The organism is Monoglobus pectinilyticus (assembly GCF_002874775.1).
Classification (GTDB): Bacteria; Bacillota; Clostridia; order Monoglobales; family Monoglobaceae; genus Monoglobus; species Monoglobus pectinilyticus.
In genome coordinates this window covers 1,861,450-1,919,120 of sequence record NZ_CP020991.1, presented here as the reverse complement: position 1 = coordinate 1,919,120, position 57,671 = coordinate 1,861,450, and the positions used below count along the sequence as shown (strand labels likewise).

Here is a 57,671-nt window from a genome sequence, read left to right as displayed (position 1 = left end):
GGGACGAACATAATTTTTATCTGCTCAATTAATTCATACATATCAAAAGGCAAATTTTCAACCGTCATTTTTTTACTTTCAATTTTAGACATATCCAAAACATCATTAAGAATAGACAAAAGGAATTTAGCGGATGAATCAATTTTATTTAAATCCTCTTTTAATGCGGGAGTCGCGTCTCTGCTTAATATTGCCAAATTTGTCAGCCCTATTATAGCATTCATAGGCGTTCGTATCTCATGCGACATTCTGGATAAAAAGTCTGATTTTGCCCGGCTGGTCTCCTCCGCTTTTTCAAGCTTTACAGCCATCATTTTTGTACGCATACTGTAGAATATAAACAAAACAGCCATTAAGGACAAAATAAACACAAAACCGACACATATACCAATCACGAGAACAGGATTAGTATAAAGGACAGTTTTAAGTGTAACTACACCGTCAGGTAAACTTAAATTTGGCTGTGACACAATATGGGCTTTATCCTCATCGTTAAAACTATTAACAGCCTTACTCAGGACAGAATACATTTGCACATTTGCAGGAGCTTTCATTGCTAGAGTCAGTGTTTCCTGAATATTTGTATCTGCTACAATGGTCATATTAGCATAATAATCCTTTGTATAAAAACCTTCTATAAAAGAAGCAGGCATTCTTGTATAATCCGCCAAGCCATTGTTTACAGCTTCCATACAGTCTTCATACTTAGGATACCTGATAATAGAATCGTTTTTTCCCGTAGTCTTTAAGGATAGAGTTTCGGGTACAGCCATCGTAAGACCGTCTTGTTTGTCAAAACTTTGTTTATTTCTCAAAATAATTGAGTCTAAATCAGCATATCCGGCAGTTCTTATAAGCCCCAAATCATCCGCAGATGTATCGTCATTCATAAAGGCTCCGATTATATCCGCCTTTCCGGATGCTGCCATTTCAACAAGTTCACTATATGTATCAGCATACACATATTCAAAATCAAGATTCGTCCGATTAGAAATTAGTTTCAAACATTCCGGTACGATTCCGCTTTTTTTCCCATCGCTCTCATAAAACAGAGGATAACGGTCTCTTATAACAGCAACTTTTAAAGTTCCGCATTCCTTTATAAATTTATCTTCTTCATCAGTAAAAGTTATGGAATTTATATATTTATCAGGAAAGTATTTATTATAGAGTTCCTCTGCAAAATTTGGATTCGCAGCATAAATTTCTTCCATCGCCTTTGATAACTGTTCACATAATTCAGGCTTATCTTTTGACGTAACCAAATAATACGGGTCGCTGTCAAGTTTAACGGCAACATTATACCCGTCTTTCATATATACGTCACTGCCGTAAATCAGGTCGACATCTCCCGAATCGATACATTTTTCGTATAATTCCCTATCATCATAATACACAAGCTCACAAGTTAAATTATTATATTCAATAAACTTTTTTAACCGTTCTATTTTACTGGCCGCTTTGCCAAAAACTCCTATGCGTTTACCGTTAAGAGTGTTGTAATCATAACCTTTAATATCACTGTTATCCTTTTGGTACATCAAGAGTGAATAATTTGAACCCATAATATATTTCGGATAGTTAAAATACTGCTCGTATTCCTCCTGATAAAACATTCCGCCCATGATGTCATATTTTCCTTCAATCATTCCGTCCAGTAATTCAGTGGTCGCTTCATCATTTGATTCATCTGCGGTTTTTATATCATATTTCCAGCCGGTATACTTAGAAATTTCTCTAAGCCAATCATAAACGCATCCGCCATAAGTTCCATCTTCATAAACCTCATTTATTCCCGGACTGACAGGAAACGCAACAGTCAAAACTGTCTCTTCCACGTCTTCAGCAACCACAGCCGGACAATATGAAAGAAAGATAAATAAAATTACTGCCCATGCACCAACAGATTTACACACTCTGTGAATATCGCCAAACTTAAATAAATGTCTTTTTTTACAATAGCTCAGCTGCTCTTTCATATCTCTCATTAGCTGCTCACTCCTGACGTTTTGAAAATCATTCTATTAAATACGCAATCAATCTACAATTATATTTCTAATCAAAATATCTATTGTAAAAAAAGAAATGTCGATTATTGAATAACTTTATACTTTATTTTAAAAACAAAAAAATTTTTTGAGTTCATGGCATAGCACTCAGAAAAATTTAATTGTATAAACATACCCCATTATAACTTTATTTAATTATATCACATTATTTATATAAATCAACTAAAATTTCACCTATAAAATATATAGTTTATTGCTATTTACTTTAAACTACATTACAATAATGCAGTTTATGCGCGGTTTTAATATTTTATAGCCAATATGAGAAAAAAAGCCGCATTTCTGCGGCTTTTAAAAATAAATACAATATTATTAATTGTATATATAATATAAGAAATAAGTATATATCTTATTATCTTCTATATTTTGTCAGGACATTTCTAACTTCTTCTTCTGTAGAACATGCCATAGCTTCTTCTGCAACTTTTTGAGCGTCTTTTACTGACCATTTTGATATTTCATTTCTTGTTGACAAAACAGAAACCGGATTCACACTATATTCTTCCAGTCCAAAAGCAACCAAAAGCGGTATCAACAGTGGATCAGAAGCGGCTTCGCCGCACATTCCTACCTCAATACCTTCTGCCCTTCCACAATATATAATACTTTTTATGTTCCTAAGCACTGCCGGATTATATGCAGAATATAGGTAAGCAACATTAGCGTTTCCTCTGTCTGCAGCCATTGTATATCCAGTGAGGTCATTGGTGCCTATGCTGAAAAAATCGGCTTCCTTTGCCAAAAGGTCAGCTATTACAGCGGCGGCAGGAGTTTCCATCATAACTCCGACTTTTATGTCCTTATTGTATGCCACTCCGTTCTGATCCAGTTCAGACGCTATCTCAGCTACAAGCTTCTTAACAGCTCTGACTTCTTCAACACAAGTGACAAGCGGAATCATTATTCTTATATCACCGAAGGCGCTTGCACGCATCAGAGCTCTCAGCTGAGTCTTATACAGGTCTTGATTCTTAATACAATATCTTACTGCACGAAATCCCATAAAAGGATTATCTTCTTTTTCCAAGCCCAAATACGGAATATCCTTATCGCCTCCGACATCCAAAGTTCTGATTGTTACAGGCTTTCCCTTCAGAGTCATTGCGGCCTTTTTATAAGCTTCAAACTGCTGCTCCTCACCGGGTTGTTCTTTACTGTCCATATATAGGAACTCAGTTCTAAACAGTCCCACACCTTCACCGTCACGCTCAATAACTAAAGCGCAGTCATCCGGCTTGCCAATATTGCACAAAAGCTCTACTCTCCTGCCGTCGGCTGTTACTGTGGGCTTGCCCGCCAGTTTCAAAAGCTCTTTCTTCTCATCATCAAAACTCTTTTTAAGCTCCCGGTACTTTTCTACTTCTTCAGAACCCGGCGAAGCAATCACGCTGCCGTCCGTTCCGTCTACTATTACCACTTCACCGTCAATGAGTTCTTTTGTTATGTTATCTATACTTAAAACTGCAGGAATCTCAAGAGCCCTTGCCAAAATTGCGGAGTGTGAAGTTCTTCCTCCCACTTCTGTGATTATACCTGAGATATTCTCCCTTATTATCCCGGCCGTCATGGATGGGGTCAAGTCTCTGGCAACTATCACACTGCCGGCAGGAAGGGCGCTTATATTCACCTCTTCCACCCCCAGCAGAGTTTTAATCAGCCTAGTCTTTATATCACGAAGGTCTGCTGCACGCTGGACAGTCAATTCGTCTCCCGTAGCCTCAAACATTGAGGCAAAACCCTCAAAAACTTGTTCTGTAGCCGCTTCGGAAGTAAGCCCGCCGCTTATACCTTCCTTGACCTCATCTGTCATCGCAGGATCGCTGATCATCAGCACATGCCCCATCAGGATTTCAGACTCTTTATCACCCACATTATTCCGCATTTCTTCTGCCATTTTCTCAGTTCTCTGAGTAAATTCCTGAACCGCCTGCTCAAAACGAGCTGTTTCATCCTGAACCGACAATTTTGATTTTGGCTCATAGGTCAAGTCTTGCTCCTTTATCATTGCGACTTTTCCTATACCAATCCCCTCGGAGCCTGCTATTCCCTTGAACATTTCATCACCTACCCTGCGGACTGCACCAGCTCAACCGCCTTTTCGAGCGCTTCAGTCTCGTCGCTTCCGCTGCATTCTATTTCAATTTCGCTGCCGCATTTTATACAAGCGGCAATAACATTCATTATGCTTTTTCCATTAAAACTCTTTCCGTCAAAATTTATTGTCACATCAGAATCAAACTTTGACATCTCTTTGGTAAACACTCCTGCCGGTCTCATGTGAAGACCTTCAGGATCCGTAACAGTAACCGTTTTTGAAACCATAATATACACTCCTTTAATTATTTTCACTAAATATACTATAATATTATCACTATATTTTAGCAATGTCAATAATAATTTAAATTATTTTACCGTAACTTTATCACCTTTTTTAACTAATCCGGCTTTTTCGCCCAAAGGCTTTTTTAAAAATGCGAGCAGGAGCGCTCCCACAACCGAACCTATAACAAGCGCTGCTATATATCCCAATACGTTTCCTACAACCGGGAAAACAAATATTCCTCCGTGAGGAGCCATAAGAGTACAACCAAACGCCATTGACAAAGCACCTGAAACTGCGCTTCCTACTATACATGAGGGAATTACACGAAGCGGGTCAGCAGCGGCGTATGGTATAGCGCCTTCACTTATAAAGCAGAGACCCATAATATAGTTAACAGCTCCCGACTTTCTCTCACTGGGCGTGAACCTATTCTTAAAGAAAGTTGTGCAAAGAGCTATTACCAAAGGAGGAACCATACCTCCAACCATTACAGCTGCCATTATGTCATAGTTGCCTTCAGCTATTGAAGCGGTTCCGAAAACATAAGCCGCCTTGTTAAATGGACCGCCCATATCAATAGACATCATTCCGCCTAACACTAATCCCAAAACTATCTTGCTGGCGCCGTTCATCGCTTTCAAACCACTATTCAGCAATGTGTTTAATCCACCTATTATCGGGTTGAAGAGGAACATTATCAGTCCCATTACCAAAATACCTATTAACGGATATATCAGCACAGGCTTTATACCCTCAAGTGACTCCGGAAGTTTAGAGCAAAGCTTCTCAAGTCCGAGAGTTAAATAGCCGCCCACAAAACCGGCGAACAATGCGCCTAAAAATCCGGCTGATACTACATTTACGTCAGGATTCATAAGTGAAGCAAACGTAGTTCCTGCCACTGCCAGAGCTCCGCCTACAAAACCTACTGCAAGACCGGGTCTGTCAGATATACTCATAGCGATAAATCCTGCAAGTATTGGAAGCATAAAGTTAAACGCTACTCCTCCGACCGTCTTAAAGAAAGCGGCTACAGGTGTATTCATACCAAAGTTTGACGGATCTATAGAATAGTCGTCAAGCAGGAATGCCAGCGCTATCAAAATACCACCGCCTACAACGAAAGGAAGCATATGTGAAACACCATTCATAAGGTGTTTGTATACTGAGTGCCCTACTCCGTCGCCGCCTTCTGAGGTAGTCTCAGCTCCTCCTGTATGTGAGTATACACCGGCAGTACCGTTAACTATTTTCTCTATTAGAGCTTCCGGCTTATGGATACCATTAGAAACTGTAGTCTGAACGATATGTTTTCCGTCAAATCTTGCCATTTCAACATTCTTGTCAGCCGCTATAATTACTCCGTCGGCATCAGCAATATCACGGCTTGTCAAAGCATTTTTTGTGCCTCCGCTGCCGTTAGTCTCAACTTTTATTTCTACTCCCATTTCTTTGGCCTTTTGTTCAAGAGCCTCAGCGGCCATAAATGTATGAGCAATACCTGTAGGACAAGCTGTGACGGCAACTATTTTAATACCTTTGCTTGTGCTGCTTGAAGCCTGCGTTTTTTCCTTAGGCTGTTCATTTCCATACTTCTCAATTTCTTTTTCGTCAATATACTTTAAAAATTCCTTTGCGGACGTTGCGCTGAGCAATTTTTGTCTAAATTTTTCGTCCATCAGCATAACCGTCAGTCTGGATAAAACTTCAAGATGAACATCTCCGCCTGATTTCGGTGCGGCTATCATAAAAATCAAATTAGATTTTCCACCATCCATAGCGTCAAGGTCAATCCCCTTAGGCACTGTCACAGCCGCTAATCCTGGATTCTTTACAGCGGCACTTTTTGCGTGAGGAATAGCCACTCCATCGCCAATTGCAGTAGGTCCCTCTTCATCTCTCAAAAACAAATCTTTTTTATACTGGGCCTTGTCTGAAATGTTTCCGGCTTTGCTTTGCAAGTCAATTAGTTTATCATACAAAGCTTCTTTGGAATCCGTATTGAAGTTTAGCGCGATTGCGTTCGGCTTCAGCAAATCAATAACCTTCATATTTACCTCTCCTTTTCTTTATTATATAAAAAATTTATAATTTATAAGTTACAAGATTTTCATAAGTTCTTCAACTTTCTCTTTTTCAGCTAAACCTGCAGAGAAAGCCGTCGCACTTCCGCAGGCAGTTCCCAATTTCAGCGCATCTCTGTAATCTCCGCTCTGCAAGTATCCAAAAATAAATCCTGCCACCATAGAATCTCCGGCGCCCACTGAGTTTAAAACCTTACCGCTCGGCACTCCCATTTTTATAACCTCACCGTTTTCAGCAGACAATACAGCGCCGTCTCCAGCTCTTGACACCAAAACATTCCTTGCCCCCATCTGTCTGAGTTTTCCCGCATATTCAATAATTTCTTCCTCAGTATTAATTTCAATTCCAAACAATTCTCCCAGCTCATGGTTATTTGGCTTAACTAAAAACGGGTGATACTTTAGAACATTTTTTAATAAATCTCCGGTTGCGTCCACTACAATATTGGAACCGCTGTCTTTTAAACGCTCCATTATTTTTTCATATATATCGTCCGGCATTGTTGCAGGAATACTTCCTGCAAGAATCAGAAAATCGCCTCTCTGCAAAACTTTTAGTTTATCTAGAAGCCCTGATATCGCCTCATGGCTTATAACCGGGCCCTGACCGTTTATATCAGTCTCTTCTTTTGATTTTATCTTAACATTTATCCTTGTGATACCATTTTCAAGCTCTATAAAATCGGTTTTTATACCGTTTTTATTAAGACCGCTCTCAATAGCTTTCCCAGTGAATCCCGAAATAAACCCAAGCGCAATATTTTCAGCGCCTAAATTACTTAACACAGTAGAAACATTTATGCCTTTTCCTCCAAAAAATATCTCTTCGCTCTCGGTTCTGTTAACAGCGCCAAGTTCTATATCTTCCAGATGTATAACATAATCTACAGCCGGATTAAATGTCACTGTATAAATCATGCAAAAGCCTCCTTAACAACCGCGTATTCCCTAAATTCATTATCCTCAAGCTCATCAGTAACTATACAAGCGTCTTTAAGTATACCAAATGTTACCGCATATTCTTTGTCAAATTTGGTATGGTCACCTAAAATAAAATTGTTTCTCCCTCTTTTTAATACCTCTGACTTTACGGCAGCTTCCTCAACATCAGGAGTGCTGTATCCGCCTTTAACACTGATACCGTTTGTTCCTATAAAAGTTTTTGTAAAATTATATTTTCTCAAATTATTTATAGCTTCTGTTCCAACAACCGCTTCGGTTGTAAGTTTTATCTGTCCGCCTATAATATAGGCTTTAAGCCCTTTTTGAATAAGCTTTTTTGCATGAACTATACCATTAGTAACAAAAGTGGCTCTGACATTGTCGTAAATAAAATCAATCATTGCCGCCGTCGTTGTTCCGGCGTCTATAAAAACAAAATCATCATTAGTAACAAGCCCGGCTGCAACTCTGCCTATCGCTTCCTTCTCAGTAACATTCAGTGCTGATTTTGTAGTGACATCCTCTTCAAAAACAGTGCTCACCATATGAATAGCCGCCGCTCCTCCATGCACCTTTTTTACCTTGCCCATTTTGTCTAAAGTTACCAAATCCCTTCGGATAGTTGATTCTGAAGTTTCTAACCCTTGTGATAACTCGCCGACTGTGACCGTATCCTGCTTTGTGAGCAGTTCCAATATTTTATTATGACGCTCCTGCGTAAGCATGACCTGTCAACCCCTCTTTTTCATTTTTAAGATTTGATTTTTAAGCTTCATTTTTCATTTATTTATCTTACACCGTAATATTATCACCATTTTCAATCATTGTCAAGCGTTTTCGGTCATAAATATTTCACAAACAAGCATTTATAATCATTTTCATTCATTTTTACTAATAATATAGCCTTTTCTAGAAGAAAAAATACATTTTTTTTAGTAATAATGTACACTAATTTAATGGCACGCGTTTGCACTATATTTTTATTATAATTTTAATTGTGGAAGACACTTAATCTCCACAAAATAAAATATGAAAGGAGCAAAAATATGCTCGGATTCGGAAACAAAAGACAAAGGCCGGCGGCCGGCGGATATAGGGAACAAGGAAACGACTATACCCCACCGCAGTCACAAACGGCAGGTTATCAAGGCGGTTACCAAAACACCCAAATGGGTCAGCCTCAAACGGCGGAATATCCAGGCGGTTATCAAAACGCCCAGCAAATGGGGCAGTTTGCCGGATACGGTGAAGACCAGCAGGATTTGCAGGATTATATCAATAAAAGAACTTCAGAAATTGACGCTCAGGTCAAGGAATTTTCAGAAAAAAATCCTAATTTTGATATGAGACGTGAAATGCAAAACCCTAAATTCTGCAATTATGTTTGGGGAAATGGACTAAGCATTGAAGACGCCTACTATCTCTGTCATAGGGAAGAACAGAACTACGGTGATTCCCAGTACCGCAGCCGCGGAGAAAAGCCGTCCGCCGAAAGGCGAATCACCGAGAACGGTACAGGCAAGGCAGGAAGCGGAGCTATGGTTAAAAAGAACCCTGAGGAATTAACTGACGATGAGCTTGACGAAATAGTTAAGAGAGTCAGAAACGGTGAAAAAATTTCATTTTAAGAGTTTATAAAATAAGTAAACACAAGGAGGATAATAAATGAGTATAAATTATAATACACAAACTACATCAACCAATAATCTTGGAAATAACGTTACTCCTGAATTGAAAGCGTATTACGACAGACAGATGATTAGGTTTGCCAGCCCAAAACTGGTTCATGGACAGTTCGGACAGAACAAGCCTATCCCAAAGGGTTCAGGAAAGACTATTGAATTCCGCAGATTCAGCCCGCTGCCTAAAGCGCTCAAACCTTTAACCGAAGGAGTAACGCCTAAGGGCAACCAGCTCAATGTCACAACAGTTGAATCCACTGTTGACCAATACGGTGATTATGTTACACTCTCTGACATATTAACCCTGTCCGCTATTGACAACGTTATAGTAGAAACACAAAATGTTTTAGGCGATCAGGCAGGAAGAACTCTTGACACAGTAATAAGAGAAAAGGTAAATGCCGGAACCAATGTGCAGTACGGAAACGGCAAGTCTGACCGAAATCTGCTGGTAGGCGGTGCTGAAAACTATGAGGATAACGATTATTTAAATGTGGCGGCTGTTAAAAGAGCTGTAGCAACACTGAAACGCAATAACGCTCAGCCAATGAAAGACGGCTGTTACGTGGCTATAATTCACCCTGATGTTGCCAACGATTTGACAAACGACCCGGACTGGAAAGAAATAAAGCAGAATGTTGACCCAAAAGACTGGTACAACGGCACAATAGGCAAAATTCATGGCGTTGTATTCGTTGAGTCCACAGAAGCTAAAATATTCAGGGCAGCTCCGCTCAGAACCGTTGAAAACATCGAGACCGGAGACCCTGAAAGCCTTACTGTTGCAAAGGTTAACGGTAAAACCATTACTGTTTCAGAAGAAATAGCCGCAAAGGACGCTGCTGCTCTGTCCGGCAAAGCTGTACAGATAAACGGATTTGACTACTCTATCATCTCAGCGGCAGCCGGAAGCGCCGGAAGCGCAAGCATCACGCTGTCTGAAACTCCAAGCGCTACTATTGTTCCTGGAACAACTATATATCCGGCAGGAGCCGGAAAGGACGGCAGGGACATATACTCTACTCTATTTATTGGTCAGAATGCTTATGGGGTTACTAATATAACAGGCGGCGGCCTTGAGACAATAATCAAACAGAAGGGAAGCGCAGGAACCGGAGACCCTCTCGACCAGAGAAGCACTGTCGGATGGAAAGCAACTCAGACAGCAGAAATACTCTCTCCGGAGTTTATGGTTAGAGTTGAAACAACTTGCAGCTATTAGGAGGTAAACATGGCAAATACAAAACAAACTGTTACAGATGAACTTGAACAATTTTATAATGAACCTGTCCCTGTGACATTAATTAAAGATAACTGGAAGAAAAAAGACGATTTGACCGTTACCGTTAACGGAACCAATTATCAAATTAAACGCGGCGTTGAAGTAATGGTTCCTAGAAGTGTTGCTCTCGCCATTGAAAGAAGTAATAAACAGGAAATTGAGGCTGAAAAATATATTGAAAGCCTTAAAGAGGCTTAGAGGGCAGGTGGATACATGAAAATCATAAACGCAATTTCAGCTGCAGACGCTCTCAGCCCTAATCAATTTACTTTCAGTGAAAAGCTGCACTGGTGCGACGAAGTTTCACTCGCTTTAAGACGGGACATAAAAAAATATTACTCCGTTATTGAAACTTTAGTAACATGCCCTGATGAATTTGAACTGCCTGACGATATTTCTATTGACGATATTGAAGCTGCGTATGTGGCAGGTAAGTTAATAGATAAAGCAGATTTAAGAAGCCTGCCTCATCTATGCGGTTCACTGACCTCAGCATTCAGCAATTCAGCTCCTAAAATACTTAAACTAGTGTATCTCACCAAGCCTGATAACATCAGAAACATTGAGGTAAAAGGTACTTATAAACTGAGTGAGAATATCATATTCGGCTCTGAGCTTCCACTTTTTGAGGGGGACAACATAGAATGCGTACTTCTCGAAAACTTAGATGATGAACCCAACTGGGACTCCTGCCTGGATAGCTATGTATATCAAAATGACGGTGAAGCAGTCTATCTTACAGATGATATATTTACTCCGCAAACCGCGGCACATTTGGCAATTCGGCGCGTCATAGACGACGAAACAGAGGCAGACCCTCCATATGACAGACTGTATATAGAATATATTTTGGCAAAAATGGCGCTCTATCAGCATGATTACGACGCGTATTCTGCCCATATGACCCAATACAACAATTTGTACAGCGAATACAAAAAAGATTATAAAACCAGAAATCCCTTGAACGATTTGGCAAGGTTCAAAAATTTCTGGTAGGAGGTGAGGAATATGTATCTGCCGCCCAGCGGTTCGTCCACAAGCAGCAACACAAAAAAAGTGGATATTTTAAACTTCTTTGGATATGATCAAAGAGAAAAAATTGACGACAGACAAATGTCTGAAATGTATAATATGTCATCCGATTCTATTCCTGCCGCCTCGCCGCGTAAACCGAGAGAACACATTGTTTCTTTAAACGGAATATCAGCGGTTACGGCTCCGGAATACCAGCCGGGAAGTCTTGACTCATTCACAGGGGTAGCAGAAAACTATTTTTACTACAAGGGCAGCTCTGTCACAAACATTAAGCTCTTGGACGGTGAAAAATCTATAGTGGACTTTAATGGGAACATATGTATTTTCCCTGACAAGGTGTACTATAGGTATCTTCCTGACCCTGACACTGGGGAAATAGGGAATGAGTTAAAGAAGATGGGACGTCAGATTACTGTTACAGACGCAAAATTTTACTCAAGTCATAATGAAATAAGCGGAGTATATACTGCTTATATACAGAAAAGCGGCGCGGAATTTGACGACATTTTTAAGGTAGGAGACAGTGTAATCATAAGCGGCTGCAGTGAAGACCAAAACAACACCCATGTAATAAACTCAAAAAAAGATTATGCTTCTGACAGCCAAATAGTCAGTGCGGTAGTTGACGAGGCCACAACATCTAAACTTTCACTTCTTTTATATACTAAAAACGGCAGTTACGGGCTATTCAAAAACACTACTGACAGCAATTCTGTGACTATTGAAATAAGTATTCCTGATATCAGCTGGGCATGCGTTCATAATAACCGTCTGTTTGGAACAGGAACCAGCGGCGAATACATATATGCGTCCAAACTAGGCGATTGTTTCAATTTTAATTCCTTTAGGGGTCTAGCAGATGACAGCTGGTACAGTGAAATCGGCACTGCCGGCGAGTTTACAGGTATAGTCAGCTACAGAACAGCCGTCGTCGCTTTTAAGAGCAACTATATACACCACATCTACGGAGACTCACCGCAAAATTTTTCTATACCCAAGCAAACCTGCGGCGGTGCAATAGACGGAAAAAGCATTGCTGAACTCGGCGGCATACTTTACTATATGGGAGCCGACGGCTTTTATGAGTACAGCGGCGGTGAACCTGAGAAAATCAGCAGTTGTATAAAAACCAACTATTTCACTTGTAAAAGCGGAACCGACGGACAGCGTTACTATGCCTGCGCCGGAAACTCAAACGGTACCGAGCTTTTAGTATATGACCCCCTTTATAGTCTTTGGCATAAAGAGGACAACACGGAATTCATTGACTTTGTTCGCTATAACAAACATCTTTACGGCGTTACTAAAACCGATATATATAAATTTTCAGGAGAGAGCGATGAAGAGATAAACTGGTGTGTGGTATCCAAAAAATTTACCCTTGATGATTTTGATTTCAAGGGAATAAACACAGTATATCTCCGCCTGGATTTAAAATCAGGCTCCAAAGTTAAAATATACTCAGCCTGGGACAATGAGGATTTTAAGTTTTGCGGTGAGATTCAGGGCAATGGCTTTATGGTTCACAAAGTGCCGGTTAGATTCAAAAAATGCGACAGTTTTCGCATAATGCTTGAGGGCACAGGTCAGGCGGCAGTGCACGACATAGAGATAATCACATACACAGGAGGTAGAACAAATGCCAAACACATCAGATAAATATATCACAGATAACAAATTGGCGGCAGCAAACAAATCCCCCTCCCTTTCAAAGAAACAGACAGTACCGTCCAGGGAGGACGGTACTGTTGGAATCCGCTCCACTCTGACCAACATGGGGATAAGCAATGACCTGATTGGCTATGACGACAGGAGCGGAACCGTCACCTTGGGCGGCCGAACTTTGATGAAACCATCATATATGGATGAAAACGCCGGAGTTTCATATGCGAGCCCGTCTGAAATACAGAACAGTCTGGTAAGCTATTACTCCAAGTCTAATAATCCAATAGTACAGGTTTCAGACGCATATTCAAAATATGCGGGACAATATGGAGTATCAGCAGACGCGTTAGGTTACAGTAACGGCTCGGCCACTATAGGGGGAAGACCGCTAAACACCTTATATACAGATGAAAACGGAAAGGCATGGGCGTATCAAAACGATATTGAGGACCTAACATCAGATTACTTTAACACCCTTGGGGTCTCAACTCCAAACGAAATATTAGATGAGTACAACAACCGCTATTTAAATTCAATCACAAACCTGAGCAGGTCTATAATGAACCGAAAAGACTTTGAGTATGACCCTGACGATGATCCGGTTTATCAAGCTTATAAAGAAAAATACCTCACTGAGGGTAATAGAGCAAGTCAAGACGCTATGGCGAATTATGCGGGGCTTACCGGCGGTTATGGGAACTCCGCCGCGGCTACTGCCGCAGCGCAAACCAACCAATACTATATGAGCAAACTCGGAGAAATGGTGCCGGAGCTTGCACAGCAGGCATATGAACGTTATGCGGACAGCTATAACACGGACATAAACTTATTAGAAAACATGCTGGACACCTACAACTCAGCCTACAGCAACGCATATGGAGCCAACAACAAAACTATTTCTAATATCAACTCAGTTCTCGCTTCAAATACAGACCGAGACAAAGCGGCATATGAAAATTATTGGAACACACTTTTTAACCAACAAAAATATGACAAAAATGAACAAGATTATCGCTGGACAGAAGCCAATAATTCTCAGGATTATAACTGGAACGAGGTACTCAACGGTCAGGAATCAACACAAAATAATTTGGATATAGAGGATTCCAGAATGGATAATGTAATGAAACAAATATATATGCAGTATTACAACCAAATTATTAATAACCAGTTAAATTCTGAAAGACTGAACAACCGTTTAACAGAGGAAAGAATTAACCAGCTTATGCTTCAAAACGCTATAGGGTATTAAAGAATAAAAAAATTTTTTAGTTTTGAACTGAATATCTAGTAGAATATTATGTTTTAAAGTAACAATAATATAAAAATCAAGGGACTGCAAATGCAGTCCCTTGATATAATAGAGCTACTATAAAAATCTTGAGTCTAAATTAGTAGTTTACATATTTATCATATTTGTTTTGTATAAACGAATAAATTTTTTATAGCTATTATATAACCAATTATTTACACCAATAATATCAATAAAAAACAACCCTTATGGGTTGTTTTTTATTAAACTGTTAAATAATTGAATTAACAAAAGTTGCATTCACTGTAACGGCATCATTAGGCATTTCAAAAGTATAACCATCACCATTATCAACAACTGGTATAGAATTACTAGGTTCTGTTGCTGTAGCATATGTTACAGTATCTACTACATAATTTCCACTTTCAGGAGTAGCGTTTACTTTAATAGTATCACCAGCTACACCTAAAATTGTATAATTATAAGGCACAAACTTAAATCCAAAATACTGAGCTTTTGTTGCTCCACCAAAGAAATAATAAGTATTTCCTGCCTTCACTTCAAATACGTCTGTAATAGCATTGGCATTTGCGCCTGTAAATGTTGCAAGTTGTGTTCCTTTATCTGCATTCGGTTCAGACTCTAACAAATATAATGTCTTACCACTTCCTGCAAAATATGCAATTTGCATCTGTCCGTCTGCGGCTGCCGTAAACTCAAATACGGTACCTGCTGCCGGAAGATTTGTTGCACTCGGAGTTCCGCTAAAAGATGACGGACGTGGATTTCCTCCACCGGATATACTTCCAGTAAAATTACCTATTGATGAATCAAATTTATAACTAGTACCACGTGTCCACTTCTTATCTGTTGCTGTTGCACTATCATTATTATTTGGCAAATCAACAACGCCGACACCATCTATAGTAATTGGATCAGGGTCTGTTGCGTTTGCTGCAATAGCATTTGCTGTTTCATCATAGGCTTTCCATGTTACTGAAGCAGCAGTATTGAGTTCCTTTTTTATTAGCTCAGGTCTTGTCACGTTTTCTACTGAAACACTACCATTAGATACAGAAGCAACAGTTATGGCTTTAGCTTCTATATAATTTACAGTTACAGTAAAATCTGTTAAAGGTGTAGTAAACGAATATACACCAAGGTTTTCAACTAATCCAACACTACTTGAAACATCATCATTACCTGCCATGACTTTTACAGATTCAACTGCATATCCATCATTGGCACTAACAGTAAATGAAACATTCTTACCTGTTATAGCTCTGTTTGTATCTGATGCTACTCCATCAGTAAACGTTACAGAACCATTATCAGCGGAAATAGAAGCTGTTACATATGTAAGCGCATTAATTATAGGTTTAACTGTTGCCGCCTCACCAGGCATTTCAAATGCAACAGCTGTAGTTTTTGCGCCAGCAATACTAGCAGATTTTGTGTAATCAGATTCACTTGCTCCTTTATACTGAACATCTGCAAGTTCATAATCTGCATTAGCTGTTGCAGTAACAAAAACGAGTTCACCTTCTGCCGCTTTTGTTATTGCATTAGCAACAGTTGGATTAGATTTTGAGTTAATTGAAGCAACACCGTTTTCAAATGTATCAAGAGCTATATCATATCTTGGCATATCAAATGAAATTGTACAAGTGCTATAATTACCACAATAACTTGAATGATCAATTGCTGAAAGTTTTATTAAAATATTATCATCACTTTCAAATGTTGTTCCATCTTCAAATGAAATGATATTATCATAATTTGGCGTATAACCACCAGTCATTTTAATTTCTCTGGTTGCAATCTGAGTTGCATCAACATCAGTAGCTGTAGTTGCCTTTGTCTTATAAACATTTACAGACACTGCACCGCTAGTTCCTTCACGAAGTATGATACCTTGAGCACCTTCAAACGAACCAACTACCGATGATTTTATAAGAGCCATGTTTCCACTCTTAGTATTATCCCAGTATAATCCAGTATCCTGGCTTCCAGCAGAAATTGCAACAGCACTCTTATCGAACATATTTACAACAATTGGTGCAGCTGTCGCTGTCGCCTCTGGTGTTGCTGTTGGCTCTGCTGTTGCAGTCGGAACTGGTTGTTTGTCAGCAAATATAAACTTATATGTGAAGATTGAGTTTCCATCTGCACCATAAGCTGTTACATTTACAGAATATTTTGAATTTGCTTCAAGATATCCTAAGAATGTAGCAAGGTCTGTTGTTGAAATGCTATTAAACTGTTCTGTATTTAATCCTAGTGAAGCTGATACCGCTTTTCCTATAGCAATAGCTGAAGGAGAATCGTCTTTTCCGAATACTGTTACAGGATTGTAGCTCTTATAACCATCCGGTCTGTTATCAACCGTATCAAAGTTTGTTGCTGCTTCATTTGCAGCGCTTACTGTTGCATAATCAGAACCATCATAATGAACAGCATACTTTGCAACCGGGTCATACTTATTTACGAGACCTATAGCTGCTTCAATAGATTTTACAACGCTCATATTTTTTATTGTTCCGTCAAGAACTTCTACATCAACAGTACTGTTATCATAGTTAGGTACCAATTGTGCATATTGAACGTCTCCGTCTACTAACTGATTGTTAACATCATCAATATTAGCTTTGATATAGTCATCAATCGGCATAGCTGTTGCTGATGGTGCCGGAGTTTCTGTTGCTGGTGCTTCTGTAGGTTCTGCTGTTGCACTCGGTTCAGGAGTAGCCGTTGCCGGCTCCTCAGTTGGAGCCGGTGTCTCGGTTGCCGGAGCCGGTGTATATTTTACAAAACCCATTGCAAAGAAATCTCTGCTGTTGTTTGCAGCTGAAATTACAGAAATTGTATGTTCACCCTCTGTTAGTTCACCCAAATCGTAAGTCGTTATTGTTAAGTCTGAATTACTTTCTGTCGGGTCTATCAATGCTACCTTACCTGGATTCGTATTCTCAGGTGCAATCGCATTTCCTGAATCAACCTTTACATTATAGTATCTGTTACTGTATTCGATACCCAAAACCATTAACTTATAACTTCCAGCCTGTTCTGCTGAAACATTTATTTTTGCTGAAATAGTTCTGTCTGCAGCACCCATTGGAACTAAAGCTTCAGTATTAACTCCTGTTAAAGGATCACCAAATACTGCCTTCATTTCATCTGTTGCTTTATCATTCCAATTATATACCTTACTTGACTTATCTGTTGTATTAACTCCGCTAGGTAAAGTCATTCCCTTTGCTGGTATTGGAGCTATTGTTGATACAGGTGCATCTGTAGGCGCCGGTGTTTCTGTTGCAGGTGCCTCTGTTGGAGTTGCTGTTGCACTTGGAACAGGAGTTTCTGTTGCTGGTGCCTCTGTTGGCTCCGGTGTTTCTGTTGCAGGTGCAGCTGTTGCTGTAGGAGCCGGTGTTTCACTTGGCTCTGCGCCTTCTTTGAATGCAACATTTATCTCCACATTTGCTTCCGGCATACTAAATGTATAACCTTCTGCATTTTGAGAAACAACAGTTTTATTTCCGTTTTCAGGTGTATAGCTTACTTCGTCTACTGAATATCCATCGTTTGCAGATGGCAATACTTTAATTGTATCACCGGCAAATGCCTCGGTAGTTTCAATATATGGTGTAAACTCGATATATCCAACTGCAATCTTAGAAGCCGGAACGAATACATAATAATCGTATCCAACCTTCATCTCAATAGGATCAGATGTATATGCAGCTTTTGACGGAGCTGTTACCTGATATAAGTATGATCCGGTTGTTTCGCCCTGTTTAGCTTCAATAACTGTAAATATCTTACCTGCATTAGTCATATAGTTAACTACTGCCTGACCGCTCTTTGCAGATGTAAGTTTTAAAACTGTTCCATTTGTCGGCAAGTCCTTATCTGAAGGAGTACCAGTCAACGAAGACGGACGAGGATTACCATTTCCGCTGATACCGTCAACTGTATCTGTGTTATGCTTCCAGAAATCTGACGCTCCGCCTGTAGCATTATTAAGAGGATCAATTGTAATATCACCTACGGTAATTGGCTCAGGATCTACTATATTCTCAAATTTTGCTAGGTCATTTTTTGCTGTCCACTTAACTTTATTAGCTGTGTCAGCTGTTTTTGTAACTAACTCCGGATGAGATACATTCTGAACGTCAAATGAACCGTTTGTTGTTGCACCCTTTGTATATGTATATCTTACACTAGGTGTAGCTGATGGGTCCGGTGTCGGCGCTTCTGTAGCTTCAGGTGTTGCTGTAGCTGGAGCCGGTGTTTCTGTTGCAGGTGCAGGTGTTGCTGTTGCAGGTGCTTCAGCGGCAACTATAGCAGCAGCTACGAAGTCTGAACACTGACCAAGTTCTGAATAGTACTTAAATTCATATGTTCCGGCTTCTAAGTTATCTATATCATATGTATAGATAAACAAATCCTGACCGTTTGTTCCTACCTTTTCACTCTTGTCAACCAATGTTCCCTGAACAACCTGTGTACCATCCTTGCTTAACGCAAACTGGTTATTGCTCTGTGCATATGATACCATAATATATGCTTTATATGATCCGGTCTCATCGATTGTGTAATTCTTTGTTACATATCCGCCAAAGTTTGAACCAAGGAATCCAACTTTGCTTGTTCCAGCCTTAGAGAAGTTTTCACCAAAGATATTCGAATATTCCTCAGTGTAAGCAGCTGTCGGCTCTTTTGGTGCGTCATTATAAACTTTTGCGCTGCCGTTGAGAGTCATATCACCGGCAATCATAACTTCCGCAGGTTTAGCTGTAGGAGCTGCTGTTGCTTCCGGTGTTGCTGTTGCAGGTGCTTCAGCAAATGTTATGTCTGCTGTTACATTCTGTCCTGGCATTGTGAACTTGTTATTCTCAACTTTAACGTCCTGTCCGTCTGCACCCGTTACTGTAACTGATGCAACCTGACCGGCAGTTTCAGCTGTTGCGTCAACTGTTACTACATCGCCTTCCGGAATCAGATATTGAACTGCACCATCAACACCAGCAGCGTTAGCTGCAACTGTTGTATTTGTCAAAATAACTGAGAATATATCCGGCAACCATTGTTCTGTTGTGTTAAATTTTAATGTAGCGTTTGTTAAAGCTGTTTCTGCAGTAAATGTAAACTTATATGCCTTTAATACACGAGATGCATTATTATCTTCCCTAGCTACCGCAACTCCGCTGGCTGCAGGGATTGAGAAACTTATGTCTCCAATAGTAGCATCAATTGCAACTTCGTTGTTATAGCCCAAATAATAAACGTTGTACGTACCCGGCTCTAAGTTTATTCCTTCAATGTATGGCTGTGATGCCTTACTGCCTGTTCCACCTACATAATTCTTATAGTTAGCTGTTAATGCAGGAGCTACTTTAGCAGCATCGCTTCCATCCGCAAACAAAGTTCTAATCTCTTCACTTGCTTCATCAACAAATGTGCATGTATCGCCTTCGCACAAATTTCCACCCTTAATTTCTGAGGTTGATGTATATTTATATGTTACAGGTGTAACAGGAGCTGTTGTTGCTGTAGCAGCAGGCTCATCTGTTGGAGCGTCTGACGGTTCCGCTGTAGGAGCATCTGACGGCTCTGCTGAAGGTTCTATGGTTGGCGCTACTGTAGCTTCAGGTGCATATGTAGGATAAACATTTCCTTCTGCATCCTTAAGAACAGCTGTTCCGCCTGTTACGTTAACTGTTGCAATATACTTATTTGGTTCTGGTGTTGCTGACGGATCAGGTGTTGCCGGTGCAGCAACCGGAACTACAGCTATAGCCAAAATATTTCTGCTGTTATTAGCTGCAGATATTACCTTAACTGTATGTTCTCCATTTGTTAAAGTGCCTAAATTATATTCTGTCACAGTCAAATCAACATTGCTTCCACCTGCATTATTTGTTGCCATCTTACCTGGAGTTTGACTCTCGGGTTCAATTGCAGCGCCATTATCAACACTCGCTGTAAAGTATCTGTTATTATATTCAATACTCATAACCATCAGCTTATATTCGCCGTCAGCCGGAATATTGATTGTCTTAGATACATTTCTTCCATCGCCGTTCATTAAAGCAAACTTTGCTGTGTTAACGCTATCGATTGGATCGCCAAATGTTGATTTCATCTCATCTGTTGCTTTTTCAGTCCATGTATAATTTTGACCAGCGTTATCGCTAAGCACTGCCCCGCCGTCTAAAGTCAAATCATTAGCAGGAACTACTATTGAAGATACCGGAACCGCTGTCGGACTTGGTGTAGAAGGAGCCGGGGTAGCTGTCGGCTGACCTGATACGGTTATAGCCATATCTGCAAATTGTGCGGCTGCAGCTGTCTGAATAAGACGAACCTGTCTTAAAGCTGTAGACTTACCTGCAATTGCGCCCATCTTTGCTGTGCCTGCCACTGTGCCATCCGGAGCTGTAACTTCTAAAGTAATAAAGTCTGTTCCTTCATAGTCGAGAGTGATATTAAACTTATACCAGCCGGCTGTCATTTGACTATAATCAAACAGCTTATTTTCTTCTGCCGGATTAGGTCCATAATTTACAGATGAATTGTTGTTATTTGCTACTTCTGCAAATACATATTCACCATTAGGATTCTGATAGTTCTCTGTTCCGCTCTCTAAATAAATTCTAAAGTTCTTTGGAACTGCCGGGTCAATATATACATCTAATGAAACATTAGCCTGACCTGCTGAGACTTCCTGATCCAAAGTTGTGTAAATATTTCTGCTCGTTACTTCGATAGCTGCTTTTCCGCCTTCAGCAGGATATACTACTTCTGCTGCCGCGCCATCTGTGGTATCGATTTTTGCTTGACCGATATTCCAGTTAGCATAGCTTGGGAATACAGGTGTAGCTGTCGGAGGAGCAACTGTTGCTGTGGCTGTCGGTTCCGGTGAAACAGTAGCTGTTGGAGCCGGTGTTGCTGTTGCCGGTGCGTCACCGAATGTTACTTCCGTTGTTACATTCTGTCCCGGCATTGTGAACTTGTTATCGCTTACCGCGATGTCCTGTCCGTCTGCACCCTTAACTGTTACTATCGGATACAAACCTGCTGTATCAGGTGTTGCGTCTACTGTTACTACATCGCCTTCCGGGATTAAATATTGAACCGCACCATCTTCAGCCGCTGCATTGGCTGTAGGTTCTACAGTAAATCCTGCTATAAACAAGTCTCCGCCCGAATTGTCAGCGTCGTTAACAGCTGTCAAATATACAGTGGTTCCAGCACTTGCATTAAATGTAAATACTCCGCTTCCTGTTTGGCCTTTACCCAATTCAACTCCGCCGTTTGTTGTGCCTGCTGCATATACTCTGGAATCATGAGCATTTCCATATACAGTTACCGCAACGTCAACGGCTGTTTTAAATACCAATGAGTTCTGAGCGCCCTTCAGACGCATTGAATTAAGATGACTAGCTCCATTAATTTCTGAAGATTTCTTGTTTGTCGCAGCATTGTTTCCAGCTGGTGAATATACTTTTCCGTTATCAAGCATTGTACCTTCGCTGATCGGCAAAGTTCCTGCTGAATTGAAATCATCTGCTATAAATGTGTAGCTTTCTGTAATCTCTGTAAGCGGCGGCATTGTCGGTTTTGCTGTTGCCGGGGCTTCTGTTGGCTCCTCTGTTGAAGCTGTTGCTGTCGGAACAGGTTCTTCTGTAGGATTAGAAACTTCTACTAAAGGATAAGTATTTCCGTTCGCATCCTTAAGTACAGCTTTACCACCTGTTACGTTAACCGTTGCTACATACTTCTGAATCGGTGCTACGGTTGCTGTTGGTAATGGTGTTGCTGTCGGCTCATCCGGTGTTACCGGTGTTGCTGTCGGCTTATCCGGTGTTACCGGTGTTGCTGTTGGCTTATCCGGCGTTACCGGTGTTGCTGTTGGCTTATCCGGTGTTACCGGTGTTGCTGTCGGCTTATCCGGTGTTACCGGTGTTGCTGTTGGTTTATCCGGTGTTACCGGTGTTGCTGTCGGCTTATCCGGTGTTACCGGTGTTGCTGTCGGCTCAGGCTCTTCTGTAGGAACCGGTCCTTCTGTAGGGCCGCCTGTTGTTGTAACAACAAATGTTACATTATAAGCAGCATCATCAGATACTACAATTGTGAATACATTTTGTCCGTCTGTCAATCCTGCAAGATAATCCTTTGAGATTGTGAGTTTTCCTGTTTCAGCATCAAAAGTATACTGATCAGCTGTAAGCATTTCTCCGCTCTCAGTCTTAACTCCAGTAATTGTCTGACCTTCTGTCAGAGTTACAGTTGTTGCTGCGTCATTTCCAAATGCTGCTGTTGTCTTTTCAGGATAGATAGAAGGAGCGTCTTTTGCCAAAACTATAGTTGAAACATCAGACACAGTTCCATTATAGTTTGTTCCATCACCTGTAACTACAACTTTTAGATACATGCCCTTATCGGCTTCTACAGCTGTATATGTGCTCTTTGTTGCTCCGGAAATCTTGTCTCCTGTTCCATTGCTTTCTTTTGTTCTGTACCATTGATATGATACATAATTCTTAGCAGCTGCCGGAGCAAGATTCGTAGCTGTTAAAACATCTCCAACATAAACGTTGACATAATCAGTCTTATTATCAACAGCTATTTCCACGTCTTTCAGATCATAGTTATTAATATGTCCTGCATACAAATCATAATTCTTGTTAACAGCTGAAACAGTCGGATCGAATGTAGTACCGCTGCATTTCTCTGCTGCTGACTTAGATGTGTACCAAAGACCGTCCCAATTGCTTTCGGTCGGTGTAGGAACAGAACTTTCTGACAACTTCTTGCCTTTTGTTACACTTCTAGTCTTAACAGTTCCGTAATTTTCACCATAGTGGAATTTAACAGTAAGTGATGCGGGTCCGCCGCCGTTACCGCCACCGCCGCTGCCACCGCCGCCTATAACAATATTGTTAGGCTTTGTGGTTGCGCTTGGGTTTGTAACATTACCTGTGTTTGATGTAACGTTTGCTTTTTCAGAGAGATTAACGATATCCCCTGAAATCTGTGAACCTGTTATAGTAACATCGCCGCTCACCTGAGGTGATACAACAACGCCGCCTGCAACGATTCCGTTAAGGGTAACGCCGCCTGTCTTTATCATAACTATACCGCCAACATATTCTGGACCGTATGAACCAGGCTCTGTTATGTAAAGCTTAATCATATTATCAATAATCTTAACGAACTCTGCTCTGGAGATATAATCCTTAGGACGAATTGTTCCGTCTTCATATCCGCCTACATATCCGGCAGCGGTCATAGCTCCAACATAACCTGTAGCGTAGTCAGAAATGTTCTGATAGTCAGCATACTGGGTAATGCCTGCCTGAGTATTCTCAACTGTAAGACCATACGCACGCGCAAGCATTGTCATAGCCTCTTCACGGGTCATGTAGTTATTCGGAGTCATCGTTCCGTCCCCGTTACCTGTGAGAGTACCAGCGGCAACCAGCTTTAATACTGCGTCAGCAAACCAGTCTGTAGTTGATACGTCTGTGAACATATTATCAGCAATTTTTTCATAACTGATAACATTATCGGTTACCTGTGCAACTTCTGCACGCGTAATAGCGTCGTCAGGTCTGAAATAACCGCCGTCGCCCTGGATTACGCCATAGCCAGACCAAGTGTTGATATAACTCTCAGCCCAATGACCTTCAGTATCATTGTACTGAGCCGCTGAAACAACGGTCATACCAAAGGTGGTCAAAACCATAGCGATGGCCAATACTAAGGCCAAACTTCTCTTAAAGGTTCTCATTAAAAAACCCCTCCTTGTGTTTTTTGGAATATAAAATTCCTATATATTTAATTTTTTTTACATATGTAATTACTACCTGTTGTATCTAAAAACATAAACACAACAACCGATACACAATATATATGTACCGTAACTCAAATATGCTGTAAATATAATACATTTAATGTTTACATTATAGCATATTTGTAACAAAAGCGCAATACTTTTGTGGCTAAATTATTAACAATTTTTATTTCGAACATATATTTTTGATAAATAAATGATAATATAATAAATATATAAATATTACGCTTTTTATTGGAATATAAAATAAAAAACAAAAATAAATATATATTAGTTCGCAAAACGTTGCGGTGTAATATTTATATTAAATATATGTGAAAAAAATTCACTTATATATTAACTTCTATAAGTGTTAAATTCACTAATACAAAATAAACTAATTAACTACTAAGGCAAACTGCATAATATCAGCAAAGATCACTTTTCTTTATATATTAAACAAAAGCCCATGACAAATGCCATGGGCTTAATTATTTATTTTTATCTCAAATGCCAAATTTCTTTATTATAACTTTCAATTGTCCTGTCACTGCTGAAGAATCCGGCTTTTGCCGTGTTTATTACAGCTTTTCTGTTCCATTCATCCTGATTATCTTTATATAAACTATTTGCCTGCTGGCAAGTGTGAACATACGATTCAAAATCAGGCAAAAGCAAATATGGGTCTGCAAAACTGCCGTTATTTCCCTGAACCAAAGACCTATATATATCATAAAACAGATTATGCTCGTCTCCGGAGAACGTCCCGTCTATCAGTGTGTCGACAATGCTCTTAATCCCCATATTTGTAGCATACAATTCAGGGCTCGGCGAGCGGTTTGTCGAATATAGCCCTAAAACTTCATCTGACTGCATTCCAAAAATGAATATATTATCATCGCCGACCTGCTCCCGTATTTCAACGTTTGCACCGTCCATTGTTCCTATTGTCAAAGCGCCGTTCAGCATAAGCTTCATATTTCCTGTTCCTGAAGCTTCCTTGCTGGCTGTTGAAATTTGCTCGCTCAAGTTAGCAGCTGCAACAATCTTTTCAGCAATAGATACGCTGTAATTTTCAATAAATACAACTTTTAAAATATCCTTTGTCATGGGGTCATTATTAACAACCTTAGCTATATTATTAATAAACTTGATTATCAGTTTTGCCATATGATAGCCCGGTGCTGCCTTTGCAGCAAATATAAATGTCTCGGGCATCTTATTTGCATTTTCAGGTGTTTCAGTAATAGATTTATACCTATATATTATATGAAAGGCTTTGAGCAGCTGTCTTTTATATTCATGCAGTCTCTTTATCTGAACATCAAATAAAGATGCAGGATCTACAGTTATACCATTATGATCCAGTATATATTTTGCAAGTTTCTCCTTATTATTAAGCTTAATCTTTGCAAATTTATCTCTGAACGCTTTGTCATCAGCAAACGGAAGCAGATTTTCCAGCTGTGTATAATCTTTCACCCAGCCGTCACCTATCGCTTCACAAATAAGCGAAGAAAGCTCAGGGTTCGCCTTATACAGCCATCTTCTGAATGTAACTCCGTTAGTCATGTTCTTAAACTTATACGGATAAATGCTATAATAATCCTTGAAAGTTTCTTTCTTTAGGATTTCAGTATGCAAAGCCGCCACGCCGTTCACACTATGGCAGGCAGTCAAGCACAAATTCGCCATGCTTACCTGTCCTCTGCTAATTACAGCCATATACTCAATCTTGCCTGTGTCACCGGGGAAACGTTCGTTCAGGGCGATTCTCTGCCGCCTGTCTATCTCATGAATAATCTGACCAAGTCTCGGAAGCAGCGAATCCACCATGTCCATCGGCCATTTTTCAAGCGCTTCACACAGAATGGTATGATTTGTATAAGCGAAAGTTCTGCCGACTATACTCCACGCGTCGTCCCACGACATCCCTTCTTCATCCATCAGAAGTCTCATAAGCTCAGGTATAGCTATGGTAGGATGCGTATCGTTTATATGAATCTGCACATACTCAGGAATATCAAACATAGACAAATTCTTCTGTTTATGTTTGGATATTATCCACTGGATTGTGGCTGATACAAAGAAATACTGCTGCTTCAATCTCAAAAGCTTGCCTTCATAATGATTGTCCTCAGGATAAAGCACTTTTGAAATAACTTCAGCCAAATCTTTATTTTCATTGGCTTTAGCATAATCTCCTCTGTTAAACTCTGTCATATTCATAATCTCAGGCGAGCAGGCTTTCCAAAGTCTTAAAGTGTTAACCGTGTCTGTATCAAATCCTGTGATAGGCATATCATACGGTTCCGCTATGACAGTATTATAATCAACATGCTCAAACTTCATATGGCCGTCTTCCCACTTTTCAATAATACGGCCGTTAAAATGAACTTCTTTAGTGTCCTCAGGTCTTGCTATATCCCAAACATTTCCGCTCTGCAGCCACGGGTCAGGCATCTCGATCTGATATCCGTCAACTATCTTTTGCTTAAACAGTCCATACTCATATCTTATACCGCAGCCAAAGGCCGGCAAATCCAAATTGGTGAGAGAATCAAGGAAACAAGCCGCCAAACGACCCAGTCCTCCGTTACCCAAGCCTGCGTCAGTCTCTACCTCTTCAATATTTTCCAGCGAAAATCCCAGCTCTTTTAATGCGCTCTTATAAACTTCCGTCTCCATGATATTCATTAAATTGTTTCCCATAGCTCTGCCCATTAGAAACTCAAAAGATAAATAGTAAAGCTCTTTCTGCGGCTTTCTCTCACATTTTTCCTGATAGCTTACCCACTTTTCCATTATCTCGTCGCGTATAGTGAGCGCTGCAGCACGGTAGACTTCCATGTCGCCTGCTTTTGCTATTGTTTTTCCAAAATAGCGTTTCACCTTACCGGTAATCTCATCCTTTATAAAGTCCTTTTTCATATCAAACTCGGGCGTTCCGGGTTTTAATTGTCTATGATACTCAGCAACATTTTTTGCCGTTTTATCTTGCGTCTCTGCCTTAGAAGTATTGTTTGCCATAAATAAAATCCCTCCTGTGCATATAATCGCTGTATTATTATAATATTATTCATCCTTCTAATACAGCTCCATTATTTATTGTACCTTATTATTCCAATTTTATCAAGTCAAATCGCACAAAAATAAGGTTGTATCTGACATCTTTATGTTTTTTTGTAAAAATTGCCTATTACATCAATCTTAATTGGCTCGTCTCTTATAGTCTTTATTGTGGTTTTTAACAAATTTTAAGCCGCGGAAAACGAAACATGTTTCCGCGGCTATATACTTTATTGTTATTATTTGCTGTCTATAAGAGTTTTTATTCTCTGCACAAAGAGAGCAACCTCAATCCTTGTAGCGTCATCTTTTGGACGGATAGTTCCGTCGCCGTATCCTCCCATAAGGTTGTTTTCAACACACGCCGCTATAGCGTCTCTGGCGTAAAAGTCAATATCACGCCAATCCCAATAATTATTAAGCGCCTTTGCCGTGTTCGGAATTGCCGTCAAAATTTGACGGGCTTTCAAAACTCTATAAGCAAGTGTAGCCATATCCTGCCTCTGCATAGTTCCGTCAGGATCAAACAGATTATTTCCAATTCCCCATGCAACCCCTGTTGCTTTGGCTTGTCCTATTTCATCATAATAGTATTTATCAGGATATACATCATCAAAGTTTTCTGTGAAAGTTATATCTGATTCCTTTAATATTCTATATAACAAAACCGTAGCGTCGGCGCGGGAAATAAATATATCGGGTCCGAACTCTGTCTCACTTATACCTTTAACTATTCCCTGGTTTACAAGATCTTCAATATACGGCATTGCCCAGCCATATTCACCCATATCAGTAAACTTTGAGGCGTCTCCAACGTTCGTTGGTGCGCTCGTGGGATCAGCAGCAATCGGAGCGTTTGTCGGGTCAGCGGAAGCCGGCTCCTGAGTTGGCTCGGAAGGCTTGTCCTCAGGTGCCTGAGTTACCTCAGGCTGAGGGTTAGGTTGATTAATTTCTCCCAGCGTCGGAGCAGCGGCAGGTGTGGAATGAAGCTGTTTTATAAGGTTATACAGATTTGAATTTCCCATAAACGAAGAATACTCAAACATGCTGTAACCACCTATATACTGGCTCTGCCTGCACATTGAAACCTGGTTGGACAGCTCATTTATACCATTCTGCCCTTTCCAAGCAGCTTCAGAACCGGAAGCCGCCTTATAAGCCGCTTCGCCAATATAAAGCTTAACATTTTTCGGGGCGCAAACACCCGCCCACCAATTTATTAAAGTATTATAATCAGCGTTTGGCTGGCCATTATACCAATATATCTGCGGCATTATATAATCAAGATATTCCCGTTCAACCCACAGTTTGGTATCCGCATACAAGCTATGATATGAACTGCTTCCATTTGTATTGCTGCCTCCCGGCGTGTCGCCGGCATTCGCCCAAATACCGCTCGGACTTACTCCAAACATACAGTTTGGTTTAATTTCCTTTACTGCGTCACGGGCACAGGAGATTAAAGTAGTAACCATACTTCTGCGCCAGTCCGCTTTGTTTGGATATGCATCCTGATACTTAAAATAGGCCGCAGAATCGTCAAATCCGCTGCTCGGATAAAAATAATCGTCCATGTGAATTCCATCGACATCATAATTTCTTACAATCTCTCTGATTCCTTCAAGTATAATGTCGATAGAATCAGCTTCGCCCGGGTTCAAATACATCTTGCCCGAACTGTCGGTAAGCACTAAGTCAGGTCTTAATACAGCCGGATTATTTGCAGCCAATTTGCCATTATCATTAGACGAGTTGGTAACTCGATATGGATTTATCCATGCATGCAGCTGCATTCCCCTCTTATGCGCCTCGTTAACAGCATATTCAAGAGGATCAAACCCGTCGCTCGGAGCCGTACCCTGTGTTCCTGTAAGATAACGCGACCACGGAAATATATCCGACTTATAAAGAGCGTCTCCTGACGGCCTTACCTGTAAAAATACTGTATTAAACCCCATATCCTGACAGTTGTCCAGAACCTCGTCCATTTGAACTCTAAGCTGCCATGCATCAGCAGTAGGCGACTGCGGATAGTCCAAATTTCCGACCGACGCCACCCAAATTCCCCTCATCTCTGTGTCCTCAGCAGAAACTATATCAGTTTTCGGTGTATAGAACAGGTTAACCGCAATGGCGGCACAAACCGCTAAAACTATCAGTTTCATACTGAAATCAAATCTTTTCATTACGTTTCCTCCTATGTACATTTTATATCTTGTCTCACTCTAAAATATTATATGAAACGAGTGTAAATTATAGCACAACTTTTACACTTTGTCAATTTGACAGATACACAAATCAATAAATAAAAGATTTCCAAAAATTCCCCAAATCAAAAGCAAAGTACAATAAATTATAAAGTTTAATTCAGACATTAAAACACGTCTTATAAATAAGCAGCTTCAAATTGTACAACAAGCACAATTTAGACTGTTTAAAAATAAGACGCGTACTTAATATAATAACTTAAATTCAGATGTTTAGTCTGTTATCTCGCAATTTTCTACAGCATATCTAAGCAAAATACCAATTAATTCATTTCTCGACCTATTTGTATATTCGGCAATATTATCTATTCTGTCAACGAGCCCCTGTTCCAGTCTTACCGAAAAGACTTTAAATCCATCGTCCCCCTTCAGCCTTCTCTTGGATATTTTTAATTTATCCTCTTTCACTAGTTATCACCTCATAATAAATTATATGTTGACAAAAGCACAGAATATATGTTATACTTAATAACATAATATGTAACATCAAAACAGTTTGAGGTGATATTTTGATTAACTATAAAAGAGCGTACTTTGTTATGCGCAAAGATATTGAAAAAGCGATTGAGCAGATACGTAACGGCCAAATCAGTGAAGCCGATGCAAGACTTCAGTTTTCACTTATAAAAACAGGCGAAATGTATGATATATGTATGAATGATGAAACCGAAAACAACTAAATAATAAAAGTTTAAAAAATATCTCTGATAAATGTTATTATATCCTTATATACGCTCTTTACTTAAATAAAACTCTTAATATTTTTAACACATACAGCAAAAAGCCTCCATACTAAAAAATGGAGGCCTTTCTATTATCTAAAACTTTATATTAATTTAAATCAACACTCTGTGGAGAATCAAGATATGGTATGTCTCCCATATCGCTCCAAATAAACACTTTTAATGTATTGGCATTTAATCCGCCGTATTCAACTCCGCTTATCATAAAAGTTCCGTTTTCATCAAACACAGAAGTTATCTTTCTAAATCCTACCAAAATTCCGTTACTGTTATAGATCCCAACTAATACAGCGCTATCTTCACAGCTTGCGTCAACTCGCGTCACAGTCACATCTACGGTCTGTTCAGCTTTATTTACTACGATTTCCGGTTCTCCAAACTTTTCGGGATAAGGAGACACAATTGGTTCTGCCGTTGGTGAAACAACCGGAGCAAAAGTTGGGGTCATAGTTAGCGAATCTGTTACTATAGGTTCCTGCGTCGGAGCAGAAGTTGGATTCGGGGACTCTGAAACTATCGGCTCCAGCGTTGGGGCGGACGTTGGACTTGGAGATTCCGAAACTACCGGCTCTTGCGTTGGGGCGGACGTTGGACTCGGTGATTCAGACGCTATTGGCTCTTGAGTCGGAGATGTGGTTGGCAATGGCGAAGCGGACGGCTTTAAGCTGTTTGAGCCGGTATAAGCTTTAATACACCAATTATATCCGCTCAAATATATATCACCCCAGCCATTAATTGTATCGCCCCTCTTCGAAGAGGAATAAAAACATACATTTTTCTCAGGCTGATAGTACGAAGCATTAACGCCTTTAGTACATCCGGCTATTCTATATTCATCAGTGGATGTCTTCGAATCATTAGACTGTCTAACATATATATAAAAGCTTCCATTAACATCAATAGGGGCAGCTAAATCTAAAACCTTGTACCCGGGTGAAGAAAATTGTACTGATTTTGAAATTACGCCGGTATCCGGATCTTTCAAATTCACCCTATTATTTTTAAACTCGCTTTCTGAAAGGTTCATTGGCAGCGAAGTATCTTTAGGACTGCTGTCAACCATTATTTCAAAAGTATCATCCATATCTAACGCATATAAACCAATAGATTTTAAAGGTTCCTTGCCGCTCGTTTCAAACCGTATTGCCTGATACGTACAGCCAAAACTATTCTTAAGACTAATACTTCCCATCAAGCCAACATAATCATAAGAATAAATATTCTCATCAGTTTCATCTGAAAATTTATACCCGGAAGCCGAAAAACCTATAGTTGGATCCATATAAGAAATATACTCATATCCATCATTGGCCCAATCGCTTCCCCAGCTGTTTCTTACTATCCAAGCCCCATTCTCATAATTATAATCTTTTCCGTCATAAGATGAAGGTTTAGTTTTAAAGTTTGTGTATGAATAATTATCATCCCAGCCTATCAGCGTTACTGCGTGATTAGTAGGCGTATTAAATTTATATTTTATAGAACCGTCATTTTGATAAAAGCTAACTTTGTTATTATCAGGAGCTGTTCCATTAAGCAAATCACTCCAGCTTCCGCAATAAGCTCCGGTTTTCGAATTATAATATCCGTCATGGCTTTCATTAGAAAGATAGGACACTGCCACCGCGCCGTATTTCATAATCCCGGCTTTTATCGCGTTTATAACCGATTCATTTTTATGATACTTAATATTCTTTATAGAACCGTCTTCATAACTATAATCTAGAACAGAACTGCCCTCGTATAAATTTGTAATACTCTCCTGCGAAATAAGCTTTCCGGCTCTGTCGATACCCAAAAGAGATGAATAATCTGTTCTGTCCCCGGTATACTTTAAATATTTACTATTATCAAAATCCTTTAATAATACAGAACCTCCGCCGGTCTCCCTCGACATATACGCAACCGCCATAGCAGTATTACCGCCGGTTTTGTTATCCCATGTAAAAGTTTTATATCCCTCATCATTGGTATAATTCATTGCAGCCGCCATGTGGTATTCTGAAAGTATTTCATTATCATTCTTATAGCTCTTGTTGTTAAGAACAACATTAGAATATTCCTGGGCAGCAGTATTTGCAAACGCCCAGCAGTCACCGTCAATATTTTGGTCCCTTACCGCAGGGAAGTCTTTCTTGTCTTTTCCTGCATCCGTTTCAGTATTATACTTTTCAGGCATAACCTCTTCAAGATAAGCAGAAGATTCGCTTTTTCCAAATTCCACAGGCTCAGGAATGACTGTATAAGCCGATGGATTTTTAAGGTAATCCTGATATGCGCCGGTCTGTTCAGCTACAATCCCGCCGCTGTATATAACATCAGCACCGATTGACTCAGCATATCCGGATCCAGTTATCACAATAGCAAAAACGAGCAGTAATACGATACTTTTTAACTTTTTCATAATTACACCTCTGACAGAAATTTAATTTACTTTAATTAAATAACCCTCCAACCTATTTCTTATGTTATAAAATTATAAAGCATTTTATTATTATACCATGATATTCATAAAATTACAATATAAGACACAAAAAATATTATAGCATGTTATGGTATTTTGAGGACGACGTTAATTAATATGGCGTTAACTAATATAATAAGCAAAATTTAAAATTCAGGCTTGACATATAAAAAAAATCATGTTATAATGTCAAAGTTGAATTTAGGGGTATAGCTCAGTTGGTAGAGCAGCGGTCTCCAAAACCGCGTGCCGTGAGTTCAAATCTTACTACCCCTGCCAATAAATAGCCTGAAATGAAAATTTCGGGCTTTTTTTGTAAATAAAAGGAGTTTTTATATGAGTTTTACATTTAAAAAAGAAATGCCTTCAGCGGAACACTTGAAAGAACTTTTACCGGTACCGTCTGACAGCGCAGAAATCCGTATTAAACGCATAAGTGAAATAGAAGCTGTTTTGTCCGGCAAAGACAACAGAATACTTCTTATAATAGGTCCGTGCTCGGCTGACAACGAAGATTCTGTCTGCGACTACATATCACGGCTCGCCTCTGTTCAGAATGAAGTGAATGATAAAATTCTTTTGGTGCCGAGAGTATACACCAACAAACCTAGAACCACAGGAGAGGGTTATAAAGGCATGATGCACCAGCCCGACCCTAATGAAGCGCCCAACGCTTTTGAAGGTATAAAAGCGATACGTCAAATGCACCTTAGAGTTCTTAGAGAGACAGGTTTTGTATCTGCTGATGAAATGCTCTATCCGGGCAACCACCCATATCTAGACGATCTTTTAGGATATGTTGCCGTAGGAGCCCGCTCAGTTGAAAACCAACAGCATAGACTTGTTGCCAGCGGACTTGATATGCCCATCGGTATGAAAAACGGTACCGGTGGCGATACCGGAGTTATGTTTAACGCAATTTATGCTGCGCAGCATGGTCATGACTTCATATACCAAAACCATGAAGTGACTACAAATGGAAATCCATACGCTCACGCTATCCTCAGAGGCGGAATAGACGAACGCGGCAGAAACATACCAAACTATCATTATGAAGACCTGCTTAGAATAGCCAGCGAGTATGATGAGAAAGGTTTTGAAAACCCTGCTGTAATTATTGATACCAATCATAATAATTCTGCAAAACAGTTTAATCAGCAGCCTCGGATAGCCTCAGAAGTTATGCACAGTATGGCGTACGAACCGCTTCTTAGGAAAATGATAAAAGGCTTTATGGTTGAAAGCTACATCGAAGAGGGTAATCAAAAGATAGGAGAAAACAGCATTTATGGAAAATCTATTACAGACCCTTGTTTGGGCTGGAAAGATACCGAAACGATGATTTATAAACTGGCTGACCAGCTTATATAATAATTTTCCAATCTTATAGATGTTTATACAAATTATAAAATAGGATAAGAGCACTCACTTATTAATAATTAATAACATTATCAGCAATTCAAACAAAAAAAGTAAAAATTAACAATGACACAAAAGACCGCTTATGATATAATAAATTATAGGCGGTTCTTTTTTATACTGTCAAATCGTTGGCATCCCATTTTCTCACGAAAAATATACCGCTTTTATAAACCATTTTATATTACGCTTCAAATTTTCTTTACAAGAAAAATAACAGAGAGTGATAATCACATCTTTTATCTGCCTTATAAATTCAACCTTCGAACGGAAAACTGATTAATATTATCCTGATACCAGAAAATAATATATGAACTTATATAAAATATTACCTCTCTTTTTCGTGCAGATAAAGAGAGGACAACCATTGCAGCAAATATTATAATTATCATTGAAAAGGAGAGAAAAGGACTGGATAGAAAGATTAAACAATTGAAGTATATTTGAACCATGCCCCGAGAAAAACGCCCAATATAAAGTACAGATACTTATAACTAAAAAATAAGGAGTTAAACTATGGATAATCAATTTATGTTATTTCTTGAAACGGTTGATGAACGCTTTCAAGATTTTGTAACCCAAATAAACAACTATTTAACAGATCAAGGATGTAAGTGTGACATAAAAGAAGCTAAAAGCGGATATGTTGTTTCCTATATTTTAAACAAACCAAAAAGGACTTTAGCTAACTTTGTAACCCGCAAAACCGGCATGAAGATTAGAATTTATCCTGAACACCTAAATAATTACCAAGACTTTTTAAACACACTTCCTGAGAAAATGAAAAAGGATATACGGAAGGCGTCTGTCTGTAAACGACTGCTCAATCCTGATGATTGCAATCCAAAATGTGTAACCGGTTATTCTTTTGAACTGGACGGCGAGCAATATCAAAAATGCCGTTATATGGCTTTTATGCCCGCTTTAAGCGAAGAAAACAATCCATATATTAAGCAGTTCTTAGAAAGAGAATTATCATATTGCGGATGAGCATCAAAGGTTTATTTATTTCAATGCAGGTTGATATAGTTTTCGGAGAATGCCAAAAATCATTGTTTCTATAAGATACATTATATAAAATTCTTTTAAAAAATTATACAGTAAGTTGATATATAAAAATAAAAACCGCTTATTCCAGTTAATAAGGAACGTGCGGTTTTTATTAAGCTTTTATATTTAAGCAACATTTATATCGTTTTATATTTGGATAAAAAATGGCAAACACATTTTGTGTTCGCCATCTTTTTTATTGTTTCATTTTAAAATCATCTTTTATTACTTGCGCCATTGAAAATATTGTTAAATTAATTCTTATTTCTAGCTTTGGCACGAAGCTGATTATTCAATATCTTTTTTCTGATTCTTAAACTTTCAGGTGTAACTTCAAGAAGTTCATCCTCCGCCAAAAACTCTAAGCAAGCCTCAAGGCTCATCTGAACGGGCGGAACCAGTTTAAGAGCGTCATCGCTTCCGGAAGCACGGGTATTTGTCAGCTGTTTTTTCTTACAAACATTAACGTTCATATCCTCCGCTTTAGGGTTTATTCCAACAACCATACCCTCGTATACTTTAGTTCCCGGAGTAATAAACAGCGAGCCTCTGTCCTGAACCTTAAACAAACCATATCCTACGGCTTCACCGGTCTCAAACGCCACCAAAGAACCAGTGTGCCTGCTGCTTATCTCACCCTTATATGGCTGATACTCATAAAAAACCGAGTTCAGTATACCCTCGCCCTTTGTATCAGTTAAAAACTCATTTCTGTATCCCAGCAACCCGCGGGCAGGTATTAAATATTCAAGTTTCATTCTTCCGCCCTGAGGAGTCATCGAAACCATTTCGCCTTTACGCTGTCCGATTTTATCCATTACCGCGCCTACGCTCTCTTCAGGAACATCAATAATAAGTCTTTCTATAGGTTCACATTTTACTCCGTCGACTTCCTTATACAGAACTCTTGGAGTTCCGACTGAAAACTCATATCCCTCGCGGCGCATAGTTTCAATCAATATAGAAATGTGCATTTCACCTCTGCCGGCAACATTAAAACTGTCTGTTGACTCTCCTTCTGTTACCCTCAATGAAACATCCTTTAAAAGTTCTCTCATCAAACGGTCGCGCAGCTGGCGTGAAGTTACAAACTTACCCTCTCTGCCTGCAAACGGACTGTCATTTACAGAAAACGTCATCTCAATAGTAGGTTCGCTTATCTTCACAAACGGAAGAGGAGCCGGGTCCTCAGGTGAAGCTATTGTATCTCCGATAGTTATTTCAGGAATACCCGAAAAACATATAATATCCCCAACTTTTGCCTCATCAACAGCAGTTCTGTTAAGACCGTCTATCTGATAAAGATTGACCATTTTTGCCTTATAGGGTTCATGGTTATTATGATATTCAGATACCATAACTTCCTGATTCTGTTTTACACAGCCTCTCTCAATTCTGCCGATTCCGATTCTGCCCACATAATCATTATAATCTATTGAAGACACCAGCATTTGCATAGGGCCATCAGCATCTCCCTCAGGCGCCGGGATATAATCTTTTATTGTTTCAAACAGCACCTTAAGATCTTTTCCCTCTTCATACTGGGAAAGCGAAGCGGTTCCTGCCCTGCCTGAACAGAAAAGTATGGGACTTTCCAACTGTTCGTCATTGGCGTCAAGCTCTATAAGAAGATCAAGAATTTCATCAGGGATTTCATCAAGTCTGGCGTCGGCTCTATCTATTTTATTAACCACAACAATAACACGATGGTTCATTTCAAGAGCCTTTTGAAGCACAAATCTCGTTTGAGGCATAGGACCTTCAGCAGCGTCAACAAGCAAAATAACACCGTTTACCATCTTCAGAATACGCTCAACCTCTCCGCTGAAATCAGCGTGACCCGGCGTATCAATTATATTCATCTTTATACCGTCGTAATATACAGACGTGTTTTTAGCAAGTATAGTGATACCGCGTTCACGTTCCAAATCGTTGTTATCCATAACGCGTTCCTCAACGACCTGGTTCTCTCTATAAACTCCGCCCTGTTTCAGCATTTCATCAACAAGCGTCGTCTTACCATGGTCAACGTGTGCTATTATCGCAATATTTCTCAAATCTTCTCTTACCATAAATTTTACTCCTTCTAACAAGAAAATAGACACGGCACTCCGTGTCTCTTACATTTTAATATTATACCACAGAAAAACATGTTCTGTAAACGTAAAATATATTCAAAATTTGCAAATAATATGCAATAAATCTTGATATATTTTTACTTTTTATATAAAAAGTTCGTTCTCTTTTCTGTCGGCGCAAACCTTATGAAGTTTTAAAGACACCATCTTTAAAGCAAGCTTGGAAACAGCTCTGGCTCCGTTAGGGCAAACAGAAACGCATCTCATACAGGCAATACACTTTTCCGAATCTGCTTTATAATCTTTTCCTATAGCTCCAACCGGACATTTTTCAGCACATATGCCGCAAGATACGCATTGTTTAGTTGGCTGAGGTGAAAATGGAACCCCGCCAAAATCACGGAACTTCTCATTTCCGGGTATATTTTCTATTCCATTTATATTATGTGAATTTAAAAGTTTGTTTTTAAACTCTTTCGCATAATCTTTTATTTCTTTAATATCTTTACTATCAGGTCTGTCAGCCGCTATATCAGTAACTATAGAATGCCTTGAAACTATGGAAGCCGCTCCTGCAACAACAAATCCGTTACTTTCAACAATGCTTCTCAGCTCATTTAAAGTATCATCATAAGCCCTGTTTCCATATGTAGTTAAAATAAATGCAGGAGTATTATTTCCCCTAATATTTTTAATTCTTTCGGCGGCAATAGCCGGAACCCTTCCTCCAAATGACGGAACTCCAATAACTGCTAATGTATTTTTGTCAGTCTCACAACCATATTCCTCGTTGTCGGTTACATCTAAATATTCCGCCGGCTCGTCAAAAGCTTTGCAGAACAGCTCTATAACACTTTTTGTATTACCCGTAGCGCTAAAATAAATTGCTTTCACTCCATTAATTTTCATTTCTTCTCCTCTTTTCTAAGCTAGAACCCAAACTCCATCAGCATCACTATGTCTTAATTTAAACTCCTTATATGCCTTTACTGCCAATTCCCTATCATCAAACATTCCAAAAACAGCACTTCCGCTTCCGCTCATCATGGCAATATCAGCTCCCAAATTCAGCATTTCAGCTTTATATACATTAACCTGCGGACAAATCTGTACCGCCGAATTCTCAAGTATATTTCCCATAAATGGTTGAATCTTTTTCAAATCTCCAGACTTTATACCGGAAATAATTTTGTCAATATCCAAATTTACAGGCTTATTATTATAATCAAGATGCTCATAGACCCACTTTGTTGAAATACTCTGTCTCGGTTTGGCTATCAAATAACAAACTTCAGGAAGTTCGGGCAAAACCGTCAATCTTTCACCAATGCCCTCAGCCAAAGCACAGCCTCCCATAACACAGAACGGAACGTCAGCGCCAAGCTTTTTACCCATTTTCATTCTTTCTTCCAAAGATAACGGAGAATCAAAAAGCTTATTTAACCCGTTTATAACTCCTGCGGCATCGGAACTGCCTCCTGCCATTCCTGCTCCCATTGGTATATGCTTTTCTATATATATATCACAGCCGCCATCAAATTTTATGGCTTTAAAAAACTCATTGGCAGCTTTCCATGCTAAATTGCTCTCATCAACGGGCATATTTATATCACTTCCGGCAATTTCTATCCCCTTCTCATCTTTTAAAGATATGGTTATCACATCAAAAATACCAACCTGAGTCATTATCATTCTAACTTCATGATAGCCATTCGGATATTTTCCAAGAACATCTATTGCAATATTTATTTTGGCGCTGCATTTTTCAGTTATCGATTTTACCATTACTTACCTCCGCATTTATACCAGCCAACTCTTTTCCTGAATTATACTCCTTCAATGATTAAATGTCAATTATACAAAAAATACGTCTCCATAAAAGAGACGTATTTACAATATTATAATATAAAATAATTAACTTCAAAATTTATTTTACTGAACAGAAAGCACCAACTGATCTCTTCTTATATATCCCTGATTTCCATCATAATCTACCCTGGCATAGGTATCAGAAACAATCTCCACAAGACCAACAGGCGTCTCAGCCGCAAGAGTTAGAATAATGCCTGCTCCGCTTCTTGGCTGGTCAAGCATCTCTACAGCGCCGGAACGCCAAACATACCTGACAGCGGAATATTGTTTCGGCGGAGAATAATTCGACAAGTAAAACTTAGCTACATATCCATACATATTGTCATATTTTACACGAGCATATTCGCTGTTTGCATCCTCAACATATCCTATCCGTGTTCCATAAGGAATGGTAGTTATAATTGTTGATGATGCGCTTGGTTTCTGTCTAAAATTTACTGCATTCGCCACATTTGTAACATATCTATATCCGACAACCTCTTGAGAACGCTCATACGCTGCAATCTCATCCTCAATTTCTCCCCTAAGTATTTCAGCGGTATTGCGCACGTCATCGCTTAGATTCCCTTGCTCAAGGAAAGCGTTCACTCTGGCATAAGCTCCATAATAGTCACCGTTTTCTACCATTTTTCTAATATCATTTAGAGTACGGTAAGGCAAATAATTAATTTGTTCCTTAATATCTGAAACAAGTTGGTTATATTCGTCAACCAACGCCGGAATAGTTCTGTACAAATAAAAATCACTCAAAGCGTCAGCCGCCTCATAATACAGTCCCTGATTATACAAATTTATAGCATTATCAAGATATGCTCTTGTATCAGCCAGCTGCTGTTCAATCTCGTTAGGCAGTCCATTAGCCATTAGTTGGATATTTCGCTCAGTTGTTTCTTTTTGAGTATAAAACTCAGCAAGACCAATAGGATTTATAATTCTTGCGGATTCTATTTCACTATCTGTCACCAAACCAATTATAGCTTGTGCCTGATAAAAATCACCGTTAAAATTATAATTTATAATATTAGTTAGCTTATCCTCAAACGATGCTTTATAGTAAACCGGTAAGTTTGTTATATTATTATAAGATGAATCACTGTTAATAAAAACTGTGGTGGAAGTCTCGTCCCATTTCACACTCATTCCCAGCTTCTCAGATACAAATCTAACCGGGACCATTGTCACGCTGTCATTTAAAACAAAAGGAGCTTCAGGAAGCTGGTATACTGCATCTGTTCCATCCGTAACATTGACGCTTCCAATAGTCATATTTAAAATTATATTTTCTTTAGTAATAGTAACGCATTGTTCTGCCTCGTTCCATTCAACAGTGCACCCCAATGTCTCAGATACAATTCTGACCGGAACAAAAGTAGTATCATTTATAACTACGCCCGGTTGCGAAGACTGAACCACTTTATCATTTACATAAATAGTTACATTGTTATAATCAGCAAACACTGTTCCGCAAATAAGACAAACCATTGCTGCAAACCCCAAAAAGCTAAAAAATACCTTTTTCATAACACTGCCCCCTTTTATTATATATAACTTCCTTTTATACTATTATTATACAATAAAACTTTTGTTCCGTCAATCATATTTACGCATTTGTTAAGAACAAATATTTTATTATAAACATTTATATATCAAACGAAATAATTCGACATTTTTCTTAAAAATTGTTATATCGTTGTAATTTTTATTTTTATAAACTATATTGACATAAATATTTTATCGTGTTATACTGTGCTCGTACAAAATTAAAGGAGGCAATTATATGAAATTTGTAAAAAGATTATTAGTCATAACGGCAGCGTGTGCAATGATACTAAGCTTAGCGTCATGCGGAAACGGCGACTCAAACAAAGCGACTGATACCATGAAGCAAACTGAACCGACCTCAGCATCAGATTCGGCTGTAACAAATGAACCTTCGGCAAGCGATGAAATCGGAAATAATGTCGATGATGTAAAAAAACAGGCCGAAGCTATCGAAGAGAGCCGCGAATCCCTCAGAGCTCTTATTGGAAAAGCGTCTACTCTCAGTTCTGAAGAGGACATAGCCGCATGGGGCAAAGAATTTTCTGATATTAAAAATGATTTAGAGGAAAAAACAAAAACTCTCTCAGACACTATAGCAAACGCCCCCGAGGAATATCAGGAATCTTACGGAAAAATATCAGATGCTGCCACAGCTGCTTATGACGCAATGGCCGGTTTTGAATCTGCTGTTACTTCCGCTGTCAGCGGAGATGTATCAGAGTTTAAATCAAAAGTTTCAGACTTTTTGGGCAAAATGGGAGATGCAGACAAACTCTGGGATAACGCAGAAGTTAGATAACATCGTGTTATAATATAAATATTAAGTAAAAGTTAAACTATTGATATGCAATAGTTTACGCGGTTACAATTATTTAAAATTAATATATTTTTAAAAGTAGTATAAAAATAAGCATAGTCAAAAGTTTTATTAAGCTCTGACTATGCTTATGTTATATTAAACGTGTGTTATACAATATTAACATATTATACTTTAAATCATGTAAACTAAGACTTGGAATAAAAAGATTACATTTAAATCGGACTGAAATATTAAATTTAAGTATTATAAACATAAAAATATGATTTAGCAAGTATCGGAGGGCTGTGACCACACTTTTTTAAAGTGTGTGTTATACAAATCAATTGTTTTGATAAAGTTGTAATGTCTGTGACCCCATCTGCAAGGTGGGCGTGATACAAAGTGACCTGTTTTAATTAGCCTTCAATGTCAATTGTGGCTACACTTTTATTTGAAAGTGTATGTTATACAAACCATATAATGTTATATATACTTTAAACGCCAATAATTAACTTAGTTGTCATATATAAATAACTTGGTTGTGATATGCAGATGAAATCTGCCTCGTTAGGCGCGCAGTTCCGGTTACTTTTACTATAAAAGAATTATGATAAACTATTCTATTTTTATTCACGCTTCGCGTGAGATGAATGTTCACCTAACGAGGTGTGCAAGCACACAATACATCACAACTAAGCAATTTATTGACATTGAAGGCTAATTAAAACAGGTCACTTTGTATCACACCAACCTTTACAGGTCGGGTCACACCCTGCCGATGTTCACTATAACACACTATTTATAGAATAATATTTCTAAACCAAATTTATTATAAATTGTGGTTTTGCAAGCATCGGCAGGGCAAACGCAGTTTGCCGCGTTAGGCGCGCAGCTTCAGTTATTTTTACTATAAAAGATTTATGACAAATTTCTCTACTTATATTCACGCTTCGCGTGAGATGACAGCTCACCTAACGAGGTGTGCAAGCACACAATACATCACAACTAAGCAATTTATTGACGTTGAAGGCTATAATAAAACAAGTTACTTTGTATCACACCAACCTTTACAGGTCGGGTCACACCCTGCCGATGTTCACTATAACACACTATTTATAGAATAATATTTCTAAAACAAATTTATTATAAAATGTGGTTTTGCAAGCATCGGCAGGGCAAACGCAGTTTGCCGCGTTAGGCGCGCAGTCACGGTTATTTTTATTATAAAAGAATTATGACAAACTACTCCATGTGTGTTTACGCATGCGCGGTGTAAAATAAAAATTATTGCCGCAACTGATCGCAGAGAACAAATACAAACCTTAAACACACAAAATTTAATATCTGCTCTTAACAAAACTAACGCCTTTTAATTTGGGCGTCCGTTTCGATCTAATTAATATTATCCGTTCTGCACAATCACTTTAAAAACTTTCTAATTATATTTTTGGCTATAGGAACCGCGGACTTTCCTCCCGAAGTTGCCGCATTTTCAAGAACCACAGCAACACATATAGTCGGGTTTTCTACAGGAGCATAACCTACAAACCATGCATGGTCTTTATCAGTTTCATTCTCAGCTGTTCCCGTCTTGCCGGCCACTGTTATACCGCTGATTTGAGCCCCTGTACCTGTTCCATCCTCAACAACGCCTATCATCATATCTTCGATATAGTCAGCACATGCAGTTCCAATGCTGTCATATAAAACTGAAGGCTTTGTCTGTCCTATAACAGTCCCGTTCTCGGTTGTTACAGTCTCCACGAGATACGGTTTCATCATCTTTCCATTATTAGCAACGGCGCTCGCCATCATTGCCACATGCAGAGGAGTCATAACCAGCCCACCCTGTCCAATAGACACCAAGGCGCCGTCTAAATCTGTCATCTTTTTATATTGAATCTGACTTTGTGAAACCGGAATATCAAACTCAAATGATTTGTTTACCCCAAACTTTTCAGCTTCAGCTTTTACCGCGTCCGCACCCATCTCATACCCTAAAGTACAAAACACATAATTACTAGACACTTCAAATGCGGTCTTTATATCTAATTTTCCAAAAGATTCTTTATTATAATTATATACGGTTACGTCGTCTTTTTTAAATAATCCTTCATCGTCAAAAGTTTCAGTGGTCATTCCGTTGTCATACACTCCTGCAGCTGTAACAATTTTATATGTCGATCCCGGCGGATATAATCCCTGTGTTGCCCTTGCTAAAAACGGTGAATTCTCATCCTCCATCATTGACGGCCAATCCTTTTCAATTGTTTCCGGATTAAAGTCGGGCAGACTCACCATTGCCAAGATTTGTCCGGTAGTAGGTTCCATAGCCACAATAGCTCCATCCCTTCCGTCGAGCTGTTCATATGCGTACTCCTGAAGTTCATCGTTTATAGTAAGATTGAGATTATTACCGTGCTTTATCTCATTCAAAGTCAAGCTTATTGTGCCTTTTCCAATAAGGTCATCATCATGGCTCATTTCAAGCTGAGTTTTTCCATACACCTGAGAACAATATCCGATTATGTGAGAATATAATCTTCCCTTTGGATACTTCCTGATTCTAGCGTCACCGTCTATCTCCGTTTCGGCAAGCAGCACCCCGTCCTGAGAATATATCTCTCCGCGCTGAACCTGCTGTTCGCTCTCCCACTGGCGTTTATTATATGAGTTTGTATACACATCCTTGGCACGAAACATATTAAACCACAATAAATAAGTAACCAGCGCCAAAAAAAGCAGCGAGATGGCAATCAGGACGCGTATGATTCTTTTATTCGTCCTCATTTTCGGTCATCTCCCCCTTTCTTTCTGTCTTCGCGGATATTGCCTGAACTATTCCCAGCGAAGCAAAACTTATAACTATAGACGTACCTCCATAGCTGACAAACGGCAGTGTAATTCCCGTCAGAGGTATCATTTTTGTAACTCCGCCTATAATGATAAATGTTTGAATAGCAAACATAACCGTAACGCCAAAGCTAACAGCTTTATCATAAGGGTCGCTGGCCATAATTGAAATCTTAAAACATCTGTACGCAATTAAGAAAAACAATAGGATTACTGCAACTCCTCCGAAAACTCCCATTTCTTCACAGATAGCAGCAAATATAAAATCTGAGTGAACTTCGGGTATATAATACGGCGAACCGTTTCCTAATCCGCGTCCAAAATAACCGCCTGACGCAATAGCAAAAAGCGACTGTGTAATTTGATAGCCCTTACTGGCTATATCAGACCATGGGTCAAGCCATGTTGATATTCTGACCTGTATATGATACAAAAACTTATATCCCAAAATACCAATAATTCCAAGCGCACCTATATTTAAAAACAGTAATTTTTTGTCTTTCTCATATACATACACCATAAACAAATAGATAGAGAAAAGAACCAATATAGTTCCCCAATCTCTTTGAAGCACCAAAAATCCCACAAAAATATAAGTAATAGCCAAAGTTATCCACTTCGGAGAAAGTTTTCCCAGCACAGGCTTAGACCATGCTCCCGAGTAATAGCACGCTAAGCACATTATATACATAATTTTAGTTATCTCTGAGGGCTGAAAAGTAATAGGTCCAAATGACACCCAATTCTTTGAGCCGTTTATAGTAGTTCCCAAAACCAGGGTGAACAAAAACAATCCTACACCGATTGCAAAATAAATATACCAAAATCTGTCCCATATTTTAATATTATAATAAATAAAATAAGCTACAAAAAAAGCTGCGCCGCCTACTAGTATCCAAATGATTTGCCTGAAACCGTAATCGAGGTTTATGCGGCAGAGCAATAATACCCCAATAGACATAAGCATAAACGCCATAAGCATTATAAACTTGTCCCCCATACGGCATATCACTAAAACTGTATACATGACAAGAAAAAGAACAAGAACGGCTATCCCGGTATATACCACGTTCATATTATAACTTTTTGATATATACAGCAGTCCGAATCCGAGTATATCCAATAAAATCAAAAGATAAGCCGGCTTTCTGTAATTAGCCGATTTAATTGTTCCCATTTTCTCACCGCCAATTCTTAAAAATATAATTTATGTCTCAAATATAAAATTTAAGCCGCCGACCGTAATCTGATCCTCGGTATCAAGTATAACTTCCTGCCGGATTCTCTGCCCGTTAACATATGTGCCGTTCCGGCTCCCTAAATCCTCAAGATACCATTCGCCGTCTTCATACCAAATAATTAAATGTTTCTGAGAAATAAATTTCTCATTTATAATTATATCGCACTCACGGCTTCGGCCTAAAATTGCTTCTCCATAAATATTATACCTATGTTTAAGAGGCGCTGAAAGTTCAACCTTTGACTTTATCGGTCTCAGGCTTGAACACGCCGCATCATTTATACTATTGTCCTCAAACCGGCTCATTTTTTTGACATCCAGATAGATCAGCCTGATGACAAAAATAATAAACACATATATTATAACTGTAAAAACATAGCTTAATATCGTGGAAATAAAACTATATATAGTCATGTTGCAGTCTCCCTTCAGTCAAACCTAGTATTCATTCCAATAATCATCGTCGCCGCCGGCGTCGGCCGCGTTTTCATTAACAATCTTATGCTTTTTCTCCATAAACCAAAGAAGAAGCGCAAAAATTAATCCAACAGCAAAACACCCCAAGTATAAATAAACGATTGGCGGGGGATCAAATCTCATTGTTGCAAGCGGATTATAAAAAGCGGCGCTTGATTTATACCCGGATTCCCCTGCGTCAAATTTTGCCGGCGCAACCTCGCACATACGTTCAAAAAGTCTATATAAAAACTCAGCGGCAGAACTCCGGTCAAATCTATTTTCAGTTTTTGTAAGCGACATTCCGTCATTAATAATACCTTCTCTTGCACCAAGAGCAAGTTTTCCCAATGATGCTTTTTTCATATACTGAATATCAGGATAATTCAAATATATACTTGCATACGGTCTGTCTGTATCATTCCCTAAATCAGGAAGATAATATCCCTTATAGTCAACAAGCAACGCCAAACTCATTGTAAACGTGTCTTCGAGACCCACAGCGGAATTACCGTTAAATCTAAGGCCACCCTGGTCGGAATAAAGCTTTATCCCCGCCTCTTCTATAGACGCCACATACATAGACTGTGGGTCCGACTCGTCAACGTCATTATATTGCGCCCTCGCTTCAGTATCCACCGTAAACAATATTCCGGAAACCGCTCTGGCGGCATCATAATTGGTATATTGGTCATAGGGTCTAAAACGCCCGCCTACCGTTGCAAAGTAATCTTTTGAGACCAGCAGTTTTATATGCTTCTGCTCATCTTCACTTAAATCACCAATGTCAGAAATCTCAGGAACACTTGCTTTCACTTTAAATAGACCGGAAGTGTTTGTCTTAAACTCAAGAGCTTTATTACTGGAGTCAAATATTCCTCCTATATTAAAGTCCCTGCCGTCGCTGGTTGTAAACACGCTGTCATAAGCGTTTTCAGCGGGGATAGAAAAGTTGACTTTAGCCGGCAGTTTTTCTATCCTCTCATTATTTTGATCAAAAAAGTTTATTATATATCCGCCGCCGATTGCGGAACCCATTTCAACAGTAAATTCGCCATTATCATCAATTATCCTATTACAAGTTGCTTTGTCCATGATAACACTGTGACTGTTATCGCCTATAAGTATACGCATGTTAGATATTCCCAAATCATCATCTTTTAAATCACTGTCAAAAATAATTTTTGGAGGCAAAGCGTCATTTAATTCTTTTATAACTATCTGTATAGGAACAACAATACTTTTGTTAGGTTTTATATCCTTTTCTCCTGCAATTTTCCATAATTCCTGACTGGTTGCAGCAGATGCAACAGCCGAGTCTCTGATATTAGTCAAATTAATATTTACGGTATTATTCTCAGCTTTAAGCTCAATTTTAGAATTTCTCAGACAAGCCGCTGATATATACGCCGCAATATCGTTTACACCCGGACCATTAGGAGAATTTTCTCCAAGTCCTGCGAGAATTTCTGTTAAATAATCGCCATACTCTTTTATGGTTGTAAACCCGCCGGTACGCTCATAGTCAATATTTATATTAGACAAAGCCTCCGAACCTTTATCGGCAGCGTCTAAAAATCCCATTTTAATGTATTTATCATCAATTGCCGAAACAGTACCGAGCTCCGTTGCAACATATCCTGAGCTAGTATCAGCAGTTTTCAGTTTTGCATAATATAATGAACCATTGTGCATACCTTCAGCTGATTCCAAATATTCCGGAATATAATGTACTAAAAACGTTCCGTCTTTCAACTTAACAAAGTATTGTATTTTACAGCTTTCCGGAGATCTTGTCCACATAGTTCCGCTCGGGTCCTGCTGCGGCGGATGATAGTTTCCATCTGTATGGTCTATGTAATAATCATCAGCCACACTGCGCACCGCGTCAGGAGTATCTGACACCGCAAAAGTATTCTTAACGCAGAGCCGAAGAGTTGATGGAGTAACCGTTTTAGTATTTCCGTCTATAGGAGCGTTAGGGTTTTGCCTGTCGCGCTTGCTGTAAGCCAAAAACTGCCACCAAATTATCTCAGACATCTTTTTAGTCCAATTACCAGGATCCAATACAATTTTGCCGCCGTTCTCTCCCTCAAAATCTGTTGTATAACACGCGCCGAACCTACAAAGATAATCACTAAGAGAATTTCTCTGCTCATTGCTTAATGAATGCGTTATATCAGTATAATCTTCTGTCGCCTCATCAGCAAATGCCGGTACCTGAACCGTCACACAAGAGAAGACAACTGCAGTCAGTATCAGATAATATATAAATTTTCTAATCATGTTTTTATTCCCTCATCCTAGAATACTTTATTACAAAACATAAAAAACTAATTACACCAAATATTTATAACGCATAGTTTTTTAATCAACTGTTATAAATTAAAATCTTCTTACACAAAACAAAAACAATTATTGTGCAATTATAAAAACACTATTGCTTTTACTGCATTAAAAAATATATTTTTGCAAGAGTATATCCCTATATTTAAAAAATTAATATGGTACATTAATCTTAAAAACAAAAAGAGTATACAGCACTAGGATAATTATACCACATTTTTTATAAAATTCAACAACAGTTTAATTTTTTGTATAAGTTTTCAGAAACAATATTTTTCTAAATTCGAACTTATACGTTTTTATAAACTTTTAAGAGCCCCTCAATATCCATCGTATTAATCTCAAAATTAAAATTTAGAAGCTTTCAATAATTAAAAGCATGAGCGGCTTAAAATTATTTACAAAAACCGTTTAAAGTCAATACCAGAATTCATACAGACCATAAAATGAGAAACTGACCTTTCTAAATGATTTACTAAGTATAACTTTTTATGATTTTAAGCAACCGTTCACGTATAATTGTCTTTTTTATCTACTTATTTCTGTTGTCAGTTAACGGATCTAAGAACATCTAATCTGTCCAACCGGTTTATATTCTTCTAACTGGTCTTTGATGTAGTCAAATATTGACTTCTATCACTTCATACTGTATCTACATAGTATTCTATATATCTAACATATTTACTCACATTTTTGTAACTTAGATTTCCATGTTCATATAATATCATTAATGAGCTCTTTTTCCTTTAGATATTACATAAACTATATCATAGTCAAATTTGTGAATGTTCATCAGCATATAAAAATGATTGGAATATGTCTATGCTTCTATGCTTCTATGCTTCTATGCTTCTATGCTTGCTAAACCTTCTTCAACGTTCCGCCTGTAACCTTCTTTAACTTACCATAGATTTATTTGGAGCTATTTTTTAGCACAATGCTATTAAATATTTGCATCTATTTTTTAAAATGAACTATGGTTTTAACTTCTATCAATTTTTTCTTTTTTATTTTGAACTTTCTTAATACTCTTTCATTGTGTTTTTTTATATCTTTACTGATTATGCTATTGTGAATTTCTAGTTTTTGCCAAAACTTTTATCCACATATAACTAACGGAATTCCAACGCTTTAAAGCGCTAAACAAAAATATCCGGCGGAATACCGCCGGATATAAGTTTAAACAAATTTTATAAATACATCAATATTCAATAATCTTATTCAGCTGTATTTGATGTACGAACTCTTGAAAGCAACGCTGCTGATTCCGCCCTTGTAGCAGTCGCCTGTGGTCTGAACATTCCACTGTCGTCACCTGTAAGATAACCTGCCTCTGTCAAACCTGTTACATATCCTAAAGCATAATCCGCAATGGTATCTGCATCAGTATATTCAGAAGCAGTTTCAGATATAAGATTGAGCTTTCTTCCTATGATTGTTGCCATTTGTTCACGTGTAACTGTTTCATCCGGTGAGAATGTTGTTTCGCTTGTACCTGTTACTATACCTGCCTCAGCAGCCGCAGCAACATATTCAGCATACCATTCATCTGCCGGAACATCTGTAAACGCTGATTCAGTACTCGAAGACTCTATTTCAAATAACGAAACTGCCATTTTAGTAAATTCAGCACGTGTAACATTATTCTCAGGATAAAAATTGCCGTCTTTATCCCCATTTACTATATTATTAGCATACAAATCCATAATATAGCTGTAAGCCCAGTAGCCTTCGGTTACATCCCCAAATATCTGACCTGAAGGTGACGCTGTAGGAGCAACAGTTACTTCAGGTGTTGAAGTAGGCACAGGACTTTCTGATACTGCCGGAGTTGCTGTTGGAGTCGATGTTGGATCAGTACTATTATTTGTATTTCCTGATGGTTTAGATGTTGGCTTAGCAGTTGGAGCCTCTGTTGGCTCTGCCGTTGGATTAGGCGTTGGCACAATATCGCTTACTACGCTAATTTGAATTGTTGGAAGAGACGCTTCAAGATTGTTCAGTTCACTATCTACACCATTAAATTTTTCAATCTTTATTGTTTGTGTTCCATATTCATCCTTGTCTTTTACTCTAAAAAAGATTTTTGCAACAGTATTAGAGGTGTTTTCTCCTTCTGCATAAACAGTGGTTCCTAATGTTCCAAAAACAAAATGTCTTGTAGTTTCATTATAGCCCGATAATTCTTCCCAATCGCTTGAATTGTTACCAAGTTCGTCTATGCTTGTATAAAAATTTACATCACTATATTCAAATATATTTGAATTAAATGATAAGTCAAATCCAATTATTCCCGAATGAAACGACTCATTTGATGATAAATTAACGTCCACCTCAAACGTATCTCCGGGCTGTACAGTATCTGTCGATGATATCATATTTATAGTTATAGATTTATCAGAATTGTCAGCAAATACGGGAATAACAACTAAATTAAAAATCATAACTATAGAAACAAATATAGATAATTTTTTCATGCTTCTCATAAGTGGTTCTCCTCTCGCAGTTAAATTAATTGTATATAGCAAAATAGCAAAATTTTAAAAAGGAGACCCGAGATTCGGGTCTCCCTTATAGCTAACTTAACCTCAAATTACTTAGAAGGTGTTGCAGTAGCTTCCGGTGCTGCTGTTGCTGTAGCCACTGGCTCAGCACTGGCAGTAGCTTCCGGCTCTGCGCTAGCAGTTGCTTCCGGAGCAGCTGTTTTCTCTGGTGCTGCTGTCTCTTCAGGAGTTGACATTGTTGCCTTTACTCTTGAAAGAAGTGCAGCGGCTTCAGAACGTGCTGCTGAAGCAGCCGGTCTAAATGTACCGTCTTCTTCACCGGTTAACAGACCCTTTTCTGTTAAACCAGATACATACGGAACTGCATAATCTGAAATAGCTGCAGAATCTGTATACTTCATAGCTGCTTTAGATGTTATATCAAGATAACGTCCGATTATTGCTGCCATCTGCTCACGTGTTACATCATCATTCGGAGCAAACTCTGTTTCAGATATACCTGTAACGATTCCAGCTTCTGTTGCTGCTACTACATACTTAGCGTACCATTCATTTGCAGGAACATCAGTGAACTGAGATTCAGTTGATTTAGAATCAAGTCCGAAGAGTACAACTGCCATCTTAGTAAATTCAGCACGTGTTACATTGTTCTCAGGATAGAACATTGTAGCAGAAGCACCGTTTACGATACCTGCATCATAGAGATCCATGATGTAGCTGTAAGCCCAGTATGTTGACGGAACATCTTCAAATACCTGCTTACCTGGCTCTGTTGTAGGTGTTGGAGCCTTTGTCGGAGCCGGTGTTGCTGTAGCTTTACCTGTATTGCCTGTGTCTGGACCGCTAGGACCGCTGCTTGAGCCCTTCTTAGATGTCTTAGCAAACTCATATGTTACAACTGCTGTCTTACCATCAGCGCTAACTGTGATACTGTCAGCATCATAAGAATTTACTGTTGCAACTGCATCTGCGCTAATTGTGCAGTTTTCATCAGCTGTAGCGGTAAATGTAATTGTATAAACTGTATTATAAGCATATCTTGACTCTACAGCCGGATTCCAAGAAACGTCGCTAAGTTTATAACGTGCGCCTTCAGGTGCAGTGATATCATAAGATACCGCTCTATTTGAAGCCGGGGCAGTTATAGAACCAGCAATTGTTGTTATAGTAGCCGGATCAGCAGAAGGTGTCGGCACTGAACCTCCGAATACTACATCAACTGAAGCATTCTGCTCAGGCATTACAAACTTACTGTCTGATACTGGAATATCTGTACCGTCTGCAGCTTTAACAGTTACTACTGCTGTTGCACCAGCGATATTAGATACTGCATTGATTGTTACTGTATCACCGGCAGGAATGATGTATTGAGCGCCTGCTGTATCAGCAGCAACACTTGCAGATTTTGCTGCTGGTGTGTAAACTAATTTAGCTAAAGCAACATTATCATCACAACCAATTTTAACTTCTTGATTTGCAACTACAGAAATAGTCTTTACTACATATGGAGCATCAGTTCCAATTGTATCTACTTTTGTTTCATTAGCTCCCTGAGTAACAACTAATCTACGAATATTAGTATTCTCTTTGTTAGGACTGCCATGCTTCACATATACTGTTATTGTACCATCTGCTGCTGGTGTGTAAGTGAAGTATCTAGCATCTGCAGTAGTCTTACCGCCAAACTTAAGAGCGCCAGTTACAGTCTCAGTTGTGCCATTCTCTAATGTAAATTCTGTATCACTTGTTCTGTCAACCTCAAACGCATTTGCATACTCTTGCTTTTCAGCATTAACAGTACCATTTGAGTAAGACATTAAACCATTACCTAAATCTACATTACCTACATACCACTCTTTTTCTTTATTAGTATTGTTAACAAGCTTTGTTCCTTCTGGTGCGTCAGCGAATGTCCATTCAACTGATTTACCAGGAACAGGTGCTTCTGTAACAATTGGTTTTTCTGTCGGAACAGGTGCATCTGTAACTACTGGTTTGTCAGTAACAACCGGTGCGTCTGTAACGATAGGTGCATCTGTTGGAACAGGAGCTTCTGTTGCCGGGGCAACTGTCGGATAAACCTCTCCGCTTGCATTTGTAAGAGTACCTGTACCATTTGTTACATTCAAAGTAGCAATATAGTTTTCAACCGGTGCAGTTGTAGCTGTTGGAACAGGAACAGCTGTAGCTGTTGGAACAGGAACAGCTGTAGCTGTTGGAACTACTGCTCCGCCAATAGTAACACTTGTAGAATTCATTGTTGCCCCAACCTTATCCAAGTTAGCGTCAACACCATTGAATGTTGTCAAATTAATAGCCTGAGCGCCGTCAGGTGCATTATCTTTAACCTTCAAAGTAACAACAGCTATCGGCTGATGTTTTGCATGGTCAGCTGTATATACAGTTGTTCCAAGCGTTCCAAATACAAAATGATTTGTTGAAGCATTAAAGCCTGAGTTTGCTTCCCAATCTGATGTTTGGTTACCCAAATCATCTTCATAATAAGCAAATTTAACACCTTGATATTCAAATACATTTGTATCAAATACTAAATCAAATCCGATTATACCTGATTTAAATGCCTTTGCAGAAGTCATATCAACTGTCATATCAACTGTTCCACCTTGTGCAACATTTTCTGCAGATGGTGTAACATCAATCTTAACAGTCTGTGCCGGTGCTTTACCTATCTCAACTTTTGCAGAATTTAAAGTGCTTGAAACCAAATCCAAGTTACTGTCAGCTCCGTTAAAAGTCTCAATAGATATATTCTGAACTCCGTCTTTAGCAGTATCTTTTACTTTTAAAGTAACTTTAGCCAGTGACTGACGTTTTGCATTGTCAGCTGTGTATACTGTTGTGCCGAGAGTTCCGAACACAAATTTGTTTGTTGAAGTATTAAAACCTGAGTTTGCTTCCCAATCTGATGCCTTATTACCAAGATCATCATCATAGTATGTAAACTCAACATTTTGATATTCAAATACATCTGTATCGAATACCAAATTAAATCCGATTATACCTGATTTAAATGCCTTTGCAGTTGTCAAATCAACAGTGACATCTACAGTTCCGCCTTGTTCTACAAACTCTGCAGATGGTGTTGCGCTTACAACTACTGAATTATCATATTCTGCAGCGAAAACTGAACCAAATGACATAAGGCTGAGAACCATGGCTACCACAACAGTAATTGCTGTGATCTTTCGTAAATTTCTCATTAATTAAAACTCCTTCCATGAAAATAACATATTTCAAGTAGTATTGTATAACTGACTCTCGACAGATTGCCGGGAGTCAGTTATTAAATAAATTTCTCTTATTGTTCTACGGGGAAATTTGTGATTTTTCCAGCAGCGTATTGCATTATAAGGATTGCATCCCCTGCATTGATACCATCGGTACCGCTAACATCAGCAGCAGTCTTCTGATCATCGCTGAGCTCTGTTTTACCAGCTGCATACTGCATAACAAGTATTGCGTCACCTGCATTAATATCAGTATCCATATTTACATCACCATACACAACTCCAGGAGCTGTTTTTAATGAATATGACTTAGCGTCAGGTGTTGAAACACCGGTTCCTCCGATTTTTACAATAATAATTGAATCATCATTGTAGTCAGTCTGTGACAGCTTAAATGAATATGTACCAGAAGCCTGACCGTCATACTGGTTGATATAACCTACAGGTGTTGTAGATGTAAAACCAACTGTATTGTTCTGATCGCCTGTGATACTTGTGATATCATATACAAAGAATGTCATCTGACTTGGTACCTCTGTACCGGAAGCAATTGTAAACGGAACGTTTACATTATAGTATCCGTTAGCATCGTCTTTTGAAGCTGAAATATTGCCTATTTTAACTACTGAACCAGTGTCAACGTCATCAATCTTAGATTCAAGATTAACATCGCCTTCTGTAACCGGCGCTGTGTCAAGCGGTACGTTTACTTCTTCTGAATCTACAGGAGCTTCTGTAGGAACAGGAGCATCTGTATCCTCAGCAGGAGCCTTAACGTCTTCTTCAGGTGCTTCCACATCTTCAGGCATAGCTGTAGGCTTTGGAGCTTCAACTGTATCTGTAACAGATGCGTCTGCATTATTGTCAACAACATCTCCCTCAGCGAAAGCCAAACTAGCTGTTGCTGAAAACATCATTAATGCAGCTGTAAGAGCTGCGCCAAACTTAAAAATTCTCTTCTTCATTTAATTTTCCTCCTAATTTTGTTTGTTTATAAAATCGTCGATTTCTTCCCAATTAAATCTGCAATTTTAAACTACAATCTCAAAATTCGAGGTTATCCTCCTTTCCCCAAAAATGTGTAAGAAATGCGGATCACAGAACATAACCTTTAAGTCTTAGGCAAACACCCAAAACAACCGGAAATGTGCATCCGGCTAATAGGTTCAAACTGATAAATAACGCATTTTATTTATTTTTCACTATTATGATACGTTAGTATTATACAACGAATGTTCAAAAAAATCAACCCCTTTTTAAAAAATAATAAAAGTTTTTCTGAAAATACAAAAGTAATTGACTTTTTATGTAAATCGTATATAATTGTGCTTATGAAGAATACAAAGAAACATAAAATAAAAAAATACATGACATATATATTGTTAATAGTTATCATAATAACTATGTTTTCAGGCTGCTCGGCCCAGTATCAAACCATATCTGACACCCAATTTATATTAGATACCGTATGTACCATAACCGCCGGCGGTGTGAAAAATACAAAAGAATTGATTTCAGGCGCCTTTGATGTCGTATATAAAATTCAAAGCAATATAAGCTATTATGATTCCGGCTCTACCGTCTCCATATTTAACAGTTCGCCTGCTGGTGTTCCTGCAGCGCTTGATCCGGACACATATACTATTGTAGAAAAGGCTCTTGAAGTTTCCAAAGCTTCGAACGGAGCCTTTGATATAACAATTGCTCCGGTTGAGGAACTATGGGATTTCAAATCAGAAAGTCCGGTTCCTCCTGAACAGAATTTGATAAATGAAAATTTAAAATATGTCGGGTATAACAATTTGATACTTGATTCTGAAAACAAAACTCTTACTAAAACCATTGACGGTGTAAAAATTGATTTGGGCGGATGCGGCAAAGGTTACGCTTGTCAAAAAGCTTTGGAATATATAGAAGAAAACTATCCCGATTCATACGCTATACTTGATTTTGGCGGTAACGTAAACGTTTACGGTCAAAATCCCAAAAAAATAAACGGAAGTTTTACAGTCGGAATCCAGGAACCTTTTGCGGCAAACGGAAGTTATTCTGAAATGGTTGATATAACTTCCGGGGAGAGTATAGTTACAAGCGGCACATATCAGAGGCACTTTTATTATAACAACAAAAACTATCATCATATTCTCGACCCATCGACCGGAACGCCTTCTGACAGCGGTTTTGACAGTGTCAGTGTTATTTCTTCATCATCACTTGAAGCGGACTGTTTGTCTACCGCCTGTCTGGTTCTCGGAGAAACTGACGGCACGAAGCTTGCAAATAAATTTAACGCAAAAACGTATTGGATAAAACAAAGGAGCAATTAATATTAATGAAAATAATTAAAAATGCCAACCTAATAACCATGAGTGAAAAATATGGCAATATAGAAAACGGATATGTTAAAATTCAAGACCATAAAATTATAGAAGTTGGAAAAATGTCTGACTTTTCAGATAGCAATATTGATGCCGAGATAATTGAAGCCGAGGGGAGAATTACAACTCCCGGTTTGGTTGACGCACACTCACACCTGGGAATGTGGGAGGACGGTTTGGATTTTGAGGGTGATGACGGGAACGAAGATACCGATCCCTGTACTCCTCAGCTCCGGGCGATAGACGCTATAAATCCAATGGAGGCGTCTTTTAGAGAAGCTTTTGCTTCCGGTATAACGACTGTTATAACCGGCCCGGGAAGCGCTAATCCTATCGGCGGACAGCTGGCGGCAATCAAAACATACGGGAAGCGTATAGATGATATGGTAATAAAAGCTCCTGTTGGGATAAAAATTGCTTTTGGTGAAAACCCAAAGGCTACCTATAACGACAAGAGCCAGTCGCCCAGTACCAGAATGGCAACAGCAGCATTGATAAGGGAGACGTTTAAAAAAGCTCAGGAATACCAAAGGCAGGTTGAGCAGTACCAAAATAACTCTGATGAGGAAGACCCTCCCGAATATGACATAAAGTCAGAATCGCTGTTACCGCTTTTAAATGGTGATATACCCCTGCATGCGCATGTGCACAGAGCGGATGATATATTCACGGCCGTTCGCATTGCCAGAGAATTTAATCTTAATTTGATATTGGTTCACTGCACAGAGGGGCATTTAATAGCTGAGCAGCTGGCAGATGATGGTTACCCGGTTCTGCTGGGCCCAATACTCACTGACCGAAGTAAGCCGGAACTGAAAAATCAAAGTGAAGTAACTCCTGCCGTACTATCAGAGGCTGGACTGAAAATCTCAATAATAACTGATCACCCTGAAACGCCTGAAAAGTATTTAACCCTATGCGCGGCTATGGCTGTCAAGCATGGGCTTAGAAGGGATGAAGCATTAAGGGCAATAACTATAAATCCAGCTGTTTCCTGCGGGATTGGAGACAGAGTTGGTTCTATAGATGACGGAAAGGATTCGGATATTGTTATATGGGACGGTGACCCGCTCGACATAATGAGCAGTCCGTATGGGATAGTTATATAAAACATGCCGTTTTATCGCAATAATATAGGTTTTGCTCCGCATATAATTTTTGCGGAGCTTTT

Annotated in this window: 34 protein-coding genes and 1 tRNA gene (1 of these 35 running past the window's edge); 13 read left to right on the top strand and 22 right to left on the bottom strand. The window is 38.9% G+C overall.

Annotated features, from left to right (window positions below; translation table 11 throughout):
• From B9O19_RS08090 to B9O19_RS08065, 6 genes are all read right to left on the bottom strand, one after another.
• Positions 1-1,988 carry the 5' portion of an ATP-binding protein gene (locus tag B9O19_RS08090; RefSeq protein ID WP_102365942.1) on the bottom strand. 877 nt of this gene lie to the left of the window's left edge, so the window shows 1,988 of its 2,865 coding nt (coding positions 1-1,988); the start codon lies at positions 1,986-1,988; its stop codon lies beyond the left edge, outside the window.
• A 433-nt stretch (positions 1,989-2,421) separates the two neighbouring features.
• Positions 2,422-4,125, bottom strand: coding sequence for a phosphoenolpyruvate--protein phosphotransferase (gene ptsP, locus B9O19_RS08085; RefSeq protein ID WP_102365941.1), 1,704 nt, complete (start codon positions 4,123-4,125; stop codon positions 2,422-2,424).
• Between the two features lie 8 nt (positions 4,126-4,133).
• Positions 4,134-4,391: an HPr family phosphocarrier protein gene (locus tag B9O19_RS08080; RefSeq protein WP_102365940.1), complete on the bottom strand. Its 258-nt coding sequence runs from the start codon at positions 4,389-4,391 to the stop codon at positions 4,134-4,136.
• Between the two features lie 81 nt (positions 4,392-4,472).
• Positions 4,473-6,443, bottom strand: a complete 1,971-nt coding sequence (locus B9O19_RS08075; RefSeq protein WP_102365939.1) for a PTS fructose transporter subunit IIABC — start codon at positions 6,441-6,443, stop codon at positions 4,473-4,475.
• Between the two features lie 48 nt (positions 6,444-6,491).
• Complete coding sequence (gene pfkB / locus B9O19_RS08070; protein WP_102365938.1) at positions 6,492-7,394, bottom strand: 1-phosphofructokinase; 903 nt, start codon at positions 7,392-7,394, stop codon at positions 6,492-6,494.
• Complete coding sequence (locus B9O19_RS08065) at positions 7,391-8,143, bottom strand: DeoR/GlpR family DNA-binding transcription regulator (protein ID WP_102365937.1); 753 nt, start codon at positions 8,141-8,143, stop codon at positions 7,391-7,393. Before B9O19_RS08065 ends, pfkB begins: the two co-directional genes overlap by 4 nt.
• A 321-nt stretch (positions 8,144-8,464) precedes the next feature.
• Here B9O19_RS08065 and B9O19_RS08060 point away from each other — a divergent pair, with 321 nt between their 5' ends.
• The 6 genes from B9O19_RS08060 to B9O19_RS08035 are packed head-to-tail and all read left to right on the top strand — an operon-like array spanning position 8,465 to position 14,334.
• Positions 8,465-9,046: a hypothetical protein gene (locus B9O19_RS08060; protein ID WP_102365936.1), complete on the top strand. Its 582-nt coding sequence runs from the start codon at positions 8,465-8,467 to the stop codon at positions 9,044-9,046.
• A gap of 37 nt (positions 9,047-9,083) precedes the next feature.
• Positions 9,084-10,322, top strand: coding sequence for a N4-gp56 family major capsid protein (locus B9O19_RS12030; RefSeq protein ID WP_245862907.1), 1,239 nt, complete (start codon positions 9,084-9,086; stop codon positions 10,320-10,322).
• 9 nt (positions 10,323-10,331) lie between these two features.
• Complete coding sequence (locus B9O19_RS08050) at positions 10,332-10,580, top strand: hypothetical protein (protein ID WP_102365935.1); 249 nt, start codon at positions 10,332-10,334, stop codon at positions 10,578-10,580.
• Between the two features lie 15 nt (positions 10,581-10,595).
• The gene (locus B9O19_RS08045) at positions 10,596-11,378 is read left to right on the top strand and encodes a hypothetical protein (RefSeq protein WP_102365934.1); all 783 of its coding nucleotides are present in this window, start codon (positions 10,596-10,598) and stop codon (positions 11,376-11,378) included.
• A 12-nt stretch (positions 11,379-11,390) separates the two neighbouring features.
• Complete coding sequence (locus B9O19_RS08040) at positions 11,391-13,076, top strand: hypothetical protein (protein WP_102365933.1); 1,686 nt, start codon at positions 11,391-11,393, stop codon at positions 13,074-13,076.
• Positions 13,057-14,334 (top strand): hypothetical protein, encoded by a 1,278-nt coding sequence (locus tag B9O19_RS08035; protein WP_102365932.1) that lies wholly within the window; start codon positions 13,057-13,059, stop codon positions 14,332-14,334. Before B9O19_RS08040 ends, B9O19_RS08035 begins: the two co-directional genes overlap by 20 nt.
• A gap of 271 nt (positions 14,335-14,605) precedes the next feature.
• Here the strand turns inward: B9O19_RS08035 and B9O19_RS08030 are convergent, their stop codons facing one another.
• The 4 genes from B9O19_RS08030 to B9O19_RS08015 all read right to left on the bottom strand — a co-directional run bounded on the left by B9O19_RS08030 (position 14,606) and on the right by B9O19_RS08015 (position 29,916).
• The gene (locus B9O19_RS08030; RefSeq protein WP_102365931.1) at positions 14,606-24,130 is read right to left on the bottom strand and encodes an S-layer homology domain-containing protein; all 9,525 of its coding nucleotides are present in this window, start codon (positions 24,128-24,130) and stop codon (positions 14,606-14,608) included.
• 543 nt (positions 24,131-24,673) lie between these two features.
• A complete protein-coding gene (locus B9O19_RS08025) occupies positions 24,674-27,202 on the bottom strand; it encodes a glycogen/starch/alpha-glucan phosphorylase (protein WP_306560262.1) in 2,529 nt (842 codons plus the stop codon).
• A 278-nt stretch (positions 27,203-27,480) separates the two neighbouring features.
• Positions 27,481-29,427, bottom strand: a complete 1,947-nt coding sequence (locus tag B9O19_RS08020) for a family 10 glycosylhydrolase (protein ID WP_158648955.1) — start codon at positions 29,425-29,427, stop codon at positions 27,481-27,483.
• Positions 29,428-29,721: 294 nt separating this feature from the next.
• Positions 29,722-29,916 carry a ribbon-helix-helix protein, CopG family gene (locus B9O19_RS08015; RefSeq protein WP_102365929.1) on the bottom strand — a complete coding sequence of 65 codons (195 nt, stop codon included), beginning with the start codon at positions 29,914-29,916 and terminating at the stop codon, positions 29,722-29,724.
• A gap of 101 nt (positions 29,917-30,017) precedes the next feature.
• Here B9O19_RS08015 and B9O19_RS11695 point away from each other — a divergent pair, with 101 nt between their 5' ends.
• The gene (locus B9O19_RS11695; protein WP_158648954.1) at positions 30,018-30,188 is read left to right on the top strand and encodes a hypothetical protein; all 171 of its coding nucleotides are present in this window, start codon (positions 30,018-30,020) and stop codon (positions 30,186-30,188) included.
• A gap of 151 nt (positions 30,189-30,339) precedes the next feature.
• Here B9O19_RS11695 and B9O19_RS08010 read toward each other — a convergent pair whose 3' ends face one another.
• A complete protein-coding gene (locus B9O19_RS08010; RefSeq protein WP_102365928.1) occupies positions 30,340-32,655 on the bottom strand; it encodes a C1 family peptidase in 2,316 nt (771 codons plus the stop codon).
• Between the two features lie 263 nt (positions 32,656-32,918).
• Between B9O19_RS08010 and B9O19_RS08005 the strand changes: the two genes are divergently transcribed.
• From B9O19_RS08005 to B9O19_RS07995, 3 genes are all read left to right on the top strand, one after another.
• Positions 32,919-32,994: transfer RNA gene (locus B9O19_RS08005), tRNA-Trp, on the top strand.
• Between the two features lie 57 nt (positions 32,995-33,051).
• The gene (locus B9O19_RS08000) at positions 33,052-34,086 is read left to right on the top strand and encodes a 3-deoxy-7-phosphoheptulonate synthase (protein WP_102365927.1); all 1,035 of its coding nucleotides are present in this window, start codon (positions 33,052-33,054) and stop codon (positions 34,084-34,086) included.
• 564 nt (positions 34,087-34,650) lie between these two features.
• Positions 34,651-35,124 carry a hypothetical protein gene (locus tag B9O19_RS07995; protein WP_102365926.1) on the top strand — a complete coding sequence of 158 codons (474 nt, stop codon included), beginning with the start codon at positions 34,651-34,653 and terminating at the stop codon, positions 35,122-35,124.
• 314 nt (positions 35,125-35,438) lie between these two features.
• Here B9O19_RS07995 and typA read toward each other — a convergent pair whose 3' ends face one another.
• The 4 genes from typA to B9O19_RS07975 all read right to left on the bottom strand — a co-directional run bounded on the left by typA (position 35,439) and on the right by B9O19_RS07975 (position 40,655).
• Positions 35,439-37,256 (bottom strand): translational GTPase TypA, encoded by a 1,818-nt coding sequence (typA, locus tag B9O19_RS07990; RefSeq protein WP_102365925.1) that lies wholly within the window; start codon positions 37,254-37,256, stop codon positions 35,439-35,441.
• Positions 37,257-37,406: 150 nt separating this feature from the next.
• Positions 37,407-38,171, bottom strand: a complete 765-nt coding sequence (locus B9O19_RS07985) for an EFR1 family ferrodoxin (protein WP_102365924.1) — start codon at positions 38,169-38,171, stop codon at positions 37,407-37,409.
• Between the two features lie 15 nt (positions 38,172-38,186).
• Positions 38,187-39,047 carry a 4-(cytidine 5'-diphospho)-2-C-methyl-D-erythritol kinase gene (gene ispE / locus B9O19_RS07980; protein ID WP_102365923.1) on the bottom strand — a complete coding sequence of 287 codons (861 nt, stop codon included), beginning with the start codon at positions 39,045-39,047 and terminating at the stop codon, positions 38,187-38,189.
• A gap of 147 nt (positions 39,048-39,194) precedes the next feature.
• Complete coding sequence (locus B9O19_RS07975; RefSeq protein ID WP_102365922.1) at positions 39,195-40,655, bottom strand: stalk domain-containing protein; 1,461 nt, start codon at positions 40,653-40,655, stop codon at positions 39,195-39,197.
• Positions 40,656-40,911: 256 nt separating this feature from the next.
• On the opposite strand from B9O19_RS07975, the gene B9O19_RS07970 reads away from it, so the two are divergent.
• On the top strand, positions 40,912-41,475 hold the full coding sequence (locus B9O19_RS07970) for a hypothetical protein (RefSeq protein WP_102365921.1): 564 nt from the start codon (positions 40,912-40,914) through the stop codon (positions 41,473-41,475).
• Between the two features lie 1,419 nt (positions 41,476-42,894).
• On the opposite strand, the gene B9O19_RS07965 is transcribed toward B9O19_RS07970, so the two are convergent.
• The 7 genes from B9O19_RS07965 to B9O19_RS07935 all read right to left on the bottom strand — a co-directional run bounded on the left by B9O19_RS07965 (position 42,895) and on the right by B9O19_RS07935 (position 55,087).
• The gene (locus B9O19_RS07965; protein ID WP_102365920.1) at positions 42,895-44,265 is read right to left on the bottom strand and encodes a peptidoglycan D,D-transpeptidase FtsI family protein; all 1,371 of its coding nucleotides are present in this window, start codon (positions 44,263-44,265) and stop codon (positions 42,895-42,897) included.
• The gene (locus B9O19_RS07960) at positions 44,252-45,505 is read right to left on the bottom strand and encodes an FtsW/RodA/SpoVE family cell cycle protein (RefSeq protein WP_102365919.1); all 1,254 of its coding nucleotides are present in this window, start codon (positions 45,503-45,505) and stop codon (positions 44,252-44,254) included. The genes B9O19_RS07965 and B9O19_RS07960 overlap by 14 nt, the downstream gene beginning before the upstream one ends.
• A 30-nt stretch (positions 45,506-45,535) precedes the next feature.
• On the bottom strand, positions 45,536-45,874 hold the full coding sequence (locus B9O19_RS07955; RefSeq protein WP_158648953.1) for an FHA domain-containing protein: 339 nt from the start codon (positions 45,872-45,874) through the stop codon (positions 45,536-45,538).
• A gap of 132 nt (positions 45,875-46,006) precedes the next feature.
• Complete coding sequence (locus tag B9O19_RS07950; protein WP_102365917.1) at positions 46,007-48,310, bottom strand: hypothetical protein; 2,304 nt, start codon at positions 48,308-48,310, stop codon at positions 46,007-46,009.
• 1,277 nt (positions 48,311-49,587) lie between these two features.
• The gene (locus B9O19_RS07945; protein ID WP_102365916.1) at positions 49,588-50,856 is read right to left on the bottom strand and encodes an S-layer homology domain-containing protein; all 1,269 of its coding nucleotides are present in this window, start codon (positions 50,854-50,856) and stop codon (positions 49,588-49,590) included.
• Positions 50,857-50,963: 107 nt separating this feature from the next.
• Positions 50,964-54,095, bottom strand: coding sequence for an S-layer homology domain-containing protein (locus B9O19_RS07940; protein WP_102365915.1), 3,132 nt, complete (start codon positions 54,093-54,095; stop codon positions 50,964-50,966).
• A 98-nt stretch (positions 54,096-54,193) separates the two neighbouring features.
• Positions 54,194-55,087: a dockerin type I repeat-containing protein gene (locus B9O19_RS07935; protein ID WP_102365914.1), complete on the bottom strand. Its 894-nt coding sequence runs from the start codon at positions 55,085-55,087 to the stop codon at positions 54,194-54,196.
• A gap of 267 nt (positions 55,088-55,354) precedes the next feature.
• Between B9O19_RS07935 and B9O19_RS07930 the strand changes: the two genes are divergently transcribed.
• Positions 55,355-56,449 (top strand): FAD:protein FMN transferase, encoded by a 1,095-nt coding sequence (locus B9O19_RS07930; RefSeq protein WP_102365913.1) that lies wholly within the window; start codon positions 55,355-55,357, stop codon positions 56,447-56,449.
• 5 nt (positions 56,450-56,454) lie between these two features.
• Complete coding sequence (locus B9O19_RS07925) at positions 56,455-57,609, top strand: amidohydrolase (protein WP_102365912.1); 1,155 nt, start codon at positions 56,455-56,457, stop codon at positions 57,607-57,609.
• Positions 57,610-57,671 lie beyond the last annotated feature (62 nt).

What these genes read in the sequence shown, in the direction of transcription:
- B9O19_RS08040 (WP_102365933.1), top strand. Translation starts at nt 11,391, where the DNA reads ATGTATCTGCCGCCCAGCGGTTCGTCCACAAGCAGCAACACAAAAAAA.
- B9O19_RS08010 (WP_102365928.1), bottom strand. Translation starts at nt 32,655, where the DNA reads ATGAAAAAGTTAAAAAGTATCGTATTACTGCTCGTTTTTGCTATTGTG.
- B9O19_RS07930 (WP_102365913.1), top strand. Translation starts at nt 55,355, where the DNA reads ATGTTCAAAAAAATCAACCCCTTTTTAAAAAATAATAAAAGTTTTTCT.
- B9O19_RS08045 (WP_102365934.1), top strand. Translation starts at nt 10,596, where the DNA reads ATGAAAATCATAAACGCAATTTCAGCTGCAGACGCTCTCAGCCCTAAT.
- B9O19_RS07945 (WP_102365916.1), bottom strand. Translation starts at nt 50,856, where the DNA reads ATGAGAAGCATGAAAAAATTATCTATATTTGTTTCTATAGTTATGATT.
- ispE (WP_102365923.1), bottom strand. Translation starts at nt 39,047, where the DNA reads ATGGTAAAATCGATAACTGAAAAATGCAGCGCCAAAATAAATATTGCA.
- B9O19_RS08020 (WP_158648955.1), bottom strand. Translation starts at nt 29,427, where the DNA reads ATGAAAAGATTTGATTTCAGTATGAAACTGATAGTTTTAGCGGTTTGT.
- B9O19_RS08035 (WP_102365932.1), top strand. Translation starts at nt 13,057, where the DNA reads ATGCCAAACACATCAGATAAATATATCACAGATAACAAATTGGCGGCA.
- ptsP (WP_102365941.1), bottom strand. Translation starts at nt 4,125, where the DNA reads ATGTTCAAGGGAATAGCAGGCTCCGAGGGGATTGGTATAGGAAAAGTC.
- B9O19_RS07960 (WP_102365919.1), bottom strand. Translation starts at nt 45,505, where the DNA reads ATGGGAACAATTAAATCGGCTAATTACAGAAAGCCGGCTTATCTTTTG.
- B9O19_RS08030 (WP_102365931.1), bottom strand. Translation starts at nt 24,130, where the DNA reads ATGAGAACCTTTAAGAGAAGTTTGGCCTTAGTATTGGCCATCGCTATG.
- B9O19_RS08060 (WP_102365936.1), top strand. Translation starts at nt 8,465, where the DNA reads ATGCTCGGATTCGGAAACAAAAGACAAAGGCCGGCGGCCGGCGGATAT.
- B9O19_RS07965 (WP_102365920.1), bottom strand. Translation starts at nt 44,265, where the DNA reads ATGAGGACGAATAAAAGAATCATACGCGTCCTGATTGCCATCTCGCTG.
- B9O19_RS08050 (WP_102365935.1), top strand. Translation starts at nt 10,332, where the DNA reads ATGGCAAATACAAAACAAACTGTTACAGATGAACTTGAACAATTTTAT.
- B9O19_RS07995 (WP_102365926.1), top strand. Translation starts at nt 34,651, where the DNA reads ATGGATAATCAATTTATGTTATTTCTTGAAACGGTTGATGAACGCTTT.
- B9O19_RS07940 (WP_102365915.1), bottom strand. Translation starts at nt 54,095, where the DNA reads ATGAGAAATTTACGAAAGATCACAGCAATTACTGTTGTGGTAGCCATG.
- B9O19_RS07950 (WP_102365917.1), bottom strand. Translation starts at nt 48,310, where the DNA reads ATGATTAGAAAATTTATATATTATCTGATACTGACTGCAGTTGTCTTC.
- B9O19_RS08080 (WP_102365940.1), bottom strand. Translation starts at nt 4,391, where the DNA reads ATGGTTTCAAAAACGGTTACTGTTACGGATCCTGAAGGTCTTCACATG.
- B9O19_RS07925 (WP_102365912.1), top strand. Translation starts at nt 56,455, where the DNA reads ATGAAAATAATTAAAAATGCCAACCTAATAACCATGAGTGAAAAATAT.
- B9O19_RS07935 (WP_102365914.1), bottom strand. Translation starts at nt 55,087, where the DNA reads ATGAAGAAGAGAATTTTTAAGTTTGGCGCAGCTCTTACAGCTGCATTA.
- B9O19_RS07970 (WP_102365921.1), top strand. Translation starts at nt 40,912, where the DNA reads ATGAAATTTGTAAAAAGATTATTAGTCATAACGGCAGCGTGTGCAATG.
- B9O19_RS08000 (WP_102365927.1), top strand. Translation starts at nt 33,052, where the DNA reads ATGAGTTTTACATTTAAAAAAGAAATGCCTTCAGCGGAACACTTGAAA.
- pfkB (WP_102365938.1), bottom strand. Translation starts at nt 7,394, where the DNA reads ATGATTTATACAGTGACATTTAATCCGGCTGTAGATTATGTTATACAT.
- B9O19_RS07955 (WP_158648953.1), bottom strand. Translation starts at nt 45,874, where the DNA reads ATGAGCCGGTTTGAGGACAATAGTATAAATGATGCGGCGTGTTCAAGC.
- B9O19_RS07975 (WP_102365922.1), bottom strand. Translation starts at nt 40,655, where the DNA reads ATGAAAAAGGTATTTTTTAGCTTTTTGGGGTTTGCAGCAATGGTTTGT.
- B9O19_RS12030 (WP_245862907.1), top strand. Translation starts at nt 9,084, where the DNA reads ATGAGTATAAATTATAATACACAAACTACATCAACCAATAATCTTGGA.
- typA (WP_102365925.1), bottom strand. Translation starts at nt 37,256, where the DNA reads ATGGTAAGAGAAGATTTGAGAAATATTGCGATAATAGCACACGTTGAC.
- B9O19_RS08065 (WP_102365937.1), bottom strand. Translation starts at nt 8,143, where the DNA reads ATGCTTACGCAGGAGCGTCATAATAAAATATTGGAACTGCTCACAAAG.
- B9O19_RS08075 (WP_102365939.1), bottom strand. Translation starts at nt 6,443, where the DNA reads ATGAAGGTTATTGATTTGCTGAAGCCGAACGCAATCGCGCTAAACTTC.
- B9O19_RS08025 (WP_306560262.1), bottom strand. Translation starts at nt 27,202, where the DNA reads ATGGCAAACAATACTTCTAAGGCAGAGACGCAAGATAAAACGGCAAAA.
- B9O19_RS07985 (WP_102365924.1), bottom strand. Translation starts at nt 38,171, where the DNA reads ATGAAAATTAATGGAGTGAAAGCAATTTATTTTAGCGCTACGGGTAAT.